46 protein-coding genes, 1 tRNA gene and 1 pseudogene (2 of these 48 cut by a window edge) are annotated in these 57671 nt (G+C 66.5%); 21 read left to right on the top strand and 27 right to left on the bottom strand.

Going from position 1 to position 57671, the window contains the following annotated elements:
* Window positions 1-514, top strand: the 3' portion of a protein-coding gene (locus tag BKH33_RS00460) for an LPXTG cell wall anchor domain-containing protein (protein WP_076142426.1). It extends 1142 nt beyond the left edge of the window; 514 of the gene's 1656 nt are visible here — the last part of the coding sequence; its start codon lies off the left edge, out of view; the stop codon is at window positions 512-514.
* Window positions 515-714: 200 nt separating this feature from the next.
* A complete protein-coding gene (pepN, locus tag BKH33_RS00455; protein WP_076142424.1) occupies window positions 715-3306 on the top strand; it encodes an aminopeptidase N in 2592 nt (863 codons plus the stop codon).
* A gap of 105 nt (window positions 3307-3411) precedes the next feature.
* On the opposite strand, the gene BKH33_RS00450 is transcribed toward pepN, so the two are convergent.
* Complete coding sequence (locus BKH33_RS00450; RefSeq protein ID WP_050998539.1) at window positions 3412-4932, bottom strand: PTS transporter subunit EIIC; 1521 nt, start codon at window positions 4930-4932, stop codon at window positions 3412-3414.
* 197 nt (window positions 4933-5129) lie between these two features.
* Between BKH33_RS00450 and BKH33_RS00445 the strand changes: the two genes are divergently transcribed.
* The 3 genes from BKH33_RS00445 (at window position 5130) to BKH33_RS00435 (ending at window position 6763) form a co-directional block, all read left to right on the top strand.
* The gene (locus BKH33_RS00445; protein WP_003784430.1) at window positions 5130-5879 is read left to right on the top strand and encodes a GntR family transcriptional regulator; all 750 of its coding nucleotides are present in this window, start codon (window positions 5130-5132) and stop codon (window positions 5877-5879) included.
* 195 nt (window positions 5880-6074) lie between these two features.
* Window positions 6075-6305, top strand: a complete 231-nt coding sequence (locus tag BKH33_RS00440) for a PTS sugar transporter subunit IIB (RefSeq protein WP_003784439.1) — start codon at window positions 6075-6077, stop codon at window positions 6303-6305.
* Window positions 6302-6763, top strand: coding sequence for a PTS sugar transporter subunit IIA (locus tag BKH33_RS00435; RefSeq protein WP_043539650.1), 462 nt, complete (start codon window positions 6302-6304; stop codon window positions 6761-6763). Before BKH33_RS00440 ends, BKH33_RS00435 begins: the two co-directional genes overlap by 4 nt.
* A gap of 142 nt (window positions 6764-6905) precedes the next feature.
* On the opposite strand, the gene malQ is transcribed toward BKH33_RS00435, so the two are convergent.
* Entirely contained in the window at window positions 6906-9116 is a 2211-nt protein-coding gene (gene malQ / locus BKH33_RS00430) for a 4-alpha-glucanotransferase (protein WP_043539656.1), read from the bottom strand.
* Between the two features lie 413 nt (window positions 9117-9529).
* A complete protein-coding gene (locus BKH33_RS00425; protein ID WP_076067990.1) occupies window positions 9530-9805 on the bottom strand; it encodes a PTS sugar transporter subunit IIB in 276 nt (91 codons plus the stop codon).
* Window positions 9806-10128: 323 nt separating this feature from the next.
* Between BKH33_RS00425 and ptsP the strand changes: the two genes are divergently transcribed.
* The 3 genes from ptsP to BKH33_RS00410 all read left to right on the top strand — a co-directional run bounded on the left by ptsP (window position 10129) and on the right by BKH33_RS00410 (window position 13192).
* Window positions 10129-11826, top strand: a complete 1698-nt coding sequence (gene ptsP / locus BKH33_RS00420) for a phosphoenolpyruvate--protein phosphotransferase (RefSeq protein WP_076142434.1) — start codon at window positions 10129-10131, stop codon at window positions 11824-11826.
* Window positions 11823-12803: an acyl-CoA thioesterase gene (locus tag BKH33_RS00415; RefSeq protein WP_003780815.1), complete on the top strand. Its 981-nt coding sequence runs from the start codon at window positions 11823-11825 to the stop codon at window positions 12801-12803. Before ptsP ends, BKH33_RS00415 begins: the two co-directional genes overlap by 4 nt.
* Before the next feature lie 125 nt (window positions 12804-12928).
* The gene (locus BKH33_RS00410; protein WP_179078985.1) at window positions 12929-13192 is read left to right on the top strand and encodes a hypothetical protein; all 264 of its coding nucleotides are present in this window, start codon (window positions 12929-12931) and stop codon (window positions 13190-13192) included.
* A 297-nt stretch (window positions 13193-13489) separates the two neighbouring features.
* On the opposite strand, the gene BKH33_RS00405 is transcribed toward BKH33_RS00410, so the two are convergent.
* From BKH33_RS00405 to BKH33_RS13785, 4 genes are all read right to left on the bottom strand, one after another.
* On the bottom strand, window positions 13490-14194 hold the full coding sequence (locus BKH33_RS00405) for a M23 family metallopeptidase (RefSeq protein ID WP_003780811.1): 705 nt from the start codon (window positions 14192-14194) through the stop codon (window positions 13490-13492).
* 158 nt (window positions 14195-14352) lie between these two features.
* Window positions 14353-14796: a peptidase inhibitor family I36 protein gene (locus BKH33_RS00400; protein ID WP_171971985.1), complete on the bottom strand. Its 444-nt coding sequence runs from the start codon at window positions 14794-14796 to the stop codon at window positions 14353-14355.
* 366 nt (window positions 14797-15162) lie between these two features.
* The gene (ettA, locus tag BKH33_RS00395; protein WP_075416364.1) at window positions 15163-16845 is read right to left on the bottom strand and encodes an energy-dependent translational throttle protein EttA; all 1683 of its coding nucleotides are present in this window, start codon (window positions 16843-16845) and stop codon (window positions 15163-15165) included.
* 91 nt (window positions 16846-16936) lie between these two features.
* A complete protein-coding gene (locus tag BKH33_RS13785) occupies window positions 16937-17080 on the bottom strand; it encodes a hypothetical protein (RefSeq protein ID WP_157784465.1) in 144 nt (47 codons plus the stop codon).
* A gap of 18 nt (window positions 17081-17098) precedes the next feature.
* Between BKH33_RS13785 and BKH33_RS00390 the strand changes: the two genes are divergently transcribed.
* Window positions 17099-19237: a methylated-DNA--[protein]-cysteine S-methyltransferase gene (locus tag BKH33_RS00390; RefSeq protein WP_338073012.1), complete on the top strand. Its 2139-nt coding sequence runs from the start codon at window positions 17099-17101 to the stop codon at window positions 19235-19237.
* On the opposite strand, the gene BKH33_RS00385 is transcribed toward BKH33_RS00390, so the two are convergent.
* The 3 genes from BKH33_RS00385 to BKH33_RS00375 all read right to left on the bottom strand — a co-directional run bounded on the left by BKH33_RS00385 (window position 19176) and on the right by BKH33_RS00375 (window position 22384).
* Window positions 19176-19976, bottom strand: a complete 801-nt coding sequence (locus BKH33_RS00385) for a CPBP family glutamic-type intramembrane protease (protein WP_373692693.1) — start codon at window positions 19974-19976, stop codon at window positions 19176-19178. The genes BKH33_RS00390 and BKH33_RS00385 overlap by 62 nt on opposite strands.
* 282 nt (window positions 19977-20258) lie before the next feature.
* Window positions 20259-21380 (bottom strand): peptide chain release factor 2, encoded by a 1122-nt coding sequence (prfB, locus tag BKH33_RS00380; RefSeq protein ID WP_043539547.1) that lies wholly within the window; start codon window positions 21378-21380, stop codon window positions 20259-20261.
* 92 nt (window positions 21381-21472) lie between these two features.
* Entirely contained in the window at window positions 21473-22384 is a 912-nt protein-coding gene (locus BKH33_RS00375; RefSeq protein WP_004564636.1) for a LysR family transcriptional regulator, read from the bottom strand.
* A 72-nt stretch (window positions 22385-22456) separates the two neighbouring features.
* On the opposite strand from BKH33_RS00375, the gene BKH33_RS00370 reads away from it, so the two are divergent.
* Window positions 22457-22813 carry a CBU_0592 family membrane protein gene (locus BKH33_RS00370; RefSeq protein ID WP_043539549.1) on the top strand — a complete coding sequence of 119 codons (357 nt, stop codon included), beginning with the start codon at window positions 22457-22459 and terminating at the stop codon, window positions 22811-22813.
* Window positions 22814-22890: 77 nt separating this feature from the next.
* Here the strand turns inward: BKH33_RS00370 and BKH33_RS00365 are convergent, their stop codons facing one another.
* The 7 genes from BKH33_RS00365 to BKH33_RS00335 form a co-directional block, all read right to left on the bottom strand.
* Window positions 22891-23397, bottom strand: coding sequence for a hypothetical protein (locus tag BKH33_RS00365; protein WP_004564638.1), 507 nt, complete (start codon window positions 23395-23397; stop codon window positions 22891-22893).
* Window positions 23394-23756, bottom strand: coding sequence for a hypothetical protein (locus BKH33_RS00360; protein ID WP_232621499.1), 363 nt, complete (start codon window positions 23754-23756; stop codon window positions 23394-23396). The genes BKH33_RS00365 and BKH33_RS00360 overlap by 4 nt, the downstream gene beginning before the upstream one ends.
* Window positions 23757-23959: 203 nt before the next feature.
* Window positions 23960-24400, bottom strand: coding sequence for a TadE/TadG family type IV pilus assembly protein (locus BKH33_RS00355; protein WP_171972628.1), 441 nt, complete (start codon window positions 24398-24400; stop codon window positions 23960-23962).
* 31 nt (window positions 24401-24431) lie between these two features.
* Window positions 24432-24662, bottom strand: coding sequence for a hypothetical protein (locus BKH33_RS00350; protein ID WP_004564626.1), 231 nt, complete (start codon window positions 24660-24662; stop codon window positions 24432-24434).
* Window positions 24663-24754: 92 nt separating this feature from the next.
* On the bottom strand, window positions 24755-25708 hold the full coding sequence (locus BKH33_RS00345; RefSeq protein ID WP_004564635.1) for a type II secretion system F family protein: 954 nt from the start codon (window positions 25706-25708) through the stop codon (window positions 24755-24757).
* A complete protein-coding gene (locus BKH33_RS00340) occupies window positions 25705-26556 on the bottom strand; it encodes a type II secretion system F family protein (protein WP_004564628.1) in 852 nt (283 codons plus the stop codon). The genes BKH33_RS00345 and BKH33_RS00340 overlap by 4 nt, the downstream gene beginning before the upstream one ends.
* Window positions 26556-27806: a TadA family conjugal transfer-associated ATPase gene (locus BKH33_RS00335; RefSeq protein WP_043539539.1), complete on the bottom strand. Its 1251-nt coding sequence runs from the start codon at window positions 27804-27806 to the stop codon at window positions 26556-26558. The genes BKH33_RS00340 and BKH33_RS00335 overlap by 1 nt, the downstream gene beginning before the upstream one ends.
* A 289-nt stretch (window positions 27807-28095) precedes the next feature.
* Here BKH33_RS00335 and BKH33_RS00330 point away from each other — a divergent pair, with 289 nt between their 5' ends.
* A complete protein-coding gene (locus BKH33_RS00330; protein ID WP_003784057.1) occupies window positions 28096-29415 on the top strand; it encodes a phosphotransferase in 1320 nt (439 codons plus the stop codon).
* A 24-nt stretch (window positions 29416-29439) separates the two neighbouring features.
* On the opposite strand, the gene BKH33_RS00325 is transcribed toward BKH33_RS00330, so the two are convergent.
* The 3 genes from BKH33_RS00325 to BKH33_RS00315 all read right to left on the bottom strand — a co-directional run bounded on the left by BKH33_RS00325 (window position 29440) and on the right by BKH33_RS00315 (window position 37384).
* Window positions 29440-30171 (bottom strand): hypothetical protein, encoded by a 732-nt coding sequence (locus tag BKH33_RS00325; RefSeq protein WP_004564629.1) that lies wholly within the window; start codon window positions 30169-30171, stop codon window positions 29440-29442.
* Between the two features lie 104 nt (window positions 30172-30275).
* A complete protein-coding gene (locus tag BKH33_RS00320) occupies window positions 30276-33797 on the bottom strand; it encodes an ATP-dependent DNA helicase (protein ID WP_004564632.1) in 3522 nt (1173 codons plus the stop codon).
* Window positions 33794-37384: a UrvD/REP family ATP-dependent DNA helicase gene (locus tag BKH33_RS00315; RefSeq protein ID WP_076142422.1), complete on the bottom strand. Its 3591-nt coding sequence runs from the start codon at window positions 37382-37384 to the stop codon at window positions 33794-33796. The genes BKH33_RS00320 and BKH33_RS00315 overlap by 4 nt, the downstream gene beginning before the upstream one ends.
* A gap of 249 nt (window positions 37385-37633) precedes the next feature.
* Here BKH33_RS00315 and BKH33_RS00310 point away from each other — a divergent pair, with 249 nt between their 5' ends.
* The 4 genes from BKH33_RS00310 (at window position 37634) to BKH33_RS00295 (ending at window position 39982) form a co-directional block, all read left to right on the top strand.
* A complete protein-coding gene (locus BKH33_RS00310) occupies window positions 37634-37849 on the top strand; it encodes a DUF3107 domain-containing protein (RefSeq protein ID WP_003784071.1) in 216 nt (71 codons plus the stop codon).
* 290 nt (window positions 37850-38139) lie between these two features.
* On the top strand, window positions 38140-38709 hold the full coding sequence (locus BKH33_RS00305) for a sugar O-acetyltransferase (RefSeq protein WP_232621500.1): 570 nt from the start codon (window positions 38140-38142) through the stop codon (window positions 38707-38709).
* Between the two features lie 75 nt (window positions 38710-38784).
* Window positions 38785-39216: a hypothetical protein gene (locus BKH33_RS00300; protein WP_043539555.1), complete on the top strand. Its 432-nt coding sequence runs from the start codon at window positions 38785-38787 to the stop codon at window positions 39214-39216.
* 10 nt (window positions 39217-39226) lie between these two features.
* Complete coding sequence (locus tag BKH33_RS00295; RefSeq protein ID WP_003784065.1) at window positions 39227-39982, top strand: NAD-dependent protein deacylase; 756 nt, start codon at window positions 39227-39229, stop codon at window positions 39980-39982.
* On the opposite strand, the gene ppk2 is transcribed toward BKH33_RS00295, so the two are convergent.
* The 3 genes from ppk2 to BKH33_RS00280 form a co-directional block, all read right to left on the bottom strand.
* Window positions 39979-40818 (bottom strand): polyphosphate kinase 2, encoded by an 840-nt coding sequence (gene ppk2, locus BKH33_RS00290; protein WP_004564643.1) that lies wholly within the window; start codon window positions 40816-40818, stop codon window positions 39979-39981. The genes BKH33_RS00295 and ppk2 overlap by 4 nt on opposite strands.
* 129 nt (window positions 40819-40947) lie before the next feature.
* Window positions 40948-41024 (bottom strand) — tRNA-Met (locus BKH33_RS00285).
* Window positions 41025-41144: 120 nt separating this feature from the next.
* Window positions 41145-44327 (bottom strand): UPF0182 family membrane protein, encoded by a 3183-nt coding sequence (locus BKH33_RS00280; RefSeq protein ID WP_076071685.1) that lies wholly within the window; start codon window positions 44325-44327, stop codon window positions 41145-41147.
* A gap of 236 nt (window positions 44328-44563) precedes the next feature.
* Between BKH33_RS00280 and BKH33_RS00270 the strand changes: the two genes are divergently transcribed.
* A complete protein-coding gene (locus tag BKH33_RS00270; protein WP_004564621.1) occupies window positions 44564-45145 on the top strand; it encodes a PPA1309 family protein in 582 nt (193 codons plus the stop codon).
* A gap of 69 nt (window positions 45146-45214) precedes the next feature.
* Here BKH33_RS00270 and BKH33_RS00265 read toward each other — a convergent pair whose 3' ends face one another.
* Window positions 45215-46777, bottom strand: a complete 1563-nt coding sequence (locus tag BKH33_RS00265; protein WP_004564624.1) for a zinc-dependent metalloprotease — start codon at window positions 46775-46777, stop codon at window positions 45215-45217.
* Window positions 46778-47004: 227 nt separating this feature from the next.
* Between BKH33_RS00265 and BKH33_RS00260 the strand changes: the two genes are divergently transcribed.
* Together BKH33_RS00260 and BKH33_RS00255 are read left to right on the top strand one after the other, a co-directional pair.
* Window positions 47005-48252 (top strand): YlbL family protein, encoded by a 1248-nt coding sequence (locus BKH33_RS00260; RefSeq protein WP_100219048.1) that lies wholly within the window; start codon window positions 47005-47007, stop codon window positions 48250-48252.
* A gap of 181 nt (window positions 48253-48433) precedes the next feature.
* Window positions 48434-49414, top strand: coding sequence for a hypothetical protein (locus BKH33_RS00255; RefSeq protein ID WP_004564630.1), 981 nt, complete (start codon window positions 48434-48436; stop codon window positions 49412-49414).
* Window positions 49415-49453: 39 nt separating this feature from the next.
* Here BKH33_RS00255 and BKH33_RS00250 read toward each other — a convergent pair whose 3' ends face one another.
* From BKH33_RS00250 to BKH33_RS00240, 3 genes and pseudogenes are all read right to left on the bottom strand, one after another.
* Window positions 49454-51574 carry an ATP-dependent helicase gene (locus BKH33_RS00250; RefSeq protein WP_076142420.1) on the bottom strand — a complete coding sequence of 707 codons (2121 nt, stop codon included), beginning with the start codon at window positions 51572-51574 and terminating at the stop codon, window positions 49454-49456.
* A gap of 97 nt (window positions 51575-51671) precedes the next feature.
* On the bottom strand, window positions 51672-52787 hold the full coding sequence (gene nudC / locus BKH33_RS00245; RefSeq protein ID WP_004564642.1) for an NAD(+) diphosphatase: 1116 nt from the start codon (window positions 52785-52787) through the stop codon (window positions 51672-51674).
* A gap of 209 nt (window positions 52788-52996) precedes the next feature.
* Window positions 52997-53455, bottom strand: a pseudogene (locus BKH33_RS00240) (DDE-type integrase/transposase/recombinase); the annotation flags it as partial.
* 558 nt (window positions 53456-54013) lie between these two features.
* Between BKH33_RS00240 and BKH33_RS13465 the strand changes: the two are divergent.
* From BKH33_RS13465 to BKH33_RS00225, 3 genes are all read left to right on the top strand, one after another.
* Entirely contained in the window at window positions 54014-55435 is a 1422-nt protein-coding gene (locus BKH33_RS13465) for a radical SAM/SPASM domain-containing protein (RefSeq protein WP_158068329.1), read from the top strand.
* 4 nt (window positions 55436-55439) lie between these two features.
* Window positions 55440-56306: a serine hydrolase gene (locus BKH33_RS00230; protein ID WP_076142418.1), complete on the top strand. Its 867-nt coding sequence runs from the start codon at window positions 55440-55442 to the stop codon at window positions 56304-56306.
* Between the two features lie 347 nt (window positions 56307-56653).
* On the top strand, window positions 56654-57671 hold the 5' portion of the coding sequence (locus tag BKH33_RS00225; protein WP_004564631.1) for an MFS transporter. It continues 242 nt past the right edge of the window; 1018 of the gene's 1260 nt are visible here — the first part of the coding sequence; it begins with the start codon at window positions 56654-56656; its stop codon lies off the right edge, out of view.

Genomic DNA, 57671 nt, shown 5'->3' with positions numbered 1-57671 from the left:
CCAGAAGTCTGAGACCTCCACCTCCGAGAGCCAGTCCACTGAGCGTTCCGCCTCCGAGGCCAACGGCGCTAACAACCAGGCCAACGGCAAGGACAACAAGGCCGCAGCCGAGCAGCAGGCCAACGGCGCTAACAACCAGGCCAACGGCAAGGACAACAAGGCCGCAGCCGAGCAGCAGGCCAACGGCGCTAACAACCAGGCCAACGGCAAGGACAACAAGGCCGCAGCCGAGCAGCAGGCCAACGGCGCTAACAACCAGGCCAACGGCAAGGACAACAAGGCCGCGGCCGAGCAGCAGGTCAACAACCGGGCCGAGGAGGGCGGTAAGAACTCTGGCTCAAGCGCCAAGGACTCCTCCTCCGAGAACAAGGCCGCTGGTGAGACGAAGACCGGCGAATCCGACCGGTCCCTGGCTCACACCGGTGCCAACGGCATGATCTTCGGCGGGATCGCCGCGCTTCTCGTGGTCGGCGGAGGGGCGGTTCTGCTCCTGCGTCGCCGCAACAAGGCCTGAGCCGCTCTGCGGCCAGTCTCCTGAGTGAGATTCCTGGCATCAGGAGAACTGCCTTCCGTCGCCGGGGAGACGACATGCTCATGTGTCGTCTCCCCGGCGACGTTGTCGTGCACCCCGGGCGCACCACCTGAGACAGGAAGATGAGACAATCGCCCGGCGCCCCATGAGCCGCGTTTCCCTCTTATACAGGAGTTCCTCTTATGCCCGGTCAGAACCTGACTCGTCTCGAGGCCACCGATCGCAGCGCGACGGTGCACACCCGGAGTTACGACGTCACCCTCGATCTCACACGCGGTGAGACTGTCTTCGGATCATCAACGACCGTACGGTTCACGTCCACACAGGGCTCCTCCACCTTCATCGACCTGATCGCCCCCGTCGTCCACTCCATCTCCCTCAACGGGCGTGCCCTCGACCCCGCTGAGGTCTATGCGGACTCACGCATCACCCTGACGGGGCTGGCCGCCGACAACGAGCTGGTCGTCGTTGCTGACTGCGCCTACATGCACACCGGAGAGGGACTGCACCGTTTCACCGACCCGGCCGACGGCGAGACCTACCTCTACAGCCAGTTCGAGGTACCCGACTCCCGGCGCGTATTCGCCGTCTTCGAGCAGCCGGACCTCAAGGCATCCTTCACCTTCACCGTCACCACCCCGTCGAGCTGGACGGTGCTGTCCAACTCCCCCACGCCCGAGCCGACTCCCACTGAGGACTCCGACGGCTCGGGTGACGCCCACACCTTCGCCTTCGCCCCCACAGAGCCGATGAGCTCCTACGTCACCGCGATCGTCGCGGGCCCCTACGTGGGAGCCACCGATGAGTATGTGGCGAGCGACGGGCGCACCGTTCCCCTGGGCGTCTACTGCCGCAAGAGCCTGGTCGAGCACATGGACTCAGCGGAGATCCTGGACCTGACCAAACGGGGCTTCGCCTACTACGAGGACCTGTTCGCAACGCCCTACGCCTTCACCAAGTACGACCAGATCTTCGTACCCGAGTTCAACGCCGGGGCGATGGAGAACGCCGGCTGCGTCACCCACCGTGACGACTACATCTTCCGCTCCCGCCCCGTTGAGGCCCGCGTCGAGCGACGGGCCGTGACCATCCTGCACGAGCTGGCCCACATGTGGTTCGGCGACATGGTCACCATGACCTGGTGGAACGACCTGTGGCTCAATGAGTCCTTCGCCGAGTTCACCTCCACCCTGGCCACTGCTGAGATCACCCGGTGGGACCAGGCCTGGACGACCTTCCAGACCCTGGAGAAGAGCTGGGCCTACAACCAGGACCAGCTCAGCTCCACTCACCCCGTGGCCGCCGAGATCAACGACCTCCACGATGTCGAGGTCAACTTCGACGGCATCACCTACGCAAAGGGGGCCTCGGTGCTGGCCGCCCTCGTGGGCTACGTGGGCCGGGAGAACTTCTTCGCCGGCATCCAGCGATACCTGGCGGCGCACGCCTACTCCAACGCCGAGCTGGGCGACCTGCTCCGGGAGCTGGAGGCGGTCTCGGGCCGTGACCTGAGCAGCTGGACCCGTCTGTGGCTCCAGGAGGCCGGCGTGACAACCCTGCGCCTGGAAGTCGTCACCGACGCCGACGGCGTCATCACCCAGGCAGCCGTCCGTCAGGAGATCCCGGCCGACTCGCCGGCATCACTGCGCCCTCACCGGGTGGCGATCGGCTCCTACAGCCCGACCGGCCAGGGCGCCGATACGCACCTGGAGCGCACCAACCGCATTGAGCTCGACGTCGATGGTGAGCTGACACAGGTCCCCGAGCTGGTCGGTGCCAAGCGGGCGGATGTCCTCGTCCTCAACGACGACGACCTCACCTACGCCAAGGTCCGTCTCGACGAGGAGTCCCTGTCTCATGGGCTCACGCATATCGAGGCCTTCGCCGAGTCCCTGCCCCGCTCGATCGTCCTGGCCTCGGCCTGGGACATGGTGCGCGACGGCGAGCTCGCCGCTTCCCATTTCCTGAAGGCGGCACTGCAAGCACTGGACGTCGAGGAGCACTCCTCGGTCATCCAGGGCCTCCTGGGGCGGATCACCACCTGCTTGTCGGCCTTCCTGCCCCCGGCCGTGCGCCGAGACCTCGCGCCTGGCACCGCTGACCGCCTGCTGGAGCTGGCCCGGGCGGCCCAGGCCGGAAGCGACAAGCAGCTTCAGCTCATACGTGCCGTGGCCGCCCACGCAGTGACCGGTGAGCAGCTCGACGTCGTGGCCGGCTTCTTGGAAGGCACCTCGGCACTTGAGGGTCTCGATGTCGACCAGGACCTGCGCTGGGACCTGCTGACCGGACTGGTGGCTGCCGGCCGCTTCGGTGAGGAGCGGATCCACGCCGAGGAGGCCCGGGACCGCACGACCACGGGACGGGAGCGCGCCGCCGAGGCCCGTGCCGCCATCCCGACACCGGAGGCGAAGGAGGCCACGTGGCGGGCGCTCGTCGATGACGCCTCCATGCCCAACGAGACCCAGGTACGCGTGCTGCGCGGCCTGACCAGTGTCGAGCGCCGACCCGACCTGCTGGTGCCTTTCGTGAGCGAGTACGTGGAGGCGATCGACTCCCTGTGGTCCTCTCGCACCTTCCACATGGCGGAGAACCTGCTGACCGGCCTGTGGTCCTGCGCCACGGTGGGCCTGGACGGGGCGGACCCGGCTGCTGCTCTGGAGGGCTGGCTGGAGTCCCACGCCCAGGCGCCGGCGGCCCTCAGGCGGATCGTGCGCGAGAACCTCGACGACACCCGACGTGTGGCCAGAGCCCAGGCGGCTGAGACCGGCGAGTAGCCGCTTCGGGAACTCACTCGGAGCGGGATCGAGAGAGGGACTGGCCGGGGCCGGACGCACGATGCGCCCGGCCCCGGCCAGGTGAGTGATGATTGTCGGAACCGCTCAGCGCCGACGCGTTTCCTCGGCCTTCTTGCCCGTGGACTTCGCGGCAGCGGCCTGGGCGGCGGCGAAGGCGTCGACGTCGTCGTCCTCACGACCCGGGGTCTTGAAGTCGAACCTGATGATGAGGAAGCGGAAGAGGAAGTAGTAGATGACGGCGTAGAGCAGCCCCATGATGACGATCATGAGCGGGCCTTGGACCACACCGCCGGAGAGCTCGGAGGACTTGCCGAAGTTGAGCAGGTAGTCGATCGCCCCGGCGGAGAAGGAGAAGCCGTCCTTCGCGCCCAGGAGGTTGGCGATCGCCAGGGAGGACCCGGTCAGCACCGCGTGGACGGCGTAGATCGGGAAGGCCACGTAGGCGAAGGCGTACTCAAGGGGTTCGGTGATGCCGGTGATGAAGGCGGTCAGAGCAACCGAGATCATGAGGGCGCCGGTCGCCTTGCGCTTGGCGGGCTTGGCGGTGTGCCAGATGGCCAGCGCGGCTGCGGGCAGGGCGAACATCATGATCGGGAAGAATCCGGTCATGAAGCCTCCGGTCCACGAGTTCGAACCGTCCACGCCCTGGAAGAAGCAGGTCAGGTCGCCGTGCGCGGTGCCGCCCGAGGCCGTCTGGCAGGATCCGAGCTGGAACCAGGGCACCGAGTTGAGCAGGTGGTGCAGGCCGAAGGGGATGAGCAGCCGGTTGACCGTGCCGAAGACGAAGACCGCCAGGGCGCCGGCAAGCCCCTTGGAGTTCCCGGCATTGATGAGCCAGCCGCCGAGCTGTTCGTTGATGAGCCAGTTGAAGGCCGGGTAGAGCGCCGACATCGCCAGGGCGATGACGAGCGCGGCACCGGAGGTGATGATCGGGACGAAGCGGCGCCCTCCGAAGAAGGCCAGCCAGTCTGGCAGCTTGACGCGGTAGTAACGCTGCCAGAGCAGGGCGGCGACGACGCCGATGACGATACCGCCGAGGACCCCGTAGTTGATGGGTGTCTGGGTGGGAATGTCACAGATCTTGACGCCCTGGTTCCAAGGGCCTACCTGAGCGATCTCCCCCTTGGCGGGATCGAAGCCGTGCAGGCAGTCGAGAGCCTCCTGGCTCAATGGCTCAGGCTTGCCCATAATGATGGGCGACATGGTCCAGGTGACTGCGCGGTAGACGAGGAAGCCGAACAGGGCAGCCACCCCAGTGGAGCCATCGGCCTTCCTGGCGAACCCCACGGCGACGCCGACGGCGAAGATGAGGGGCAGGTTGTCGAAGACCGCTCCACCGGCCGCTGCGAAGACGTCTGCGACGGGTTGCAACCAGGACAGGTTCTTAGCCAGTCCGTCGGCTCCCAGCATGTCCGCCTGCCCCAGACGCAGCAGCAGGCCCGCCGCTGGAAGAGTGGCGATCGGCAGCATCAGCGATCGCCCCAGCCGCTGAGCGAGTGCGAAGGCGCCACTCGTTTTCTTCCTCTTGTCTGCCACGATGTTCTCCAGTTCAGGATCAAGCGGCGTCACTGCCGCATCGGAGTTGCCCGCATGGCTGCCCGCCATGACGGTGGCGGTCTGGACGGCTCGACTCCGAACACGTCTGGACCAGTGACACCAGAGAAACCGAAAGAACTTTCAATGTCAAGCACTGAGTGCACTCTTCAGCCATAATGAGGCACGCAAACGCAACGGAGCGGAAACAATGGTTGCGACCAGTTCACTTTCTGACCGCTTCTATCCACCGTCGACCAGGGAGTCCCATGCCCAAGAACCCAGGTAAGAGACCGGCGAAGTACGTCATCGTGCGCAACCATCTGCTGGAGCTCATCAGGAACGGACTCGCCAGCGGCTCCCCGGTCCCCTCCGAGCGTGAGCTGTGCGAGCAGTTCGAGGTCTCCCGAATGACCGTGCGCCAGGCCATTGACACCCTCGTCGTCGACGGGGTCCTGGAGCGCCATCAGGGCAGGGGCACGTTCGTCGCACCCCCGAAGCTCGATCTGCAGGTAAGACTGACCTCCTTCACCCAGGAGATGCAGCGGCGCGGGATGGAGCCCGGCGTTGTCATGCTACTGACCGAGACCGTCCCCGCAGGCGAGACCGTGGCGGCTGCGCTGGAGCTCGAGGCGGGCACCGAGGTCCATCACCTGCGTCGCCTACTGACCGCCAATGCCATCCCCATGGCCATCGAGGAGAACTGGATCCCTGCGGCGCTTCTTCCTGACCTGCTGCGCACCAGCCCGAACTTCTCGGTCTACGCAGAGCTGACCCAGGCCGGAATGGCACCCGAGTGGGGCGAGGACATGATCGAGGCCCATGCGGCCACGGCCCAGGAGGCGGCACTGCTGTCCGTCCAGGAGGGAGCCCCGACCCTGGACATCACTCGGCGGACCTTCCACGAGCACTGCGCGATCGACTACTCGCGCACCCTGTTCCGCGCCGACCGTTACACCCTGTGGGTTCCGGTGGCCGCTCCCAAGCCGGCCTTCCGCCCCTCTCGCCCTCGGCCTTAAGAAAACATCACCGATCGACACTGGACAAGCCCATGACGACCTGTACCATGGTCTACTGGTATGGACCACTAGTCCGGTAAGGCGAAGGAGCCATCACCTGACAGTGCATCTTCGCTACTTTCTGACGCCCATTCCGGCACCGCCACGCACCACCCCAGAACCCGGCACCTGTCCGGTCAGACCCAGGAGGAACCCATGTCCCAGGCACAGAGCATCGTCGACGCCCTCGGTGGATTCGACAACATCGTGGAGATCGAGCCCTGTATCACCCGTCTGCGCTGCGAGCTCGAGGACGGATCACTCGTGGACGAGCCCGCACTCAAGGCGGCGGGTGCGCACGGGGTCGTCAAGCTGGGCGAGATCGTGCAGGTCGTCGTCGGTCCCAACGCCGACACCATCGCAGAAGACATCGAGGACCTGCGGTGAGCCAAGTCGTCCGGTCACCGGTGGCCGGCGTCGTCGTTGCTCTCGACGATGTTCCCGACCCCGTGTTCTCCGGCCGGATCGTCGGTCCGGGAGTAGCGGTCATCCCGGACCGTGCTGGTGGCGATGACGTCAGCGCCCTGGCACCGATCAGCGGCACCGTCTCGAAGATCCATCCCCATGCCTATGTCATCACCGATGACAACGGTCGCAGCATCCTGGTCCACCTGGGCCTGGACACTGTGGGTCTGGGAGGCAGCGGCTTCACTCTCCTGGTGGCCGAGGGCGAAGCGGTCGATGCGGGCCAGCCCGCCATCACCTGGTCACCTGTTCAGATCGAGGCAGGTGGACTCAACCCGATCGTCCCCGTCATCGCCCTGGAGGGGCAGGAGTCCGCCCTGACCCCGGTTCCGTCGGGACAACGGGTTGAAGCCGGAGACCCGCTCATGACCTGGGCATGAGGCCGGGCTACCGCATGCGGTCATACACGGTCGCATGCGGTCGCTCCCTCGCACGAACGGACTGTGGTCCCGGCCATCACCTGGACGGCCGGAACCACAGTCTTCCGCGGCATCGTCATCGTCGGTCAAGCCGACGCAGACGTCAGGAGGACGACGTCATCTCATCACGCACGACGGACAAGAGGCTGCCCAGGCGGGCGTTCTCGGGCAGGTCGTCGACGAGGACGACCTCACCGGCGCCGTCGGCCAGGGGGATCCTCCAGTTGGGGTACTCCTGGTCAGTGCCGGGCTGATTCTGAGCGCGCCGCTCCCCCACGCCGTCGACCAGCGCGATGCCGACCAGGACCGAGGGGGTACGTACCACGTAGCGGTGCAGAGCCTCGACCATCTGACGCTCGGTGGGGGCCTCCCCCAGCAGATCGTGCTCACGCAGCCGGGCCGTCATCCGGTCGCGCTCGATACGGGCCTCGGTGCGCACCTGCTCGACCGGCTCGGTGAGCAGGCCGAGGCGCTCACGCAGCTCGACGTGCTCGTCGGCGAGGTAGCCGGCTGTCGGAGGGAGGTCGTGGGTGTTGACCGTGGACAGGGCCAGACGCCGGTAGTCCTGCGGCTGGAGGGGCCAGCCGTCGTGCTGCTTCTCGAACCACAGCACACTGGTTCCCAGCACACCACGGCTGGCCAGGTAGTCGCGAGCCCAGGGCTCAACGGTGCCCAGGTCCTCGCCGATCACGACGGCGCCGGCTCGGTATGCCTCCAGGAGGACGACGCCGAGCATGGCCTCATGGTCGTAGCGCACGTAGGCGCCGCAATCGGCCCCCATGCCCTCAGGGATCCACCACAGGCGGAACAGGCCGATGATGTGGTCCACGCGCAGCGCACCAGCGTGACGCAGCACCGTGCGCACCATGTCACGCAGAGGGGCGTAAGCGGAGCGGGCGAGGTACTCGGGGTTCCACGGCGGCTGGGACCAGTTCTGGCCCTGCTGGTTGTACATGTCCGGCGGTGCGCCCACCGTGACGCCGGAGGCGAATGCCTCCGGGTTGGACCACACGTCCGCACCCTGCGAGTGCACGCCCACGGCGAGGTCGTCCATGATGCCGAGCGCCATTCCCGAGGCCAGGGCCTCGGCCTGCGCGCGCGCCAGCTGCTCGTCGACGATCCACTGCAGCCAGGCGAAGAAGTCGATGCGCTCGGCCAGTAGGTGAGCCTCGTTGGCCACATAGGCCGAGTCCGGATCGCGCAGCGTAGCGGGCCACGTCTCCAGGGAACCGTGCTTCTCCACCAACGCGCTCCACAAGGCGAAGCGCTCCAGCCCCTCGCCCTGCTCGGCACGGAAACGCTCGAAGTCGCGCTGCCGGGCGTAGGAGCGGCCTGCGGAGAAGATGACCTCAAGGGCCTCATGCTTGGCCTTCCACACCGTGTCCCGATCGATAGGCTCGGCGCTCAGGTCGCTGTCCTTGACCTCCTCGAAGGCCCACTGCACCAGCGAGCGCTTGGGACCGGAGAGCCGGGCCACCTCCGGGATGTTCTCAGGCCGGATGTAGAGCGGGTTGACGAAGCGGCGGGTGACGGGCAGATAGGGCGAGGGGGTCATCGGCGCTACTGGCTCAGCCGCGTGCAACGGGTTGATGAGCAGGAAGTCGGCCCCCTGGTCCCCCAGGAAGGAGGCGAGCTCGGTGAGGTCGTCGGTGTCGCCGGTTCCCCAGGAGCCCCGCGAACGAATCGAGTAGAGCTGGGTCATGACGCCCCAGCCACGCTCCCCAAGAGCCTTGGGCAGATCAAGATGGTTAGGGGTGACCGCCAGAGCCGAGGTCACCGTGACCGTCTCCGCCTCACCGTCGGCCGGCGCAGCGGCGTGCGCGCCCTGAGGCGCCGACTGTCCGGAGCCGGGGCTGACCTCCGCGATGAGCCGGTGCCAGCCCAGGGGCAGGTCGGTTCCCAGGATGAAGGAGGCGCGACCACGCTTGACTCCGTCGACCTCTCGGGGCACCGTCCAGTCCTCGGTCTGGGTCAGCTCTCGGACCCCACCGTCCTCAAGCTCGACGCGTACCCGCACCTTCGCACCGTCGGGGACGTACACGGGGACGGTGGACTCCACTCCGCCACGAGTGACTACGGTGGGAGCGAGTGTCTGGCGCCAGGGAGCGTCCTCCACCTCTCGCAGGGAGCGCTCGATCTCCTCATCGGTGCGGGCGCTCACACCGAGCGCGGTGAGCACGGCCTTGAGGGTGGCGCCCGAGGGGGAGGCGAGGTTGCCGTGGTAGTCCCAGTACTCGGTGGAGACACCATACGCCTCGGCAAGGTGCTTGAGGCTCTCAGAAGCGGGTGACTGGTCGTCGTTGAACTCATTCATGTGCATGGGTCAGCCTTGCGTGAGCAGATGTGCGGTGGAGTGCCGTGGAGGAGGGTTGCGCTCCGCCGTCAACCCTGGGGAACCGCCGGGTTGGAACGGGACGCAGACGCTAGAAGGGCTAGCAGTGTCCAAGTGTGCCCCAGCGACGAATGGTTGTGCACCCGCCGCACCGGGCCTGCTGACGTTTTGCTGCAACTGTTTCACGGTGACGCCCCAGAATCATGCCGATGCGTACCAGGAGCCCGGGAAGCATGTGTCCAGGACCGCATGGCGGGTCGGCACCCGGTTGAAGACCGGCGGGGCCATGGGCCGCAGCACGCCCAGACGTCGTATGACCGCGGACAGGTCGTCCGGCTCCAGGATGAGGGTGCTGGAGCCGGACGACCTACCGACCGACGGCGGCCGGGCCGCAGTCAGAGGGACGCGATCTCCGAGGCGAGGGTGTCCGCCGTCGGGCCGACGACGACCTGGACGACGCGGCCGGAACGCACCACGCCGAAGGCGCCGGCCGCCCGCAACGCCTCTTCATCGACCTTCGCCTGGTCGGTAACCTCCACACGCAGACGCGTGATACAGGGCTCGAGGGCGGTGATGTTCTCCCGGCCTCCGAGGCCGGCAACGATGTCTGATGCAGTACTCATGGCTATTCCCTTCTCGGTTCCCGTCCTCTCGCAATCCCCATCTGTCATGCGGTCGGGCGGGCGGCTGAAGTCCTTCGTGGTCACGATCACTTTATCCCACCTCCACGCCGTTCGCGGCGAGGGAGCCCGGTCTCGGTACGGAGAGGATGCGACGGGGCAGCGAGGAGCCCGGGGGCTCCGTACGAGGCGGCACTCCCACCGAGCACCTCCTCGCTTCACGAGATTCCCGCACGTAACCTTATGGGAACGCGATAGAAGCCTTGACGACGCCGCAGAGGAGATCGTTATTCCCCTGGCGGAAACGTCTCATTCAGGGCGTAGTCAGGGCACAATGAGCGATGATCCCTTTCGTCTCCGATGAGGAGCACCACATGACAGCGTCCGACACCACTGCCACAACCCTGTCCGGCATCGGTGTGAGCCCTGGCCTTGTGGCCGGGCCCGTCGCCAGGATGGCGCCCCCTATTCCTGAACCCGAGATCGCCACTCTCGAGCCCAGCCGCGATGTCGAGAAGGAGTGCGAGCGCATCGCGCTGGCGGCTCAGCAGGTCAAGAAGGGCCTGGAGCTGTCCGCCGCCGAGGCCAAGGCCGAGGCCCGCACCCTCCTTGAGACCACAGCACAGATGGCGGCCGATCCCACTCTGACCTCGACGGCGCAGGCCATGGTGCGAGAGAAGCGCCTGGTTCCCGAGCGTGCCGTGTGGGAGTCAGCCGGAACGCTGGCCACGATGCTGGAGTCGCTGGGCGGCTACATGGCGGAACGCACCCGCGACGTGCAGGACGTACGAGACCGTATCGTCGCAGTCCTGACCGAGTCGCCCATGCCGGGCATTCCCCGCCTGCCCGAGCCCTTCGTGCTCGTGGCCACCGACCTGGCCCCGGCTGACACCGCGCTGCTGGACCCCGAGAAGGTCATCGCCTTCATCACCTCCGAGGGCGGGCCCACCTCTCACACCGCCATCCTGGCCCGCGCTCTGGGTATGCCGGCGATCGTCGGCACCGGCGAGGAGGTCACCGACGCACTGGCAGAGGGTGACATCGTCCTGGTGGACGGCACCAAGGGAACGATCACCATCAATCCCTCCGAGGACGCTCTGCGCCGGGCCCGCGAGCTCGCCTCGCGCGTGCGTGTCTTCAACGGCGACGGCGCCACCAAGGACGGCCACGAGGTCCAGCTGCTGGCCAATGTTGGTGACGCAGCCGGAGCCCGCAGTGCTGCGGAGGCCGGAGCGATGGGTATCGGCCTGTTCCGCACCGAGTTCTGCTTCCTCGACCAGCCCGAGGAGCCCACGGTGGAGGCTCAGGTGGAGGCCTATCAGGGCGTCCTGGAGGCCTTCCCCGGAAAGAAGGTCGTCGTGCGCACGCTCGACGCCGGGGCTGACAAGCCGCTGCCGTTCCTGACCGATGCCACCGAGGCCAACCCGGCGCTCGGCGTGCGCGCCTACCGGACCACGCGCCGCGACCCCGAGGTGCTGGAGCACCAGCTCGAGGCGCTGGCCAAGGCCGAGGCCGCCACCGAGGCGAAGGTATGGGTGATGGCCCCGATGATCTCCACGGCCGACGAGGCCAAGGCCTTCACGGAGAAGGCGCGCTCCTACGGCCTGAAGACGGCCGGCATGATGATCGAGGTTCCCTCCGCCGCGCTCATGGCGGACAAGCTCTTCGAGCACGCGGACTTCGCCTCCGTGGGCACCAACGACCTCACCCAGTACGTCATGGCGGCCGACCGCCTGCTGTCCTCGCTGGCCGACCTGTCCACGGCCTGGCAGCCGGCCGTGCTGCGTCTGATCGGCACGGCATGCGAGGGTGCCTCTCCCAAGGGTCGGCCAGTGGGCGTGTGCGGTGAGGCCGCTGCGGACCCGGCGCTGGCAACGGTGCTGGTGGGCCTGGGCGTCGCCTCGCTGTCGATGACGGCACGCGCACTGCCAGATGTCGACGCCGTTCTGAAGTCCGTCACCCTCGACGAGTGCCGGGAGCTGGCCAAGATCGCCATCGCCGCGGCCACCGCCGAGGACGCTCGCGCCGCCGTGCGCGCCAAGCTTCCGATCCTGGAGGAGCTCGGTCTGTGACCAGCCCCTACCCCGTCCCCGCCGCCACGGAGGAGCCCCTCGGCTCAGTGACCCGGGTCCTCGGCCTGGCGGCGGGAGATGGGGAGGATCTCTTCACCGGCGGTTCCCTGCCGCAGCTCTCGGGCCGGGTTTACGGCGGTCAGGTGGTTGCCCAGGGAATGCTCGCCGCCGCCGCCACGGTCGAGGACGACGGCGACGGGGAGCGTCTGCCGCACTCGGTCCACGCCTTCTTCATGCGGGGCGGTAAGCCGGACAAGCCGATCAGCTTCGCCGTCGAGCGGTTGCACGACGGCCGATCCTTCTCCCAGCGACGCACTGCGGCCTCCCAGGAAGGCACGTCGATCCTCACGATGCTCACCTCCTTCCAGGAGGAGCAGGAGGGGGCTGACATTCACGTAACGGCCCCCTCGGTACCGCGGCCTGAGGACCTGACGAGCGCCCTGGAGATCTTCCGCACCATCGATCACCCGGTGGCGCGCTTTCTGGGGCGCACGGCGGCATTCGACCTCAGGCACGTGGAGGGCAACCTCTATCTGCGTCCCGCCAGGGAGCGAGCCGGCCGCCAACATCTGTGGATGCGTTCGCGCAGTCGTATCCCGACGCAGACCTCTCAGACCGTGCACCGGGCGCTGCTGGCCTATGTGTGTGACCAGGTGATGCTGGAGCCGGTGCTGCGCAGCCAGGGGCTGTCCTGGCGCAGTGAGGGCATGAGTCTGGCGACCCTTGACCACGCACAGTGGTTCCACCGCGACGTGGACATGGGCGACTGGCTGCTCTACGTGCAGGACTCCCCCTCCTCACAGGGTGGCCGGGGCATGGCGCGAGCCCAGGTCTTCGACTCATCCGGCAGACTCGTGTCGACCATCGCCCAGGAGGGCATGGTCCGCATACCTACGGACTCAGGGGCCGACGCCGGCTCGGGCCGTTGGCGGATCCGTATAGGCGAGGGCGACGACGGCAGCGCGATCCCCAGTTGACGCCCTCCCCACCTTTCCCTCTCAGGTGATTCATCGTGCCGATTGCCGTACTTCAGGTTCTCAACGCTTTCGCCGCAACAATCAGTGCAGTGTCATCAATGCTGGTTGTCTTCCAACCTCGGATCATGAGCAAGTCGCAAGAGATCAGCGCCGGAGAGAGGTTCTTCGCTCAGATGTACGCGGCTCGAGCGGTTCCCTTCGGCATAGTCACTGCAGTCATACCTTTCGTCGCAACTTCAGACGTCGCTACCGTGAGACTGGTCCTCATGGCTGCGATGGCGGTCCAGATCGTCGATGCCGGCATCGGTGTCCGACGCAGAGAGCAGGCCATGATCGTTGGTCCATCAATCGCGGCAATCGTTCACGGCACTATGGCATGGTATGCCTAAGAAGAAGGTTTCCTCATAGGAGTCACCGCTGCCTTTGCTGTTCCCCTGTATGACCTCAGCGACTCGGTACGGGCCGAGAACTGTGTTGTCCGTCCAGGACGTACCTCTCCTACAAACGACTACCACCGGGCCTCAGAGGTTTGCAGGAAGACGCAGTCCTCGCCGGAAAAGTACGTCCCCGATCAGAACCAGCGCACCGCACCGTAGGCTCATCCTCTAATTCTCGTCGCAATCAGGCCGCAGCAGCCCCGCAACGGATCGTCACGCCGGATCTGAGACTCGTTCTATGGCGTCACATCAAAGTCGAGCGATGACCGAGCCCTGCTCAGGGCAGGCCTGCTCACGCAGCGTCCACGGGGCACCTTGCCTCGGGCGGTGTTGCTGGAACTCGTCGAAACGGAGCGGCACACCTTTCGCGGCATAGGGATCAGGGCTGTCCATCGCCTGAATGTGGAGATGTGGCTGCGTGGAGTTCCCGGAGTTGCCGCATCTGCCGATCTGATCGCCGGCGCTCACCCGGTCACCAGCCGACGCTTGAACGGAGCCTCGCTGGAGGTGTACGAGTCCAACGTAGTAAGGGCTTTCTGCAACCTGGATGATGACGTGATTCCCAAGGATCACGGTCAGTCCTCGCCGAATCCTCCGGGGCTGACTCAACCCGTACGGGATGAGCGTCAGTATCGAGCGGCGCGCCTCGTGGTCGGGTTCGCCGTCGTGAACAGACACCACGGTTCCTGCGACGGGCGAGTACAGGGGGCGCCCGAAGGCGTAGAAGAGCTCTGGCGGTTCGGTGGCGAAGACCGTGCGCAGGCTGCGAGCAGGCGCCGTGCGACCGTGATCGTCGACGACAAGGAAGTCGAGCGCGTACGTGGTGCCGAACAGGTCGGTCCCGTGGCTCGGGACGCGGCGCGTGGGGCTGACCTCGCTCAGCCACCACCCCTCGAACGGGAGCCTCCCTATGACGCCGCCTTCGGGAATGGGCCCCGATGTCTTCCTACTCATCGCAACGCCTCCCAATAGGCACTCTAAGCACGGTCAATCCTGCCGGACAAGGCACGTGAGACGCAATCGGGGGCGTTTATCATGAGAGCAGTGCCAGTCGACATCTGTTGAAGTCGACTGGCACCACTGTTTACGACACCCCATCAGCTCAGCCCAGGCTACAAGGGGCAGTTCCCATTCACGCACAACTTAACGTTGTCGATCTTATGCGACGCATTCTCATTCTTGAGGTCAGGACGGAGGTTCACCGGCTCACCATCAGGAATCGTTTGACTAGGCCCCGAGTAGTTGGAGTTGTAGTAAATAGTCACCGACTGGCCCGTCCGATTCCAGACCGAGGCCACATTGTTCTTCACACACTCACCTCGACCATTTCCGTCCCCCTTGAACTCATAGCAGTTGGGCTGACTTCCCCCATAGTTTGGGACGGAGCTACTGAAGTCGGAAACCGATCCTTCCCCGTTGCTGTTGTAGTAGAAGCAGACCTCCCCCTCGTCACAGACGCCGTCCCTCTCAGCGGCACTTGCTGCCGAGGTCGGAATCAGGAGAGCGCCGGCGGTAAGCAGGAGAAGTGAGCCAGCACTTGCGATACGGCGAGCCATTGTCGCACCCATGATGATTGTCCTTTCAAAGTGGCGGAGTACTCGAGGCGGCACCCCGACCACACGAGGTTGCCGCCTGAAAAAACCATAGAATCCACCGTGCGAAACTCACCAGAGCGGTCGATCCCCCTTGACGAGTATCTACCCAACCACTATTGTTGTCGATTTTCTTCATCCAGTCGTGCCGGCGCCGACACCACCCCTCTTGGTGAATGCCTCCGAGCCCTCGGCTATGACGGCTTCCAGCACCATGACGCGGCACCCTCATTATTCATAGTAGAGACGCCATCCCCTCAGCCAGTCGGCTGAAAGAATGGCGTCTCCGTCTGAGATGGCAGATCGAGCCGGAGCTTGATCACTCGAGGATCAGTCGCGGGTCAGCTTCCGGTAGGTGACCCGGTGGGGGCGGGCCGCCTCGGGTCCGAGGCGCTCGACCTTGTTCTCCTCGTAGGAGGCGAAGTTGCCCTCGAACCAGTACCAGCTGGCCGGATTCTCCTCGGTGCCCTCCCAGGCCAGGATGTGGGTGGCCACGCGGTCGAGGAACCAGCGGTCGTGGGTGATGACCACGGCGCAACCGGGGAACTCCAGCAGGGCGTTCTCCAGCGACCCCAGGGTCTCGACGTCGAGGTCGTTGGTGGGCTCGTCCAGGAGGATGAGGTTACCGCCCTGCTTGAGGGTCAGTGCCAGGTTGAGGCGGTTGCGCTCACCGCCGGAGAGCACACCGGCCGGCTTCTGCTGGTCGGCCCCCTTGAAACCGAAGGAGGCGACGTAGGCACGCGAGGGCATCTCCACGTTACCGACCTGAATGTAGTCCAGCCCGTCGGAAACGACCTCCCACAGCGTCTTCTTCGGATCGATGCCCGCACGGGACTGGTCGACGTAGGAGAGCTTGACGGTCTGGCCGATCTTGAGGTCTCCGCCGTCGAGCGGCTCCAGGCCCACGATGGTCTTGAACAGGGTGGACTTTCCAACGCCGTTGGGGCCGACGACCCCGACGATGCCGTTGCGCGGCAGGGTGAAGGAGAGCCCGTCGATGAGGGTGCGCCCATCGAAGCCCTTGTTGAGGTTGGTGGCCTCCAGGACCTGGTTGCCCAGGCGGGGCCCCGGCGGGATCTGGATCTCCTCGAAGTCGAGCTTACGGGTGCGCTCGGCCTCGGCGGCCATCTCCTCATAGCGGGCCAGACGGGCCTTGGACTTGGCCTGGCGTCCCTTGGCGGAGGATCGCACCCACTCGAGCTCCTCCTTGAGGCGCTTGGCGAGCTTGGCGTCCTTCTTGCCCTGGACCTCGAGGCGCTTCTCCTTGGTCTCCAGGTAGGTGGAGTAGTTGCCCTCGTAGGGGTAGAGGTGGCCGCGGTCGACCTCGGCGATCCACTGGGCGACGTGGTCGAGGAAGTAGCGGTCGTGGGTGACGGCGATGACGGCACCCTGGTAGCTGGCCAGGTGCTGCTCGAGCCAGAGGACGGACTCGGCGTCAAGGTGGTTGGTGGGCTCGTCCAGGAGGAGGAGGTCCGGGGCCTCGAGGAGCAGCTTGCACAGGGCCACGCGGCGGCGCTCACCACCGGAGAGGTGCTTGACCTCGGCGTCCGGCGGGGGGCAGCGCAGGGCGTCCATGGCCTGCTCCAGCTGGGAGTCGAGATCCCAGGCGTTGGCGGCGTCCAAGGCGTCCTGGAGGGTGCCCATCTCCGCCATGAGGGCGTCGAAGTCGGCGTCCGGGTCCGCCATGGCGGCGCTGATCTCGTTGTAGCGGTCCAGCTTGGACTTGATCTCGGCAACGCCCTCCTCGACGTTGCCGAGCACCGTCTTGTCCTCGTTGAGCGGGGGCTCCTGCAGGAGGATGCCGACGCTGTAGCCGGGGGTCAGGCGGGCCTCGCCGTTGGAGGGCTGGTCGATGCCGGCCATGATCTTGAGGATGGACGACTTGCCGGCACCGTTGGGGCCGACCATGCCGATCTTGGCTCCGGGGAGGAAGGCCATGGTGACGTCATCGAGGATGACCTTGTCGCCGTGGGCCTTGCGCGCCTTGATCATCTGGTAGATGTACTCAGCCACTGCTCGTATGCGCCTTTCGTCAGGGTGTGAGCGGAGGTTCTGCGCGACGACAGCGACCGACCGGTCCCGTCCGTGCGCACCGTGGCCAAGCCTAAGGGAGCCCTGGAGCAATGGCGACGACGGCGAAGGTGAGACGGTGCACGCGGATCCGCGGCTCCCCGCTGATGACCGGTCTGGTCTCGAACCAGGCCCCTAGTAGCGAGCCGAGAGGCAGTGCCGCCTGCGACAGAAGCATGTCAACGGCTGGACATCAATGTCCGAAAACGGCCGGACTCCTTACGGCTCCGATGCCATGCTTGGAGCGATTCTGAGGAGGATCATGCCGGATTTGGACAGTGAAGCGCTGTATAGGGCCCTGTTGGCCAAGGACACACGATTCGACGGGCGATTCTTTGTCGGAGTCGCAACGACCGGCATCTACTGCCGTCCGGTGTGCCGGGCGCGGAAACCGCTTGCGGTCAACTGCTCCTTCTACGCCACGGCAGCCGAGGCCGAACAGGCAGGTTTCCGACCGTGCCTGCTGTGTCGGCCCGAGTTGGCACCCGGGTACGCGCCCGTGGACTCCTCAGCGTCACTAGCTCGCGCTGCGGCGCGCTACATCGAGAGGAACTGCGGTGTTCAGGGAAGCCTGACGGACATCGCCCGTCATCTGGGATGCTCCAACCGCCACCTGCGCCGTGTCTTCGAGGACGCTTATCACGTGCGTCCCGTCGAGTACCGCCAGACCTGCAGACTTCTACTGGCCAAGAGCCTTCTGACCGACACGGACCTATCTGTGGTGGACGTGGCCTATTCCGCGGGATTCGGCAGCCTACGCCGCTTCAACGAGGTGTTCCGACATCGATACCGGCTGACGCCCACCGCTTTGCGCAGCCAAGCACGGCTCAGTAGGACCGATGGTGACGCCGTCCAGCTCAGTCTGGGGTACCGTCCCCCATACCGTTGGGACCTCATGCTGAAGTTCCTGGCACGCAGAGCCATCCCCGGCGTCGAGAAGGCCGAGGAGGATCGTTACGCCAGGACGATCCGCCTGCAATCCTCAGGACGTGATCTCACCGGCTGGGTGACCGTGGACAACGACGCTGAGCACAATCGGCTGACGGTGACCGTCTCCGCCTCCCTGCTGCCCGCGCTACCGGTGGTGCTGGATGGGATCAAAAATCTGTTCGATCTCCACTGCGAGCCCGATACCGTGGCTCGCGCACTCACAAGCATGGACGAGTCCGCACTCGGGCCATTCATCCCGGGCATACGCGTACCGGGCTGCTTCGACGCATTCGAAACCGCTGTCCTCGCGGTACTGGGCCAGCAAGTCACGGTCCAGGCGGCCAGAACACTGGCCGGTCGGCTCGTCCAGGCCCTCGGCTCACCCATGGACACCGGAATCGACGGACTGACCACGACCTTCCCCATGGTTCAGGAGCTCCTCAACCTCGACGGTGCGATCGAGCAGCATCTAGGACCACTCGGCATCATCACTGCCCGGGCACGGGCGATTCACGGCCTGGCTGCAATGATGGGGTCTGACACCATCGACGCCTCCTACTGCCCCGACCCTGAAGCCGCAGTTGCTCGATTCATGGAGATCCCGGGCATTGGAGCCTGGACCGCCGGCTACATCGCCATGCGCTGTCTGGCCTGGCCCGACGCATTCCTCGCCACCGACCTGGAGGTCAGGAAGGCGCTGAGAACCCCGTCCCCAGGGAAGATCCTCACCCTGGCCGAACGTTGGAAACCGTGGCGGGCCTATGCCGTCATGCACCTGTGGAACCGGGCAGAAGCAGAATCAGTGTCCGATCACACCACCAAGAGCAAGAAGCGGAACGAGAAGAAGGAAGCGATGCACTACCTCAGCCATTACGAGTCGCCCCTTGGCGCCATGACCATGGCCAGCGATGGCGAGCACCTCACGGGCCTGTGGTTCGACGGTCAGAAGTACGACCGCTCGACGATCGACGACGACGCGGTACTCCAGCCCCGTCTACCTGTTTTCACGCAGACGGCCCAGTGGCTCGACGCCTACTTCGAGGGTGCTGACCCGGGTTTCACTCCGCCGATCAGCATCGAGGGCTCCGACTTCAGGAAGATGGTCACCTCCATCATGCTCTCCATCCCCTTCGGCGCCACCAGCACCTATGCCCGCATCGCCGCCGAGGTTGCCCGGCGTACTGGCAGGAAGCAGATGTCCGCCCAGGCGGTGGGTGGCGCGGTCGGGCACAACCCGATCACTCTCATTGTGCCGTGCCACCGTGTGCTTGCCTCCGACGGGAGCCTGCGCGGCTACGCAGGCGGGGTCGACCGGAAGGAACGTCTCCTGGAGATGGAGGGGGTCAACATGTCCGGTCTGTCAACGCCGCCAGCCGCTGACGACGGCGGTGGAAGGCGAGAATGAGAAGGCCGACCGCGGCCCAGAGTAGGCCTTGGAGCACCCAGGTCACCGAGTCAGCGGGGAGATGCATGGAACCGGACACGAAGTAGTTCACCATATGAAATCCTCCGTGCACTCCGATCGCCGCCCAGGTTGACCCCGATACCAGCCGAACAATCAACGCGGTCACCGCGAAACCGCACGGCAAAACGAGGTATGTGAGGTGCTCGATGAGATTCTGCTGACCTACTTGAGAGAAGAGATGAAGAGCAGTGAATCCGAGGACGCTGGACACTGCTGCAAAACGCGTCTCACCCAACGAGGAGAAGAGCCACCCTCTCCAAATCACCTCCTCAGGAATTCCCTGAAGAAGGAAGGCTATGGAGAAGGGCTCGACGATCATGAGCCACGGTGGACCCTGAGGCGCCGGCCGGTCTCCACCAGCAAGCCCGAGCGCATGAAGCATGCCGGCCACCACAAGGTCCACGACGAGCGCAGCCAGAATCATCCCCACCAGCCAGAGCAGCGCACGCCTGTCGATGCGCAGCCCCACACTGACATGCCGGCCTCGGTCAAGCGTGCGACCCAAGACATAGCACAGGATAAGAGCGAGCACCACCGCCGCCCCATAAATCAACAACACACACGACCCCACCGCGAAGGACTCCAAGAGATCATCGGGATTCTCATGTGCGAGAGCAAAGGACTGGATCGCAGGAATCTGTTTCAACAAGGCCGGCGTGAGCGCGCAGGCGAACATCATCGCAACCGCGATGACAATGCGCAGCACCTTTCCAGTCACGGTCAGACGACGCTCCTGATCCGATTGATATCCGCTGAGATCCGAGGACTCGAGAGACGAGAGTGTTGATGAGACTTCCACCGACCGAGATTTTTCATGTGATGCGCTCATAAAATTCACGGTACGTCTAATATTTTGCGACCTCAATCGCAAGTCAGAGAAACCAGGGGCACATAGAAAAGAAATCAGGGATCCCTCCGGGGGATCCCTGACTCCGGTGACGCTTCTAATGAAGCAAGCCGCTCAGTCCTCGGCCGTTTCCTGCTGCTTGCGCCAGCGGATGCCGGCGTCAATGAAGCCGTCGATGTCGCCGTCGAACACCGAGTCGGGGTTACCGACCTCGAAGTTGGTCCGCAGGTCCTTGACCATCTGGTAGGGGTTGAGGACGTAGGAGCGCATCTGGTCCCCCCAGGAGGCCTTGACGTCCCCGGCGAGCTCCTTCTTCTTGGCGTCCTCCTCCTGCTGCTTGAGCAGGAGGAGTCGCGACTGGAGGACACGCATGGCGGCGGCGCGGTTCTGGATCTGGGACTTCTCATCCTGCATGGAAACCACCAGCCCCGTGGGCAGGTGGGTGATGCGCACGGCGGAGTCGGTGGTGTTGACGCTCTGCCCGCCGGGTCCCGAGGAGCGGAAGACGTCGATGCGGATGTCGGTCTCGGGGATGTCGATGTGGTCGGTGGACTCGATGAGAGGGATGACCTCGACGGCAGCGAAGGAGGTTTGGCGGCGGCCCTGGTTGTCGAAGGGGCTGATGCGCACCAGGCGGTGCGTGCCGCCCTCAACGCTCAGGGTCCCGTAGGCGTAGGGGGCGTGAACCTCGAAGGTGACCGACTTCAGGCCCGCCTCCTCGGCGTAGGAGGTGTTGAGGACCTTGACGGAGTACTCGTGCCGCTCGGCCCAGCGGGTGTACATGCGCAGGAGCATCTCTGCGAAATCGGCTGCGTCCACACCGCCGGCGCCAGAGCGGATGGTGACGACGGCGTCGCGCGGGTCGTACTCGCCGCTCAGCAGCGTACGGATCTCCAGGTCGGAGAGATCCTTGCTGATGGCTGACAGGTCCGCTTCGGCCTCGGCGAGGATCTCGGCGGCGTCCTCACCCTCCTCCTCACCGGCGAGCTCGACCATCGCCTCGAGATCCTCGATGCGCTCCCCCAGGCTCTCGACCCGCTTGAGGTCGGCCTGGGCGTGGGACAGGGCCGAGGTGACCACCTGGGCGGAGTCGGGGTCGTCCCACAGGTCCGGGGCGGACGCCTGCTCGGAGAGCTCGGCGATGCGGGTGCGCAGGGCCTCGGGGTCGGTCACCGCGGCGATGGAGGCGTAGGTGTGTCGGAGTCGTTCGATCTCGGAGGAGAAGTCAGTGGCCACGGAGGCGAGTCTACGGCAGAACGCACCGGGGGCGCCGTCGGGCGGATTCGGCCCGTCACTCCCACCCGCTCCGCGACGCTCGGTCTCGAGCATCACCCCAGCTCGAGGCCTTGGGCCTGGGCGAGCAGCGCCTCGAGCACCGCACGTGTCGCCGGGCCCGGATCGGTGCGGGTCGAGCGATGGCGCACCACCAGCTGGCGCACCCCCAGCCCGGGCAGGCGCACGACGCTCAGCTCGTCGGGCAGAAGCCCGGAGTAGACGGACAGCTCGGGCAGAAGCGCACAGCCCAGTCCCTGGCTGACCATGGCCAGGACGACGTCGTAGTCGTAGGCGACATGCCGCATCGTCAACGGCGTCCCCAGCTGGCGCTCCAGACGGTCCAGGGCGAAGGCTCCCGCAGTTCCGGGAGCCAGGTCGATCCAGGTGGCCCGAACCAGGTCCGCCAGAGTGGAGGGGGCGGCCTGCTCGGCCGGGACGACGACGAGCCAGGACTCGTCGAGCAGCGGGACATCGGTCATTCCTCGGGGCGCAGCGGGCAGGGAGTGCTCGTCGCGCTCGATGAGGACCAGGTCGAGCTCGCCGCGGCGCAGCCGGGACAGGGCGCTGCGCTCCTCGACCTCCTCGACGATGACCTCCAGCTCCGGACTGGTGGTTGCCAGTGAGGACAGCAGGGGCAGCAGAAGCGCACGGACCGCGGAGGCGAAGCTGCCCACCCGCACCACGCCGGAGGGGATGGAGTCGTCCAGGTCGGCCAACTCACGACGCACCGTGGTCAGCTCGTCCTCAATGCGCTCGGCCGCGTCCGCCAGGACCTTCCCGGCGACTGTGAGCACGGCTCCGGCGGGCGTGCGGTCCAGGACCCGGGTGCCGCACTCGCGTTCCAGAAGGCGAATCTGCTGGGAGACGGCGGACGGCGTGATGTGAAGGATATCTGCCGCTGCGACGACTCCTCCGGCCCTGTGGACGGCCAATAAAACCGAAAGCCGCTGGGGAAGAACTTGCATGAAGTAAATCTACATCCCTTATGCAGATAGATGCGATTGACCTTCATCGAGGAGCGCCCAAGAATCATCCCCGTGAACGACGTGCTCTCCTCCCTCATCTCTCTCGGCGGCTGGATCGGTGCCGCTGAGCTCCTCGTGGCCTACTTCCTGGTATCCAAGGGCACGATCGCGGGCGATTCACTGAAGTACCAGGCCCTCAACATCACCGGTTCCGTGCTGCTGACGATCAACTGCGCGAGCTCCGGCGCCTGGCCCAGCGTCATCGCCAACACCTTCTACCTGCTGGTGGGCATCAACATCCTGTTCACGGTGAAGCGGGCCTACATCGCCCAGCTCTCGCGCCGGCAGGGTGAGGAGCTGCGGGCTCGGGTGCACGGGTTCCGGCGCCCCTCCCCCACCGTCTCAGCAGGCTTCGTCGAGCAGGCCTGACAGTACCCGCTCCGCCAGCCCCCTCCCGTCGACAACCAACCATCCACCAGTTTTCCGACGCAGTGAGTCCTGAAGGCTCACTGCGTCGTCGTCATGCGGGCCGATCCGGTGGCGGTGATGGTGAAGCCCTCGGCCGGGATGATCCCCCAGGGCAGGAAGGGCGGGTGGGAGCGGGCCTGCAACGTCACCACGGCGGTCCGACTGTCGGCGGCGCGGGCGCTGACGACGGTGATCCCCGTCAGCCTGGCAGCAGCGGGCTGGGCCGACACGTCTGCAGCCGCATGGCTTCGCACCTCCGCATCGGTCAGAGCGCCCGGCGCCGTATCTGTTCCGTCGCCCCCGTAGTACGGGTGCGCATCCATGCTCTGCGCCCCGGCGGCTGCGGCCGAGTCCGCGAGCGACGTGAGGGTCTTGAGGTCGAGGTAGACCGCTGTGGCCGATGCGGCGACGAAGAGCAGCGCGAAGACGACACAGATGAGTCCAACCCCCAGCAGCAGCGTCTGTCCACCCTCCTCGCGGCGCAGGCGGCGCGCCAGCGCCCGTGCGCCACGAAGAACCTCGCCGGGCTTCAGTCTCCTGCTCACTGCTCCTCCTCACCCGGCAGGGTGATGGCCCGTTCGGCGTCAACGACGACGACGTCGCGACCGATCCCCAGGGAGGCGAAGCCCGGCAGGTCCACGCCGACAGCCACCTTGACGATCGCAGCCTGCCCTCGGGCACAACCGTGGTCACAGGTGACTGACAAGGAACGGTCCGGGTCGGCCTCGACCCCCTGATCAGACAAGGACAGGCCCATCGCCACCCGGGCCTTGTCCATGGCCGACGGGGAGTCGTCGACCTCGAGGACCCGACTGGAGGCATCGGCCGCTGAGGCAACGGCGAAGCTCGTCGCCTGGATCTGGGCCAGCGAGATCACGAGGTAGAGGACGGGCACCACGAGCACGGCGCTCCACCCGATGAACTCGACGATCGCGTTGCCCTCCTCCCGACGCGCGAGCCCCCAGGACTTCCGGGCGACACTCCCGAGAATGTCTCGGAGCCCTCGCGAAGCCCGTCTCCCCCACCGAAAGATCGCGGCGACCCGATTCGCCGCCGACGGCCGTGGGGCAGGTGGACGTCTGCGAGTCTTGGGGACAATCATGGCGATCACCCCTGTTCACTCTCCCGGACGAGTGAGGACTCGTCGACCGCGTGTCCCTGCACCTTCATCGTCCCTCCGGGGCCGAACAGCCCCAGAACCGGAAAGGGCGCAGTCGCCGTCACCTCAACGATCGTCAGGTCGCCGGAAGGAACTCGAGAGACGGTCACGGTGTTCACGTAGCCGCGACGCAGCGCGGCGTCGGACAGGGCCTGCACCCGTTGCCGAGCCTCAGCCTCGGTGCCTCCTACCAGAGCGGCCCGGCGGGCCCCGTCGCCGGCGGCGTCAGTGAGGACGTTGCGCGCGTAGACACCCAGTGCGACCTGGAGGAGCGCGACGAACACGATGACGACGAGGGCACCCACCATGACGAACTCGACGACCGCGGATCCGGACTCGTCCCGGACGCTCAGACGGCTCGGGCACAACCGGAAGCCTGCGCGGTTCATGCACGGAACCGAGACGCTACGGCCGATCCGTTCAGATCGCACTCGTCACCTTCGCGATGGCGTTGAGGAACACCTCGGTCAGTGTGCTGCCGGCGACTGTCCACAGGGCCACCACCAGACCAGCGGTCATGAGGGTCACCAGGACCCAGCCGGGGACATCACCACGCTCGTCCCGCAGATCGATCCGTGATGGGCGGATGATCCTCCACGTCCTGGATCCTGGACGAGACGACTGCGACAGGGCGAGAACAATGCGCTTCATGACTGCTCCTTGTTGACGGATGGGAATCTGATCGGAGGGACGAGGGAGGGGAGGGTCCGGGAGACGGAAGAGACGAGGACGACGGACGTGCCTCACACCCCCAGTCTCAGGACGAGCAGCCCCGGGAAGAGAGCGAAGACGACCGTGATGGGCAGGACGAGGAAGACCACGGGGACCATCTGGGCGATCTCACGTCTGCCGCCCTCCTCCATGAGGTCCTGACGCGCCGTCTCCCGCGCGTCCTTGGCCTGGGAGCGCAGGACATCGGCCAGAGGCGTGCCACGTTCAAGGGCGACGATGATCGCCTCGCACAGGCGGGTGACGTGGATGGAGCCGATTCGTCTCTCCAGCCGATCCAGGGCGGTGGACAGGACGGTGCCGGAACGAACATCGGTCAGGGTCGTGTCCAGCTCGTCGACAAGATCTCCTTGTCCAAGGACGACAACACGTTCGATGGCGGCCACCGGCCCCTGACCGGCTCCGACAGCCAGGGCGAGGAGCTCGACGACGTCGGGCAGCTGGGCCTCGATCCGCGCCAACCGCTTTGAGACGGCCCGGCTGAGCCACCAGTCCCGGGCCGCCGCACCGACCACGACGGCCATGAGGGACAGGACGATGAGCGCGGGCACGTTGACGGACCTGATAAGGGCCGCCAGTCCCCCAGCCGCAAGGGCGAGCAGGAGCGCCGTCGTGGACCACAGAACCTGCTGGAGGCGGAACTGATCGAGCCCGAGAGACGAGCCGGAACGCGCCAGCCGCCGTCGGACCGAGTCTGCCGATGACCCCAGGGAGTCCAGTATCCGCCCGAGGCTGAGGACCTCTGCGATGGAGGCCGCGAGCAGACCGACGACGGTGCGTCCGTCTGAGGCCGGCCCCGCCGAGGCGGTCAGAAGCCCAGAGGTCGTGGGACGCCGGTGGACGTACGGCTCCAGCCTGGCCATGAGTGTGGGACGACGTCGCCGGACCGCCGAGATGATGGTCAGGATCCCCACGGCACCCACCAGGCCCGCCAGTCCGCCGGCGAACGTGACGTTCATCGGGGTCATCGCAGAGTCCTCTCCTCCTCGGGAAGGCGCCCCAGGCGCAGCATGAGCCGGTAGGCGATCACCGAGACGACGGCGCCGACCAGAAGGATGAGGGCGCCGGTGGCGGTGGCGTATGCGGCCGCCGCCTGGGGCCGGGTGGACAGCAGCGCCAGGACGAGCCACGGGGCGGCGACCGCGACCTTGGCGCCGTTGACGGTCCAGGACTGTCGCGCCTCGAGCTCCCCACGGGTACGCATGTCCTCACGCAGCATCTGAGACAAGGAGCGCAGGAGCGTTCCCAGGTCCGTACCACCAACCTCGTGGGCCAGGCGCAGGGCCTCGACGATCCGATCCGCAACAGGGTCGGCGAAGCGGGCCTTGAGACGATCCAAGGCGCTGTCGAAGCGGGCGGAGGCGGCGTAGTCGGTGGCAAAGGCCCGGAACTGGGGGCGGACCGCTTCCGGGCCGCGTTCACCGAGGTTGGTCAGGGCCTCTGGCAAGCTCATGCCCGCACGGACGCCCGAGACGAGGGTGTCGACGGCCTCGGGCCATACCTGGCGCAGACGAGTGCGGCGGCTGCGCGCCCGCGAGGAGATGATAAGGAAGGGAATCGCGGTGAAGATGACGGCGAAGGACAGCGCGACCGGCCAGGCCCGTGAGGTTCCCAGAAAGACCAGGCCGATGAGCAGCCCCAGACCGATCGATCCCACGACGAACATGGTGGGGCTGGTGCGACCGGCGCCGGCCTGGACCAGGATGTCCGCCAGGAGACGCGAGCGCCTTGAGCGCCACTGGGGCGGATCGGAGGTGCATGCCAGCCAGATGAGCAGAAGCCCCACGCCTGCGAGAAGTCCCGCGACAGCACCCATCAGTACGCTCCCTTGCTGTTGTCGGAGTGGGAGCTCAGCAGAGCGGCGAGATCGTGTCCGGCCCGACCGAAGCGCTCGGCGCCGCTGGGAGCACCCGCGCCCCGGACGAGATTGCCGCTGTGGTCACGGTGAAAGACGTCGGAGGTCTCGATGACGCCGTTCTCGACCCGGCCGGACAGGGCGGCAACCTCCCTGACGGTGCGCCGCCCGTCCCGGTCCAGGTCGAGGTGGACGACCAGGTCGATGGCGCTGGCCACGGTCGGGACCACGAAGTCGCTGGAGACGTTCTCCCCTGCCAGCAACGGAAGCGTGCAGATCTTGATGACGGCCTCCCGCGCGGAGTTGGCGTGCAGGGTGCACATTGAGGACAGTCCGGAGTTCATCGCGAGGAGCAGGTCGAGGGCCTCGGCCTCACGCACCTCTCCGATGATGAGGCGGTCGGGACGCATGCGCAGTGCCTCCTTGACCAGTCGGCGCAGACTGATCTCACCAACGCCCTCGAGGTTGGGCGGACGGGTCTGCATCGCCACGCAGTCCCGGTTGCGCAGGGCCAGCTCGAAGACCTCCTCGCAGGAGATGACCCGCTGCCCTCCCGGGATGGCTCCGGCAAGCGCCCTCACCATCGTGGTCTTCCCGGCCTGGGTGGCTCCCGAGACCAGGATGTTGAGGCCGGACTGCACGGAGGCGTCCAGGAAGGCCGCGACCTGGCTGGTCATCGAGCCCATGCGCACCAGGTCGCTGGTGCGCGAGGCACGGGAGGTGTGCTTACGGATGTTCACGGCCCAGTGCTGGGAGGTGATCGGCGGGATGACGACATGAAGTCGCTGTCCTCCGGCCAGCTGGGCGTCGACGAAGGGGCTGGACAGGTCCAGGCGGCGCCCGGAGGCACGCAGCATCCGCTCGACCAGAACGGCGAGGTCCTCACTCTCCAGGATCGTGGTGGTCAGCTCCGGGCGCCCGGAGCGGGCGATGAAGACACGACCGGGGGCGTTGACCCAGATCTCCTCGATGGACTCGTCGTCGAGGTAGCTCTGGAGCGGCCCCAGGCCCGCCATGGAGTCCAGCACGTGGGAGCGGGCTCCAGCCGGGTCAATGAGTGGCGGCACGAGTCCGGCGTCGGAACGGCGCAGGTAGTCGTCCTCGGCGTCGGTGACGAGCTGCTCGAGGGCGGAGGTGTCCTTGAGCGGGTCGATTCCGCGAGCGCGGACCAGCTCGCGCACCTCCGCGAGGAGGAGATCGGCGGCGTCCATGGTGCCTCTCAGTGACGTGAATTGATGAGAACGGGATGAGTGAGGACGTGTGCGGGCCGCGCTGGGGATCGGCGCTACCCTCTCAGCCACCGAGCACTTGGTGACCGTCATCACGGAGAAACTCTAGGACACCTGATCGCAAAACGACCACCACCTCGGTAAACCCTGTGGATAACTCGGACGTTGTTGCACATTCATCGGTTCACTGTCCAGCGAATTCGGCGTTTGCCGCCAGCGGACGGGCGCGGCTGTCCTGCAAGACATAGGACCTGTCGCCTACGGTTGGACCATGTCACAGCCTCCGCAGTCCCCGGACGCCCCCGGCAGCACCGATGTCAACGGCCGCGTCGACAGACTCACCGATGAGGCGGCCTCCGACGTCGAGCACGCTGAGGCTCCGACGGCCGGCGATGAGGACTGCAACCAGCAACAGGCTGAGCACTCCGATCAGCGATCCGACGAGCACGACGAGGACTATCGTGCGCCCGTGGTCGTGGCCCCGCTGCCGGGGGCCTCGGCCGAGCCGCCGCAGAGCAGCACGCCGGCCCCACAGGCCCAGCCCGCCGAGACTCCTCGTCCTCATCACTCCGCACTCTCACTGGCCGCCATGGCGAGCGTCGCCGTCGCCGGTCTCAACCCGGCCCGCCTGGCGCTACCGCAGTCCGAGACCCCCGAACGGCACATCATCGGCGTCATCGACACCCAGGGCCGCCACTGGGAGGTTCATGAGGCGCGCACCGACGCCGTCGGCGCCTCTCTGGAGGCCGAGGCCGAGGTGCTGCGCCGCATCGGCAGGGTCGTCGATGACGGGCGGCTCTCCTTCAACGTGCCCCGGGCTGCCGGCTCCCTGCGCCAGCAGGGCGCCCACATCCAGGTCCGCTCGCACGTGGAGGGCAAGCCGATCCCGATCGAGGCGCTCCGCCCGGGGCCGGGGATGTCCGCAGGACTGGGCAAGGCCCTCGGCGAGATCCATGAGCTGGAGATGTCGGTGATCTCTGAGGCGGGGATGCCGGTCTACGACGCCGAGGAGGTACGCCGGCGCTGGCTGAGCCTGCTGGACGACGCCGCCGCGACGGGCAGGACTCCACCGGAGCTGCTGGGGCGCTGGGAGCAGGCGCTGGAGGACACTGCCCTGTGGCGCTTCCGCCCCACCGTGGTCCACGGCGACCTCGCCGAGGAGAACGTGCTGGTGGCCGGCGGCACGGTGGTGGCCGTACGCGGCTGGACTCAGGCGCACGTGGGTGACCCGGCCGAGGACCTGGCCTGGGTGTACTCCTCGGCGCCGGTGGACTGCCTGGACTCCATCGAGGACGCCTACGACATCGCGCGCACCGAGGGCGTCGACCGGCACCTGCGCGAGCGGGCCGAGCTGGTCAGTGAGCTCAGCCTGGCGCGCTGGCTGCTGCACGGGGTGCGAACCGGGGACAAGCCGGTCATCAACGACGCGGTGGCAATGCTGGAGGACCTGGCCGCCCAGGTGGGTGACGCCCCGCTGGTGGAGCCGGCCACGCCCCGGCTGGCGCCGGTGCCCGGGGAGCGTGAGCCCGCGGAGCCCGACGCGGTCACCAACCCGGTGGCGATGGTTCGCGTCGACGATGAGGACGACTGACCCCGCCTCCCGCCTCGATCGGGGTCAGGTCAGAGGGTTGCGGCTCATGAGTACCAGGAAGGCGCCGGCCCACACCAGGTTGACGATGTTGAACAGTGCCCCGTCCAGCAGCGGTTTGCCGGGGTAGGGCAGACGGGTCAGGGCGTACCACGGCAGGGCCTGCACCGGCGGGGTCAGGATCAGTGACCATCGGGGGAAGGCGGTGGCCCCGGAGCCCAGAGCGATGCAGACAAGGACCCACCCCAGCGCCGTCAGCCCGATGGCGGGGATCCAGGCCTGCATGAGGAAGCGGTAGAGCCTGCGGGCATGCGCCAGGGCGGCAGGATCGGGCGCTTCGCCGTCCTGGTCTCCCTGACTCATCGTCTTGGCCGACACGTAGGTCCGGTAGGCCGCGTGCGCGCGCTCCGAGGCCAGCGCGAGTGGGTAGAAGGAGGCGTGGGCCAGGGGTGAGAGGCTGAACCCGATGCCGAGCAGCAGCACTCCCACCGTCCCGACCGGCGATCCGCGCAGCAGCACCCAGTGCGCGTAGAGGCCGGCGAGCATGAGCGGGACGGAGTAGTTGGCTACCAACGCGCCCCATCGCAGGCGGGGCTCGTTGATGCGCGGGTAGAAGGCGTAGGCGTCGTCTCCCATGAGATCGATGAAATCGCCGTGCTCGCTCCGGTCGGGCCGATGAAAACCGACGATGAGCGCGTCACCGAGGATCCAGCACAAGGAGCTGATGAGGAAGGCGACGATCGACCAGGTCACCAGCATGCGGGGTCTCCTTGCAACGTCGGACGCGAAGCGCGAGTGCGCGGACCGTGAGTGGCTCCGCGTCTGAACGAGACGGCGAGCCCCAGGCAGTCCTGAAGGTGACGTTAGCCCGGATGCTCAGGCGGGGGAAGAGGCGTCATCTCGTCGGATGGGAGCCCCGGTGTCAGGGCCGACTCGATCCGGTCGAGGCTGAGCAGACCGGCCGCGGCGAGCTCGGCGACACGTCCCCCGGGGTAGTCGACATACACGTAGGCGGCACGCACCGAGCCAGCGGAGACCCCCTGGGAAGCCGCCCAGGCGTGGACGTAGACGCTGAGCTGGTCCACCGGGACCTGGCGGCGTCCGGTCTTCCAGTCGACGATGAGCCATCCGGACCCGTCCAGGCGGCGGAAGACGGCGTCCATGCGGCAGCGCAGGGTGGTGGCACCGATGGTGATCTCCCGGTCGATCTCGGTGTCGACAAGAACGTAGTCGTCCAGGAGCGCCAGGTTCTCAACCGTCCCCAGCCAGCGCTCAACACGTTGCCGGTCCTGAGGGTCGAGGTTGTCGGGAACGCCGGCCTCCCCCAGCCCGAACAGGGTGCCGCGAGCGCTCAGGAGCTGGGCGACGGCGTCGTGGAAGACGGTTCCGAGCCGGCCCGCGGCGCGGGGCTCGGGCGGAAGCGGCCGACGCAGGTCGAGGGCGAATCGCCGACGGTCGGCGCGCAGGTCGTCCAGGCGGGTGGCGGCCAGGTGCTCGGGCAGGCGGACAGTGGGGGTGGCCGACGTCGCTCGGGCGCGCTCGGCCAGGAGAAGGTCTGTCTCCAGCCGCCAGCGTCGCAGTGTGTCATCACTCGCCTCCGGTTCATGGCCGGGGCTCGTGGACGCAGCCCTGACGGGAGTCGGCTCTGTGAGCAGCTCGGTGGGGCTCGCCTCGCTCATGGCGGCGGCGACCTGGGCGGCGGCCGCCTGCCGGGCTCGGCGCAGCGCGGCAGCCCGGTCCGTATCCGCTCCCCCGTCGTCGTGCGATTGCCCGTTTCCCAGCGCCTGAGCGCCCGGTGTCTCCGTCTGTCCGGCGTCCAGGGGCCAGGTGCCCACCTGGGTCAGGGCGGTCAGGGGGTTGGGTCGGGACTCATCGAAGTCGACCCATCCGTCTGCGTAGGGGACCAGGAGGTCGCGCCGGCGGAGCTCGGTGAGGAAGCGTGAGGGCCGGCGGGGCTTGGAGGCGGTCTTGGACAGGTGGGAGCCGGTCAGGAGGAGATCGTGGCGGGCCCGGGTGAAGGCGACGTAGGCCAGGCGGCGCTCCTCGCGCAGGCTCTGGCGTCCCAGGGCCTCCTTGTAGGCGGTCATCGTCTCGGTCAGGAGGGGCTTGTCCGTAACGGCCGGGCTGAGGTCGCCGACGGTGAAGGGGGGAAGGTCGTCGGCGTCGGCCCGCAGAGGGAAGGGGAAGATCGAGGTGCTCCCCATCCAGCCGGTCTCCACCACGCGCAGGTCCTCCTTGACGCTGCTGGTGTAGGAGGGGAAGACCTGCTCGTCCATGCCGGGCACGGCGACGGCGTCCCACTCCAGTCCCTTGGCAGCGTGGACGGTCAGGAGCTGGACCGCCCCGGGCGTGGGGTCGACCTCGGGGGCGCTCATGGCGTCCTCATGCTCCTCGGCGGCGTCGAGCCACTCCAGGAAACCGGTAGGCGTCGGGGTGTCGGTGTCCGTGGCGTAGCCGAGGGCCGTCGCCTGGAAGGAGTCGAGGGCGCGGTGGCCCATCGGGTCGTCGACCCTGGCGGCGATCTCGATGTCGAGACCGAGGGCCTGCTCGGCCAGCGCGACGAGGTCGGGAAGAGGCAGGGCCAGGGCCTCCCGGACGCGCCTGATCGCTCGGGCGGTGCGCAGCGCGACCGCCAGCCCCGCCGGGGTCAGGCCCTGGGAAGCAGCGGCCGTGGCCCCCTCCGCCCCGTCGTCGTGCCATCGCAGCAGGGCGTCCAGGGCCTCGCTGAGCAACGGTGAGTCGACCTGGTCGCCGCTGCCGTCCGCGCCGTCCCGGGTGCTCTGCGTGCTCCGTGCAGGTGGTCGGAGGAGATCACGGGCCAGGCCCGCCAGGGCGTGCAGATCGCTGGCGCCGATGCCGAAGCCGGTCAGGAGCCTGACCACCCGGTCCCCGCGCTCTGGGTCCGTGGCGGCAGTCAGCAGGGCGCGGACGTCGGCGACCTCGGGGACGTAGAGCATTCCTCCCAGGCCGACGATCGTGTAGGGCAGACCGGTCCTCTCCAGCTCGGCGGCGATGGGTTCCATCTGCGCCCGGGTCCGGCACAGAACGGCCATCTCGGCGTCGGGAGACCAGCGCTCGGCGAGGAAGGCGGCGACGGTACGGGCCTCCTCGGCGGGGTCCTGGAGGAAGGCCCCGTGCACAGTCCCGGGCTTCAGCCCGAAGGCGACGGGCCGGGCCCGCAGGGGGGCGACGGCGATGTGCTCCCCCACCGGGTCCCCGTCCTGCACGACGCCGGAGCGCAGCGGCTCGGAGACGGCGTTGGCGACGTCGAGGATGGCGGAGTCGTTGCGCCAGGAGGTCGACAGCTCCAGGACGGGGGCGGCGTCGGCCGGTGGTATCCCGGAGGCGAGGCGGGCGGTGCCACTGGGGTTGAAGCGCTGGTGGAAGGTGTCCAGGGCTCCGGCGCTCGCCCCGCGCCATCCGTAGATGGCCTGGTGGGGGTCGCCGACGGCAGTCACCCCGGAGTCGGCGAAGAGTGCGGACAGGAAGCGGACCTGGGCGACCGAGGTGTCCTGGAACTCGTCGAGCAGGACGGCGGGGTACTGCGCCCTCACCTGGGCGGCCGCCTCGGGAACGGACTCGGCGATGGTGCAGGCCAGGGCGATCTGGTCCCCGAAGTCGAGGAGGCCGTGGCTGCGCTTGTAGTCGTGCAGCTCGGCGACGACGTCGAGCAGGGCCTCCCACTCGGTCATGACGGCCGGCGCCTTGCCGACCAGGGTCTTGCAGCCCTTGATGGCGGCCAGGGCGGTGAACTGCTCGCTCAGGTCGGCCAGGTCCTTGGCGGCCTCGTCAATGGTCAGCAGGTTCTGGCTCAGGGCATCGACCAGGACCAGGACGGCACTCGTGTTGTGGATGAGGCTCTCGTTGGGAAGCGGGAGGGTGCGGGCCTCGAGCAGGGAGGTGACGATCTGCCACGAGCGGGCCTGGGTGATGAGGGCGGAGTCGGGGTCGATGCCGATGCGCAGGCCGTGGTCGCGCACCAGGGTGCCGGCGAAGGAGTTGTAGGTGGCGATCATCGGCTCACCGACATCGGTGGCATCGGCAGTATCGGCGCCAGTCCCGTCAGTCTCCGGCGCGGTGACCGGGAGCAGGCCGGCGGCGCCGAGGCTGACCAGGCGGGAGGCGACGCGCTGGTCCAGCTCGGCAGTGGCCTTTCGGGTGAAGGTCAGTCCGAGGACCTGGTCGGGGCGGACCTGCCCGGTGGCGACCAGGTAGACGACCCGCTGGGCCATGGTGGCGGTCTTGCCCGAGCCGGCTCCGGCGACGACCAGGAGCGGGCTGAGTCGGTGAGCGATGACGCGCGACTGCTCCTCGGTGGGGGTGTGGATACCTAGCGCCTCCGCCAGGGTCTGCGGGGTGAGCTCGCGAGCTCTGGTGGGGGTCATGAGACGACTCTCCTTCCCTCGACCTGGACGGGGCAGGAGTCCTTGACCATGCAGGTGCGGCAGTGCTCGCCGGTGCGGGCCTGGAGCAGGGGTCCTGAACCGGCTATGGCCGCGCCGGCCACGAGGTCCTCGGCCCAGTAGTCCTCGGAGACCTCGGCCGCTGCGCTCGCGTCCCCGTCTCTGGGCTCGTCCCCGGACCTGTCCGCCGGTTCGAGGGCTGCGGGACTGGGGTCGAGCGCGGCGCCCGGCGGGGCCAGGACGTAGCCGTCACCGGATCGCTTGGAGGGCTCCTTACCCAGGAGCACGAGGGCTCCGCCCAGGACATGGTGACCTTGTGACGCCAGGGCGAGCCGGTAGGCGGCCAGCTGGGGGTGGCGCTGGACGTCCTTGGGGACGCGCTGCCCGGTCTTGAGATCCATGACGCGCACACCGTTGTTCCCGTCTGGGTGGTCCTCATCCTGTTGCTCGTAGCCGCCCAGGTGCTCGAGCCGGTCGATGCGTCCGGAGATCGTGACGGGGACGGCGTCGAGTCCAGCTGCACGGATCCGGGCCCCGGCCCGGTCTCGAAGCTCGGGGCTGAGGAGCCGCACGGGGATGTCGACGTCGGCGCGAACGGGCTGCTCGACGTCGGCGCGAATACCCAGGGCGTCGCAGTCACTCAGGTAGGCGTCGAGGCGCTCGATCATGGCGCGGGCGCGGTCGGAGGCCAGGCCTCCCAGCCAGGTGTCGGGATAGCCGAGGCCGCCCAGACGTTCCTCGAAGGCCGCCTTCAGGGCAGGGCCGCGCAGGTGCTCCTTCTCCGCCCGCTCGGCGATCTCGTGGATGAGACTGCCCAGGGCCTGGGCGTCGCTGGCGGGGACCGAGCCGCCGTTGCGGCTCAGGAACCACTTGAGGGGGCAGGCGGCCAGGCCCTCAACGTCGGAGGGGCTGACTCGTATCCGCTCCCCCTCGGCGACGAGAGGGCTGGTAGAGGTGGGGCCTGCCGCACCGATCCAGGTGACGGGGTCGGCGCCGGGAACGTCCCGGCGAGCGAGATCGGCCAGCAGCTCGACGGCGACCTGGCCGCGCCGGCGCTCATCGGCGGTGGCCGTCTCCAGGTTCCCGGCGACAGCCGCGCGGCGCAGCTCCCCCACCAGGCCGCGCAGGGTGAGGTCTCCGGTGTCGGGGCTGAGGAGGGGGGCGCCGTCGGCATCGGTCAGGGCGATCCCGGCGCTCTGGGCGATCTCCGTCAGAAAGGGTGAGGGGGCGTGCTCGGCGTCAGCGGCGGCGGTCAGCAGAAGGCGTCTGGTGGCGCGGGAGAGGGCCATGATGAGCATGCGGCGCTCGTCGGCGCGCACCTGTGCCCGCGCGGCGGCGACGGCGCCGCTGCCGCCGGCCCCGTCCCCCGACGCGGTGACACCTGCCGCCAAACGGTCGGTGACCGCGTCGACGAGGAGGCCGGTGCGGGTCAGGGAGTCCCTCAGGCGCAGGTCCGGCCAGCGGTCCCGCTCCAGCCCGGTGACCACGACGAGCTCCCACTCCTGGCCGGCGCAACGAGCCGGGGTCATCACGGCGACGCCCTCCGGGCGCCGGCCCTGGGGGGCGACGGAGTCCGAGGGCAGGACCTCGGCGTCGAGCTCGCTCAGGAAGGTGGACGCGTCCTGGCCCGGATGACGCTCGGCCCAGACCTCAGCGCGCTTGAAGAGGGTCGTGACGACGTCGAGGTCGTGCTCGGCGGCCTCGGACAGGAGCGAGCGCACGGAGCTTCCGGAGGGCTGCAGGGCGACGGCCCGCCAGGCCTCGGCCCGGTCGGAGGCGTGCCAGGCGGCCCAGAGCAGGGCCTCGACATCGCGAGGGGCATCGGCAGGCAGTCCCCCGACGGCAGCGCGCAGTGCCTCAATGATCCGGGCGGCGGTGAGGAGCCGATCCGCCTGGGCGCCCAGCGGCTCCCCGTCCAGGGACCGGGCGAAGGCGGAGGCCTGATCGGTATCGGCCAGCAGGGACAGGAGGGCGGCATCGGCACCGGTTCGAGAAGCGGTCCTGGTGGTGGCCTCGGTGGAGACGCCGGGCTCACTGGGCTCGGCCCCGCTGACACTCGCGACCGCGGCCTCCGGGTCCTGGCGCAGCCTGCGGCGCAGCCGGCGCAGGTCCATGGTGGTCAGCCCCACCAGGGGGCTGGTGAGGAGGTTGATGGCGGCCTCACGCTGAGGCGGTTCGCCGCACCCACCGAGCTGGTCGCGGATGGCGGCGCGCACGATGTCCAGGAGCGCGGCGGCCGCCGGTTCTGCGCGCAGCAGCACCGCGGGCGTGCGGGAGGCCAGGGGAACGCCCCGCCGACGCAGGTCCCTGGCGAGTGACTCGGCGTCGGCGGCGCTGCGGACGATGACCGCCATCTGCGACCAGGCAGTGCCGTGATGGACGTGCTCGAGCCTGAGAGCCCGGGCGACGTGTGCACGTTCCTGCCAGGCGGAGGAGGCCAGGATCGCCTCGACACCGGTCGGCGCCGTCACCCGGTCCGCGTCAGGCGCCCCGGAGCCGCGCGAGGCCGAGGTACGGGGGACCAAGTACGCCTGCCGGTGGGCCGCCGTGCCGGTCACCGGGACCCGGGCGCTCTGGTCGGCGACCACCGCCGCGATCGCCGGTTCGCCCCGGTAGCGGGTAGTCAGCCGCAGGCGGCTGGCTCCGAGGCCCGTGTGGTCCTCGGCGGCGACGAGCAGGCTGGGCGTGCCGCCGCGGAAGGTCTCGACCGCGACATCGGGGTCTCCCAGTACCGCGATCTGCGCCCGGTGCCCGTCGGGGTCCGGGGCGGCCAAGGCCGTCAGGAGCCTGGCGGTGGCGGCCGTGCAGTCCTGGTAGTCGTCGACGATGATGAGATCGGGGACGGGTCGGGGGACGGTGACGGCGTCGGAGTTCCAGGATCCCAGGGCTTCCACGGCTCGGTCCTGGAGACGGGCGGTGTCCATCTTGCGGGTCTGCGCCCTGCGCTCGGCACTGGTCCGGCCCTGCGCGTCCCACGTGCGCAGAAGCTGGGCGGCCGGCCCCCAGATGGGGACGTTGAGCCGGCGCCCCAGCTCGGCCAGCTCATCGGCGGTGACGCCGAGCTCCCCAGCACGTGCCAGGAGGTTGCGCAGCTCGGAACGGAAGGCCCTCGAGCCGGTCGCCTCGACCGGGAGCCCCGGCCAGCTGATGGCGCTGATCATCGAGGCCAGGACGGAGTCCTCCTCCGCACCGGCCAGAAGAACCGGGGGAGGCAACGGGTCGGGCCGCCTGGTCAGAGAGGTGGTCAGGATCGTCAGGGCCAGGGCGGCCGGGGTGCGGACCCGTACGACGCCATCGCCATGGCCCTCGCGCAGCAGGTGGGCGGCTCGCCCCCGCAGCCAGTCCGCACGCGTGCGGGTGGGTGCGAGCAGAACGGCGTCCCGGCCGCCTGCGACCGCCTCGGCCAGCAGCCTCAGGGCCAGAGACGTCTTACCGGTCCCGGGAGCCCCCAGGACGACGACGTTGGACCCATCAGCCACGCGATCCAGGACCCGCTGCCCATCGGCGTCAGCGGCGGGGAGCTCGGGCGCCTCGGGGGGCGGAAGGAGACGGACGGGGTCCTGGAGCATGGGACCATCTCACCACGGGTCACCGACAGGAACGCGCACCGTTAAAGGATCGTCACCGACAACCGCCCCCTCAGCGCCGAGAAACCGGCGGGTCGCCTGTCCGCGTGGCGCGAAACGGCGCGGTGCCGGGGGTAATCGGACCTCTGGCGCGCCCGGGCGCCTCTAGGATCAGGGCAGGTTCACGCCGCCTCTCCCCCCGATGGGCGGCACGCCGCTCAATACGGCACACAGACGATGCGAAGGAGTCCCATGCAGGTCACGATCGGAATCAAGCACGCCAGCCGCGAGCTCTCACTGGAGACCTCCGACTCCCAGGAGAAGGTGCTGGCCGCCGTGGCCGACGCCGAGACCAAGGCCGTCACCCTCAGCGACGACAAGGGCCGCAAGGTCTTCGTGCCGGCCGGCTCCCTGGCGTACATCGAGCTCGGTGAGGCCGAGCCCCGCCGGGTCGGCTTCGGTATCTGAGCCGCCTCCTCTCGACGAATGCGCAAAGAGCCCAGATCCGGCGGAGCATCATCCCAACCGTTCCGCCGCTGATCTGGGCCCTTGCCGTTGTGCTTGGCGTCCTGTCAGGAGGCTGAGGCCAATTTCCCGGATATCCGGGGATTAGGGCGGTGATAGCCGCTCGATTTCCTACCCTGATCCCAGACCATCACCCGCGAGACGGCATCGGATCTAGGCTCTCTAAGACGATGAACCGACACAGCAGGAGATTAGGACCGGTCAGCATGAACCTAACGGAGCAATTCGCTCATATGGCGACTGGCGCGATGTACGACGACCTGACGCCAGAGCTCGTCACAGCGCGGATCGAGACCGTCCGGGCCACCGATGCGTACAACCGCTCCTACGGTCGGCCCGCTGAGGAACGCGAGGCCCTGTTGCGTCGGATCGTGGGATCGATGGGCCGCGAGGTGAGCCTCGAGCCGACGTTCCGGTGCGAGTTCGGACGCAATATCCACCTCGGCTCCCATTTCTTTGCGAACTTCGACTGCGTCATGCTCGACGGCGCCCCGATCACCATCGGAGACAATGTGCTTCTGGGTCCCAAGGTCGGCCTGTACACCTCCAACCACGCGCTGGATCCTCGTGAGCGCGCCGACGGCGCCTGCCGAGCTCGTCCGATCACGATCGGCGACGACGTCTGGATCGGTGGCAACGTCACGGTCCTCCCCGGCGTGACCATTGGCTCGGGTAGTGTCGTCGGAGGAGGCAGCGTTGTTACCCGCAGCATTCCCTCCGGTGTCATCGCTGCGGGTAACCCGGCTCGGGTGATTCGGGACGTGACCGAGGCCGATCGCACCAACTACCGGCCAATCCACTGACACCTGGCCCAACGCTGAGCCATCTACCCCTCGGTTCCTCACGTTGTCGGGATGCGGACCGATACAGTCGCTCTCATGAGGTCACCCGTGCTCGCGGCCGTGTGCGCCGTCTTGTTCTTCGTCAACGGCGTGCTGCAGCTTCTGCTGGCCCTCGGACTTCCCTTAGGCCGGTTCGTCCTGGGCGGTGCCTATACCGTCTCCCCGCTCCTACTCAGGCCGGTCAACCTGGCACTCTTCCTGGCCTGGTTCGGTTGCGCCCTGGCATACCTCAGGTACGGCGGCCTGCTGCGCCGTCCCCTGCGTGAGCGCACCGCACGTAGCATTGTGTACGTCTCGACCCTGTGGCTGTTCATCGCCTCGGTGTTCAACCTCTTCATCACCACCAGCGACTTCGAGCGCTATGTCACCGGGACACTGTCGACTGTCGCGTGCGTCCTGAGCATGTGCCTCATATGGCGCCGCGACAGGTTCCAGCTCTGCCCCTGCAGGATCAGTCCCCACCGTTAGGCTGGGGTGCATGGACCACCAGGACGGCCAATGGGGCCTGCTCAGTCAGTGGATCGCGCAGTCGCAGCGCATCGTCTTCTTCGGCGGCGCCGGGGTCTCCACGGAGTCGGGGATCCCTGACTTCCGGGGCGCCAAGGGCTTCTACCACCAGGAGCGAGAGATCCCCCTGGAGCAGGTCCTGTCCATCGACTTCTTCACCGTGCACCCGCAGGCCTACTGGGAGTGGTTCGCCCAGGAGAACGCCCGCGACGGCGTGGCCCCCAACGCGGCCCACAGGTTCATGGCCGATCTGGAGAGGGCCGGGAAGCTGTCTGCCGTGGTCACGCAGAACATCGACGGCCTCCACCAGCGAGCCGGTTCCGAGCGGGTCCTCGAGCTGCACGGCAACTGGTCGCGTCTGACCTGCACCGGCTGCGGTGAGCGCTTCACCCTGGACGACGTCGACGGCGCCCGCTCCGGCGCGGTTCCCCGCTGCCCTGCCTGCGCCTCGGTGCTGCGGCCGGACATCGTGTTCTACGGGGAGATGCTGGACAACGACGTCATCGAGGGCGCCGTGCGGGCCATCTCGGAGGCGGACCTGCTGATCGTGGCCGGAACGAGCCTGGTCGTCTACCCGGCGGCGGGCCTCATCGACTACTACGCCGGTGAGCGCCTGGTCCTCATGAACGCGACTCCCACGCCGTACGACTCCCGCGCCGACCTCATCATCCGTGAGCCGGTCGGCCAGGTCTTCCAGGAGCTGGAGCGTCTGAGGCGACAGCCCTAGCCGATCCCCTGGTCCTCGAGGTCCACGTAGCGCTCGGGCGCATCGGACTCGCTGAGGGTGGCCGCGTAGTCGGGCACCTCGCTCTGGAGGGAGCGGTCCGTGCGGCGGTAGCCCGACGACGGCAAGGAGGACTTCTTCGGGAACGTCATCTCGGGACGCTCCACGTGCTCGTAGGGAATGGACTCCAGCAGGTGGTGGATCATGTTGATACGAGCCTTGCGCTTGTCCGCCGACTCCACGACGTGCCAGCGCGCGGAGTCGATGTCGGTGTGGACGAACATCTCGTCCTTGGCGCGCGAGTAGTCCTCCCAGCGGGGCAGAGCCTCCAGGTCCGTGGGTGAGAGCTTCCAGCGCCGCATGGGGTCGGTCATCCTCGACTTGAACCGTTTGTACTGCTCCTTCTGGGGCACGGAGAACCAGTACTTGCGCAGCAGGATGCCGTCGTCGACGAGCATCCTCTCGAAGACCGGGCACTGCTGGAGGAAGCGCCGGTGCTCCTCCGGGGTGCAGTAGCCCATGACGTGCTCGACGCCGCCGCGGTTGTACCAGGAGCGGTCGAACAGGCAGATCTCGCCGGCGGCGGGCAGGTGCGCGATGTAGCGTTGGAAGTACCACTGGGTGCGCTCGCGCTCGGTGGGTACGGGAAGTGCGACCACGCGTGCGATACGCGGGTTGAGGTACTCGGTGATCCGTTTGATCGCCCCACCCTTGCCGGCCGCGTCACGACCTTCGAAGATGACGACGACGCGGGCGCCGGTGGCCCTGACCCACTCCTGCATCTCGACCAGCTCCGCCTGCAGCCTCAGCAGCTCGGCCTCGTACAGGGAGCGGTCCATGGTGGGGTGCTTCTTTGCCATGCTTGAGTCTCGCACAGATCTCACCCAAGCGCGCAGGCAACTGGACAATCCTCCGTGCAGACAGATACAGAGGTGCCCGGTCCTTGGAAGGACCGGGCACCTCTGGAGTGGTAGCGGGGACAGGATTCGAACCTGCGACCTCCGGGTTATGAGCCCGGCGAGCTACCGAACTGCTCCACCCCGCGTCGGTGAGACCAACCTTAGGGGCCACCCCGCCCTCGAGGCAAACAGCGAGGGCGTGCCCTTGCTCACCGCCCGGTGAGGCGGGTCGCAGGGCACGCCCTCATGCTGCGCTCTGAGTGGGCTCAGCCCAGCTTCTGCTGCGCGGCGATGGCCCGGTTGACGGCATCGTTGAGGCGCTTCTGCGCATCGCCGTACGCCGCCCAGTCGCCCTTGCTCCTGGCGTTGTCCGAGTCGGTCATCGCGGTCTGGGCGTCCGACAGAGCCTGGTTGAGCTCGGCCTTCGGGTCCGAGGATCCTGCTGCCGACGGCTCAGCGGACGGGGTGGCCGACGCGCTCGCAGAGGCCGTGGGCTCGGCGCTCGGCGCCGGCGAGGCCGTGGCCCCACCGCCCGCCGTCGGATCCTTGCCGTCAGTGGACTCGTTGGTGTCGTTGGCCGCTCCGGCATCACCGTTGACGGCCTGCTCCCCCGTCGTCGCCCCGGAGTTGCCGCCGAAGACCTGGTCGAGCGCCCCCGAGAGGGTGTCGGCGAAACCGACCTTGTCACCGAAGGAGACCAGCACCTTGCGCAGCAGCGGGTACTGAGTACCGGACGACGACTGCACGTAGACGGGCTGGACGTAGAGCAGGCCGCCTCCCACCGGCAAGGTCAGCAGGTTGCCCTTGATGACCTGGGATCCTTGCTGGGAGAGCAGGTTCAGGGTCGTGGAGGCCGCCGGGTTGGAGTCGAAGATGTTCTGCACCTGACCGGGGCCGGAGACATTCGAGGATCGTGGCAGCTCCAGGAGTCTCAGCTTGCCGTAGCTCGCACTGCGCTGGCCCTTCTTCCCCGTACCAGGGGACGTCTCGGAGTCCACCGCGAGGAAGCCGGTGAGAACGTTGCGGTTGGTGTTACCACCAATGATGTAGGCACTGGACAGGGAGAAGCTCGCCTGCTCCTGCCCCGGCATCTTGAGGGTCAGGTAGTAGGGGGCCTGCTGGTCCTGGCCGGGCGTGGTCGGATCATCCGGGATCTTCCAGAAGTCGCCCCCGGAGTAGAACTCCGCGGCGTCGTCGACGTGATAGCTCGCCATCATGGTGCGCTGGACGTTGAACAGGTCCTCCGGATAGCGCATGTGCGCGATGAGGTCGGCACTCATCTGGCTCATGGGAGTGACCGACCCGGGGAAGACCTTCTCCCAGGCCTTGAGGATCGGGTCCTTGTCATCCCACTGGTAGAGCTTGACCGACCCGTCGTAGGCGTCAACGACGGCCTTGACGGAGTTGCGCACGTAGTTGGACTCCTCCGGCGCCCCGAGCAGCCCGCCCTGGCTGTCGGCGGTCGCCGTCGCCTGAGCCAACGACTCGTGCTGGGAGTAGGGGTAGTTGTTCGTCGTGGTGTAACCGTCGAGGATCCACATGACCCGCTTGGGCGTGGCCGGGTTGTCGTCATGGTCGACGACGGCCGGGTAGGGGCTGTTGTCCAGGGTCAGCCACGGAGCCACCTTGGAGACCCGTTTAGCCGGGTCACGGTCGTAGAGGATCTGGGAGCCTTCACGTACCTCCTGGGAGAAGAGGATGTTGGGCTCCTGGAACTTGGCGGCGTAGAGGAGCCGGTTGAACGGATTGGACACGCTCGGTCCACCATTGCCGGAGAAGGTGGTGTTGACCTGACCGGTCTTGGACTCGTCATCGGGGTAGTCCAGCTCGCGCGGCGAGCCGTTGTCCTTACCGCCCACGATGGAGTAGGACGGCGAGGACTGGCCGAAGTAGATCCGGGGCTCGTACTTGCCCAGGTCCCCCTTGGACGGGATGCCGCCCTCCCAGAAGGAGGGGTAGCCGCCGGAGGCCACGGTGTTGCCGTAGGCGTTCACGACGCCGTAGCCATGGGTGTACACCGTGTGCTCGTTGACCCAGGTCCGCTGTCCCTGGCCGAGGCCGGACAGGTTCAGCTCGCGCACCGCGATGACCGTGTCCCGGCTGCTGGAGCCCACCTTGTAGCGGTCGACGTTGAGACGGTTGGCGAAGGAGTAGTACTGCTTGTTCTGCTGGAGCTGCTGGAAGGTCGGTGAGACCAGCCCCGGGTCGAGCAGACGGATCGAGGCGGTGGACTCCGCGTCCTTCTCCAGCTGGCCGGCCGCTGCCTCCGTCGTGGCGTCGTAGTTGGTGGTCTCCACGTTCTCCAGGCCGTAGGCGGCCTTGGTGGCGTTGATGTTGCGCTGGATGTACTCGGCCTCCTGACGCTGGGCGTTGGGATCGACGACGAACTTCTGGATGACCAGCGGGTAGGCGGTTCCCACCACCAGCGAGGAGACGATCATGACGGCCACACCGATGATCGGCAGGCGCCAGGAGCTCGAGCGCACCGAGGCGATGAACAGGACCGCCACGGCCAGCCCGATCGCCGCCAGGATCGCGTTGGCGGGGATGACCGCGTTGACGTCGGTGTAGTTGGCGCCGTCGAACTTGGAGTTGGAGGCGTACAGGGCGCTGTAGCGGCCCAGCCAGTACCCCGCTGCCCGGATGACGGCGTACAGCGCCAGGAAGACCGCCAGGTGGATCCGCGCCGCCTTGGTGAAGTGGGGCTTGCGCACCACCGAGATGCCGCCGTAGAGGTAGTGGACGACGACGGAGGCCACCCCGGAGAACAGCACGACGCCGGCCAGGAAGGACACGAGCGTCAGCACGGCGGGAAGGATGAAGACGTAGAAGGAGATGTCGATCCCGAACTGGGGGTCCTTGACGCCGAAGGACTGCGCGTTGAAGGCCAGGAGCACCTCGCGCCAGTTGGGGGCCAGCTCCCAGGCCGATCCGAACAGAGCGAGAACTGCGGGCACCACCCAGGTCAGGCGACGCCGTAGGGGCTCGATCACGGTGCGGTAGGCCTCGAGGTTGCGGGTGGCCTCGTCGTCGGGCATCCCGATCTCCCTGGCCCGGTACGCCCTCGTCATCGAGACGAAGACGGCCCCAAACATGATGGCGAAGCCCACCAGGAACAGGACGATCAGGGCGATCCACTGCGTCCACAGCACGCGGGCGTAGCCAATCTGGCTGAACCAGAGGACCTCGGTCCACACCTGCGACAGGACGGCGATGACGACGGCGATCGCGGCGACGATCGAGATGGTCAGCGCCAAAGGGCCGGGGCGACGGCGTGCTGTCTTGCTGCGCGGCGGGCGGGGAGGGCGGATCCCGCCGGCGCCCATGCGTCCCAGACCGAAGAGTCCGGCTCCGTTCTCCGGTTTCTTCCGCCTGGACGAGTCGGCGGACTTGCTCGAGGACTCGTCGGAGGATGAGTCCCGGGACTCGTCATCGGGCGTGCTGCTCACGATCCTGCTCCCTGTCTGACGTACGTGGTGGCGCTGCCTCGCGCACGGCTGAGCGCGGCGTCATCGGCCGGAAGGGCCGCTCGGCCCATCGTCCCACACCTCACCGACACGACCATAACCTTCTCCGGGATGAGAAACCCGTTCTGGACAGCCACGACGCCGAGGCCGCACGCGCAACGCCGTGTCATTGGAACCAGCGCCGACACCGGTGAGACGATGACGGGGTGAGCGACGATATGCATGACGATGTCACCTCCTCGAGCACGCAGCCGTCCCCGTCTTCTCGAAGCCGGGCCCTGGCGCGCGCGGTGACCGAGACCGAGGCCCACGTGGCGGCCTTCGGCTGGGACCAGCCGGTACGCGTCTTCGCCCTGGTGCGGACCGATGAGGCGCTGGCGGCAGATCCGGATATCGCCGAGCTTCTGGACGCGGCCACCGTGGAGGAGTCCCGCACCGACCCCGAGCTGCTCATGGTCGTGGAGCAGGAGGGGCTGCCGGCCGCCGCGGACCTGGAGCACCTGCTGGCCCAGCTCGCCTGGCCCGAGTCGGTCCACGGCGCCGCGATCAGCGTCGAGCGGCTGGTCCTGCCGCCGGCCGCCCAGGACGAGGCCGAGGCCATCACTGACGCCGCTGAGCGCCTCACCTTCCTCCAGGCCCGCCCCGACCGCGAGGACATCCGCATGGTGGTGGGGGTCCTGCGCAGCGGGGAGTCCTGGTGCGCGCTGCGCTCCCGCACCCACGACGACGATGCCTCGATCTACCAGGGCGAGCAGCTGGTTCCCGGGCTGACCGAGGCGCTGGCTGCGACCTTCCTGTAGCCGGTCGCCATCGGGCGAGCGGCCGACGTCGGCCGGCACCGGTCGACGTCGCCGCGCGCCCCGCCTGCCTCAGGCCTTGTCCGTGCCGGTCGACTCCTGGTCGTCGGGCTCGTCGGACTGGTCGCCGTCGGCGCCGTCAGAAGCGGGATCAGCTGACTGGTCGGACTCCTGCGAGGCCTCACCACTGGAGGCGGGGGTGGTCCGGTCCCCGAGCCCTTCGGGGCTGTTCTCGTCCGCCTCCTTGGCGCCCTCGGCGTATCCGAGGGTGCCGTCCAGGAGGGAGGCCAGGTCGGCGTCGATCTCGGCGTCGATGTCCTGGGCCATGCGCCGCATGGTGAGGAAGTCCCTGGGGTTGGCGAGCTCGGACGCCGTGGGCATGACGTCGGGGTGGTTCCAGAAGGCGTCGCGCTCGGCGTCACCGGCCTGGGCTCCCAGGTGCGACCACAGCTCGGCGGCCTCGCGGGCACGGCGGGGCCGGAAGGTCAGCCCGATGAGGCGGGCGAAGACCTGCTCGGCGGCTCCGCCCTGGGCGCGGCGCCGGCGCATCATCTCCGCCAGCGCCATGAGGTGGGGCAGGTGGGGTGCAGCCGCACGGGCGGTGACCACCTCGACCCAGCCCTCGACCAGGGCCAGCAGCGTCTCCAGGTCTTCAAGGGCCTCACGCTGGGCCGAGGTCTCCTGGGGCGCGAACAGCCCACTCTCAAGGGCCTCGCGCAGGGCGTCAGGGTCATTGGGGTCCACCTGGGCCACGGCCGACTCAAGGGTCTCGGTGTCGATGCGGATCTCACGGGCGTAGGCCGCCACTGCCTGGAGAACCTGTCCGCGCAGCCACGGCACATGGGCGTAGAGACGGGCGGTGGCGGCCTCGCGCACGGCCAGGAACATACGGGCCTCGTCCTCGTCGACCTCCAGTCCCTCGGCAAAGGCGGCCACGTTGGCGGGAACCAGCGCGGTGCCCGGCTCGCGGGTCAGGGGCAGGCCGGTGTCCGTGGCTCCCAGCGTCTCCTTGGCGAGCTCGCCGATGGCCTGGCCGAGCTGGAGCCCGAAGGCCGTACCGGCCATGGTGCGCATGATGGATCCGAGCGCCCCCATCTGCTGGGCGGCCTGCTCCATCTCGGCCGGCATATCGCGGATCTGGTTCTCCAGGGTGCGGGCCAGGGCGGCGGTGACGGCCTCGGCCACGGGGGCGCACACGTCCTTCCACACCGGCAGGGTGCGCTCGACCCAGGTGCTGCGGCTCCAGGCCTCCCGCTGCCCGGGAGCGGGCATGAGCTCGGTGGCCGTGTCGAGCCACAGGTCGGCCACCTGGAGGGCCTGGCGCGTGGAGTCGGCGACCGCGGCGGTCACCGTGGGGTCGCCGTCGCCGCGAGCCTGCCGAAGAGCCAGATCCTGGCCCATCTGCCAGTTGACCGGCTCGGAGGTGGAGGCGGAGAACATCTGCTGGAACTGGGCGCGCATGGCCAGCAGCTGAGCGGGGCTGAGCTCGGAGATGTCCCCCACGCCCGGCATCTGGGCGATGGCGCTGGGATCCACTCCGGATGAGCGCAGGGCTCCGACGGCGTCGGAGGCCATCTGCTCGCCGAACAGTGATGCGAGCATCTTCTCGAGCTCGTCGAAGGCGTCCTCGCTCACGGGATTTCCTCTCGCCGGGTTGTCCTGGGACATCGTCTGGGCCGTCTGGACCGTCTGGGCACAGTCTCTAACGGCCTTATGGTCGCACCCATTCCTGTGTCGGGGCCATGTTCCGTTCGCCGACGGCGTGCCAACCGCCGTCGGGTTCCTCTCGGTCGATGCCGTGTCGTCATTGTGTCGACTTCGTGCCAAGTTCGTATCGATATCTGTCCGTCTTCCCCAGGAAGATGTCGCATGATGAGCGCGTGACGCACCCAGACCAGCACGCCGCCGCCGACACGGCGGATCCCGTCGGTTCCACCCGCCTTCAGCCGTCCTCGGCGAGCCAGGAGGATCAGCTCGGCCAGGCCGGACGGGAGGACGATCCGGACACGGCGCCCTCCGGGGAGCCCCGTCGTCGGCGCAGACTGCGGCGGGCCGTGGTCGCAGGGTCGTTCATCCTGGTTGTCGCCCTCATCGCCGCCGTCTTCCTGGTGCCGGTCAACGCGGTCATCGAGGCCCCCGGCCCGACCTGGAACGTGCTGGACAACGGCTCATCATCCGACCAGGATGTCCTGAAGGTCTCGGGAACCGAGACCTATCCGACTGAGGGCGTCCTGCGGATGACGACGGTCTCGGTGTCGGGCTGCCCCGGATACCCGGTGACCACCGCCGACCTCATCGCCGCCTGGTTCTCGGCGGACAAGCGGATCGTGGACCGCAATGAGGTGTGCCCCCAGGACCAGAGCGCCGAGCAGGTCGAGGAGACCGGCAAGGCCCAGATGACCGCCTCGCAGGACTCCGCCGTCATCGCCGCGCTCGTTGAGACCGGCAAGGCCGGCGCCATGCACCTGACCGTCACCGAGGTGACCGAGCAGCAGACCTCGACCGAGATCCAGGCCGGGGACGTCCTGGAAACCATCACCCCCCAGGGCGGCCAGACGACGACCCTCGCCTCCTTCTCCCAGCTGCGCGAGCTGATGACCACGATCCCCGAGGGAACGCGGGTGACGCTCGGTGTGCGCCGTGGCGATCAGAAGGCGAGCGCAGCGCTCACGACGATCGCCCCGCAGGAGGGGACGACCGGCTCGCTGCTGGGTCTGAGCCTGAAGATCTCGGTGGACAGTCCGGTTGAGGCCACCTTCGGCCTGTCCGACGTCGGCGGCCCCAGCGCCGGCATGATGTTCGCCCTGGGAGTCGTTGACGAGATCACCCCGGGGTCCCTGACCGGCGGCAAGGACATCTCCGGGACCGGGACGATCGATATGACTGGTCAGGTCGGCCCCATCGGGGGCATCCAGCAGAAGATGGCGGGGGCCCGTGAATCCGGCTCAACGTTCTTCCTGGCTCCGGCGAGTAACTGCAACGAGGTCACGGGGCACGAGCCCAAGGGCATGCAGGTCTTCGCCGTGAACACGCTGCACGAGGCCGTCGCCGCCACCGAGGCGATCGCATCGGGCAACACCTCGGGCCTGGCGACCTGCTCCGCCCAGTGACCCCCGCACCGACCAGGGCAGGACCAGTGCTCGACGCCGTCGAGTTATCCACAGGGCGCCGGCTGCCTCTGGCCACCTGAACCCGCCCGTGCCACTCTCGGGTGAGGCCCTGACACGGTCGTCAGGACGACGGGCTCCGGGCGTCTGCGCGCGGGCGCCGGGAGAGCTTTGAGGAGGCACGATGCGTATTCGAGGCGGGTGCGCCATCCTGTGGCGCCAGCAGGGCGTCAGCCAGATCGGTACGAGTCCCGCGCAGCGCACCATCGTCAGCGGCCTGAGCCTGGCCGAGCAGCGCCTGCTGGACGAGCTCGCCCGCTCCCTGGAAGCCGGCGGCATCTACCGGGCCGCCCGGCGCAGTCGGGTCCCGGTGAAACGGGCCCGACAGCTCGTCGAGGAGCTGGAGCGCCAGGGGGCGCTGGTCTCCTCGGCGACCACCGAGCTCGGCGGGGCCGACGGCGTCTACTGGGACCGGCTGGGCATCGACGCCAAGGCCCGTAGCGCCGCCCTGTGCCAGGCGGTCCTGGCAGTGCACGGGATCAGTGCCCTGGCGCAGGAGGCCGCCCTGTGGCTGGCGGAGGCCGGGGTGGGCACGATCCTGTCCACCCGCTCCCCCGGGGACGGGGGCCTGGAGCCACTCCTGTCGGCGCGCTTCCCCGCCGTGAGGACGCGGGCACCGTTGCGCACTCGGCCCGACGTCATGGTGACGGTGGATGCTCACGTGGTGGAACCGCTGCTCGCGCGCCGGCTCGTCCAGGAGGACATCGCCCATCTTCCGGTCGTCGTCGGCGAGGCCGGGGTGCGTGTCGGCCCTCTCCTGGGGGCCGGCGGTCCGTGCTCGACCTGTCTGAACCTGTGGGAGCAGGACGCCGATCCGTGCTGGCCGGCGCTGGCCACCCAGATGCGCACCCTGCCGATGCCCGACGTCGAGCACCTGATACTGCACGAGGCGGCGGCGCTCGTGGCTCGGGCCGTCATCGACACGGTCCTGGGTCAGGCGCTGCCTGTCACCAGCGCCGCAGACGGCCCGGAACCTGGCGGGGAGCCTGCCGGACGCTCTGCCGCCTGGTGGACCACCCACTCGGTGGAGGTCACCGGCAAGGAGCCCCTGGGGCGGGTACGGTCCTGGGAGAGTCATCCCGAGTGCCTGTGCTCGCAGCTGTGAGCGGTCGGGAGCTCCGGGAGCCACGCCGGCTCGCGCGGTTCAGCTCCCGCTCTCGAAGTCGCGCAGGAGGGCGAGGACCGACCCGCCGTACTCCTGGAGCTTGGTGGCACCCACACCACGGATGAGGGAGAGCTGGGGCAGGGTGGTGGGCTTGACGACAGCGATGTCCCGCAAGGTGGCGTCGGCGAAGACCGTGTAGGCGGGCTTGGAGCGCTCCTTGGCCACGCCTGAGCGCCAGGCCCGCAGCTCCTCGAACAGGGCAATGGTGCGCGGGTCGTTACTGGCCTCGAAATCGGCCGCGGACTGCCGGGAGCGCTCCTTGGCGCTGAGTCGTCCCTGACGCCGGGAGGCATCGCGGGAGCCCTGGGCGGTGGGCCACAGGCCGTCCAGGAAGCGGGAGGGCTTGCGGGCTGCCCGGCCTCCGGCGTTACGGGCGCGCGCGTAGGAGATGATGAGATGCTCTCGCGCGCGGGTGACGCCCACGTAGAGCAGGCGCCGCTCCTCCTCGATGGCGGCCTGCCCCTCGGCCAGGGAGATGGGCAGCAGTCCCTCGCAGGCGCCCGCGAGGATGACGGCGTCCCACTCCAGCCCCTTGGCGGCATGCAGGGAGGAGAGGGTGACGCCCTCGACGGTGGGGGCGTTCTGGGCGTCGGCACGCTCTCGCAGCTCGGTGTGGAAGGCGTCGAGGTCGGCGCCGCGGGTCTGGGACATCTCGTCAGCCAGGGCCACCAGGGCGTTGAGGGCGTCCCAGCGCTCGCGCACGGCTCCGCGGGGGGCCGGCGGCTCCTCGCTCCAGCCCTCACGGGCCAGGACGGTACGAGCATCCAGGCCGAGGTCACCGGTCAGGGTGGCCTTCTCGGTACGGGCGGCACCGAGGATGACGGCCATGGCGCGCTTGACCTCCTCGCGCTCGAAGAAGCGCTCGCCGCCGCGCACGAGGTAGCCGATCTGGGCTCCGGCGAGGGCCTGCTCGAAGACCTCGGACTGGGAGTTGGTGCGGTACAGGATCGCGATCTCGCTCAGGGGGACCCCGGCGGCCTGCAGACGGCGCACCTGGGCGACGGCGCCCTCGGCCTCGGCGACGTCGTCGTCGTAGGTCTCGAAGCGCACGGCGGGGCCGCTGGGGCGCTGGGCGACCAGCTCGACGGCGCCGGCCGGCAGGTGCAGGCCGCCTCCCCCGCGCCGCGAGCGCGAGAGGACCCGGTTGGCCAGGGAGACCACCTGCGGGGTGGAGCGGTAGTCGCGACTCAGGCGCACGGTGCGCGCACCCTCGTAGCGGGTGGTGAAGCCGGTGAGGAACGCGGGCGTGGCCCCGGTGAAGGAGTAGATGGTCTGGGAGACGTCGCCGACGACGCACAGCTGACGGCGCCGCCCCAGCCACAGGTCCAGCAGGCGCTGCTGGAGCGGGGAGACGTCCTGGTACTCGTCGACGACGAAGTGCTTGTACTGGCCGCGCACCTGGGCGGCGATGTCCTCACGGTCCAGGAGGATGCCGATGGTCAGCAGGAGCACGTCCTCGAAGTCGATGACGCCGCGCTCGCTCTTGGCCTCCTCGTAGAGGGACAGGACCTGGGCGACCGTGGCCGCCTCCTGGCCGGCCACGCCGGTGCGGCCGGCGGCCACGGCGACCTGGGCGTAGTCCTCGGGCAGGGTCATGGTGACCTTGGCCCACTCGACCTCGGCGGCCAGGTCCCGCACGGTGGCCCGGTCGGTGGGCAGGCCCAGGCGGCGGGCGGCGGCGCCGACCAGGGGCGCCTTGTGGGCCTGGATGTCGGGGCGGCGTCCACCGATGGCGGTGGGCCAGAAGTAGGTGAGCTGGCGCAGGGCGGCGGCGTGGAAGGTGCGGGCCTGGACCCCGGGGACGCCGAGGTCTGCCAGGCGCGAGCGCATCTCGCCGGCGGCGCGGGCGGTGAAGGTGACGGCCAGGACCTGGGTGGCCTGGTAGGCGCCGGTGGCCACGCCGTGGGCGATGCGGTAGGTGATGGCCCGGGTCTTGCCGGTGCCGGCCCCGGCCAGGACGCACAGGGGCCCTTCGAGGTGCTCGGCGACCTCGCGCTGGTCGGGGTCGAGGGCCGCCAGGAGGCCAGCGGCGTCCAGCTGGGCGCTGGGCCAGCGCTTCGACGTGCCGATCGGGTCGGGGCGGGGGGTGGTCAGGCTCATCGGGACCAGCCTGCCACGGGTCGGCGACACGAATCGGCGGCCGTCGGGTGGCAGTCAGGCGGTGGTGGCGGACGCCGGATGGCTGGAGCCACTGGAGTCAGCTGACGATGGGACCGCCGTACCAGTCCTCGATGAGGAGTCTGGCGATAGAGGTGGGGCCGGGAAGGAGGATGCTGCCGTCGTCGGCGGCCGCGGTGAGCTCGTCACGGGAGACGAGGCGCGCCTCAACGACCTCCTGACCGTCGGGGCGGGGCTGGTCCTTACCTGGGGCCAGGCGCGCCCGGCAGCCGAGCATGAGGGAGCGGGGGAAGGGCCAGGGCTGGGAGGCGACGTACTCGACCTCGGCCACGCGCAGCCCGGTCTCCTCCCACACCTCGCGGGCCACGGCGGCCTCGACGGACTCTCCGGCCTCGACGAAGCCGGCCACCACCGAGTAGCGCCGGGGCGCCCAGGTGGCGCCGCGCACGAGGAGGAGACGGTCGGACTCGTCGGTCGCCGTCATGATGACGGCCGGGTCGGTGCGCGGGAAGTGGACGGTGGCGCAGTCGGTGCACCTGCGGGCCCAGCCGGCCTCGGTGACCTCAGTGCGCCCGCCGCAGGCCGGGCAGTAGGCGGAGCGGGCGTGCCAGGCGGCCAAGGCGGTGGCGGTGGTGGCCAGGCCGGCGTCGCGGGCCGTCATCTGGGCGCCCATGGCCCGCAGGGCGGAGAGCGGGTAGCGCTCCAGCAGACGGCGCAGGTCGGGGTGGTCGACGGCGGTGCCCTCGGCGTCGGAGCCGGTGGCGGGCGGCTCGGGGGCGTCGGGGACCTCCAGGGCCGGGGGCACGACGACGGCGATCCAGCTGGGGCCGGCGGGTGCGCCGTCGTCAGCGTGCTCGCGGCCCAGGTAGAGCACGGTCAGATCCGGTGAGCGGGTGGGGGCGGAGCCGCCGAGGTAGCCGGCGCGCAGATCGGGCAGGCCCCAGCCGCTGCGGGTGCCGGGACCCTCCCAGGCTGTGGCGCCGGGGCTGCCGATGAGGCTGGGCGGGGTGAGGCCGTCGTCGGGCAGGTCGGGGTGGATAGCGGGGCCGGTCAGGGCGACGCGGCCGCGGGCGTCGACCAGCAGGAGCCGGGTCTCGGGGTCGGCGGCGAGGCGCTCCAGTAGCCCTGGCTCGCTGCGCCGCTCGGCATCGCGGTCGGTGGCGGAGCGGGACAGGGCTAGCTGGTTGGTACGCATGGGACTCACTCTCCCACCCCGCAGTGCGAAGTGCACATGGGCACGCCTACACCAATAGGCGACGAGTATGGAACTCGGCATCCTCTGCGACGTGCACGACGCGGCCTGGGGCTCGGAGGCACGCGGGTGCGATGCGAGGCGGCGGGAACGTGTCCGTATGGGACGGCTTTGGCGACGAGCCGGTCGAGAGCCATTGGCATCTATACAGGTCAGAGCGTTACGGGCCGGCTCCACATGCGAAAAGCGGTTTCAAAGTCGTCCCATGTGGACAAAGTCCGGCTCTTCTGAGCCGCCGGCCGACGGGTGGGGGCTGCGACGGCGTCGTGGCGCTGCTGCTGTGAGGTGTAGGTGCGGGTGTAGAGGCACTCCTCGGCCAGGATGCGGTTGTAGCGCTCGACCTTGCCATTGTGCCGTGGGGTGTAGGGGCGGATCCTCTGATGGCGTGAGGCCAGGGACGTGATGTTCGCGATGAAGCTCTGGGCGCGGTAGTTCGCCCCGTTGTCGGTGACGACCCGCACGAGCCTGGTGACGCCATGGAGGCCCGAGCGCGGCAGAAGAAGCCGATCGTGGTGGAGGCCTTCTCATCCATCGAGGGCCTCGGTGTAGGCCAGGCGGGAGAAGCCGTCGATGGCGGTGTGCAGGTAGGTGTAGCCGGCCCTGGCTCCTTTGCCTCCATATGCCCCAATCCGATATCGAGGACGTACTACCAGCGCAAACGAAACCAAAAAAGCGTCACAACCAGGTCGCACTCGCTCCAACCAACGCCGCATCCTGACCCTTCATGCGTGATCTGCAACGGCTCCCTCTACGACCCACAACCAGCCACGAAACTACCCCACTGCCACTTGACGCAGCACATAGGGGCATCCCGTAGCACTGGCCCCAACACTATCCAACCCCAGTCAGCCAACAACGAGAAACTGAACTTAGGTTTGACTAACCTTTGTCATTATATAAACGCTTCATGTCGCACCTAACTTAATGTTGATGAATAAAATAACGCCTTGTGGGTAATCTACAAATGAGTAGACCGCCAAAACTCAACAAGAGAAACAGCTTCATTCGAAATTCGCAACCGACATCAAGTCGGACGTCTGACAAATTGCCGCGTATAGCGTCGAATTACGAAAAAATCATTGACACCAATGTTTCTCGCACCTATCCTAGCCATCAGCAAAAGCTATCAACAGATTCCACGACCGCCGACCTGGCAGAGGAGACAAACTATGTACGCCATAATTATCAAAGAAGCAGCAGAGTATGTAATTATCGACGCATACTATAAAGGACGTTGGCGTTGCGACGAAAAAGCACTAAAAGCATATCTGGCCTACATGTCTGGCTTCGATCGCTTAAAGCCTAACGCAGTTGACGAGAAATCAATACTGAAATCAGCTAGAAGAATGAATCTTGATGAAAATTACGTCATCGAAATGTCAAGATCGTTCGAAAATGAAAACATGCCGAAATATGGAAATTTCGATCCAGTTTACCTTGCCGATAAACTACCTCAGTTCGACGACGGTATCATAACTCCACCTAACTCCATTATCGAAGTAACACCATATTGCAACTACGGATGTAGTTGGTGTTATATTCCTCCCAGAAATAAAGTTCGCAATGAATTTTATTCTGTCGAGCAATTACGGGATAACGTTGTAGCGCCCCTAATCAATACCTTCGGCGCCGTCGAATGGTGTCTTACTGGCGGTGAACCCACCGTGAATCCTGAAGAAACTCTCGAGATTGCTAGAATGATAAGCAACGAATCAGAGGATCGATTAGGGCGTCGGCCAAATCGCATGTATATGCTTACAACAGGATTTAGGATTCCTGAGTATATTGATAGATTTGAAGAAGCGGGAATTAATTCGTATCAAATTTCGCTTTCTTCTCCTGACCCCGTCCATGAAAATCTTTTACGCAAAGCACCGCGCCGCGTCGATTCACATGCAGCAGCGCTAAATGCTATAGACGCCGTGGTTGATAGAGGACTTCAGGCTGAAGTAAATATGATAATTCAGCCACAAGGAGCGCATGAAGCAGACAATTTATATGACATACCTGAAATGATTCAGCTTGCGGTAGAGCACAACGTTCGTATGCTTCGCATCATTCCCGCTGTTCCATGCGGACAGGCTAAGGAGAATAACATACTTATGTCTGCGTATGAGTACGCCGAAGTAGCACGAATGGTCGCTGACGGGAGAAAAAAAGCACCTAACCTGATCATTGACTGTCCGATTGACCAACGTATAGAAAAAGATAGATCTTTATTCTGCAGAGCAGGGACACTATGGTTATACTTCGATTTTCGAGGCAACGTATATCCATGTAATAACCTACAAGAGCCAGAAAATAGAGTCTGGCCAAACACTATAAAAACAGACAAAGCTGACAAAATTTGGTTAGATTCTCCGCTCCTCCAATTCATGAGAGATTACAGGAACGACGACGTTGCAGAACAGTGCCAGTCCTGCAGTCTTCGTGCTGCCTGTGCAGGCGAATGTCGAGCAATGACATGGGCACGTTACAGAACCTATGATCTATCGAGTAAGCCAGAGAATTGTTTTGCAGAGCAGCAAGATGTTATATCCATTCTAAGTCATTCGGGAGCGGCAAGTAAAGTATCGATAAGCGATTCCTAAACTGATGACGACACAGAATGAAATCAAAGATGCAAGAGTCGGATACATAGTCGCGGATCTTTCAACGGGCAACGTGATAGGCCAGAGGAATCCAAACCTGCAGTTCCATATGGCAAGCGTGATAAAGTTAATTATTCTCGCAGCTGCGCTCGCTGAAGTCGACAAAGGTCGGTTGTCGTTGACTGAAGTGATTCCCGTCGCTGAGTTGCACAACGACGCAGACCACACTTTATTTCGTCGCGATACGTCTACCATGAAGATGTCGGAACTTCTTTGTGTCATGGCGTCGCAGAACAACAGTGTTATTGCTGACTATTTTCTGGGACGGCTTGGCATTGACACAATTCAGAACTTTTGCGTACGATCTGGTCTGACAAATACTACTATTAATAGTAGTATACTCGATATCAACTTAATGGCATTGGGATGCCGCCACAATCCACGCCCACGTTATTGGGATGAGTTATTCGAACATGTTCAGACTCAGCCACACAAAACACCTTCTGACAGTACTCTTAGAAGTATCTGTCAATACAACACTTCGACACCTAGAGATATTTCTAACTTGATAAGGCAGGCTATTGGCGGAACATTATTGTCGAAAAGTTGTCAAAATTTTATGATTTCTGTATTGCGAAAGCAGGTTTCGGCCGAATATATTCCAAAGTACTTATCTTCTGTTCAACGTCGCAACTTAGGACATTCGATCGGAAAAGTGGAAATCGCTAATCGATTAAGGCTCATCAATGACGTAGGTTTTTATGTTTCTCCCAAGATTTCATTATCTCTCGTATTTTTAATTGACGAGATCTCAGCGCCAGAAGCTATTCAACGATGGGTGGCTCTAAAGACTCAATTTACAATTGGTTAGAAGTATAATGATTTTAGTTTATTTTGGAAAGGAGGTGAGCACAATGATTCGAGAGAATGATCAGTCAGATCTTGCACTAGAGTTTTCGTGCATGATCATCATGCCAGAGCCTCGTTCTGGTGATGACAAGTCGGCTACGGTGTTCAGCAAGTCCTGACTCCGTTATCTGTTGGCCATCCTAACAGGTTGCCTTCAGAGATTGGCGCTGACGCCTGTTTTTAAGGTGTCAGCGCCACTCCTTTTTAACAGAATTTTAAAGATGCGCTAACGCTATAATGGAAACAGCGAGTTAATTAGCGTAGCTATTCTGGAATGCCTTGCTGGACTTTCTGAATTAAGGAACACATGTGAATCGCATTATGAAGATAATTAACGCGATCCCTCGATTTAAAGGACAATTGCCGAATGCGCAGTTTATAGTTGCGGTTGGAATCAATTCTCTAGGGAACGGGGTTTTTCTCTCGATACTTGCTGTGTACTTTGTTCGTATTGTTGGTTTAAATCCAGCAGGTCTTGGGTTATGGATGTCCGCTGCTGCAGCAACGGGAGTGTTGTCGGCCGCTTGTTTTGGTTGGCTCTCTGATCGTCTTTCACCTAAACTAATTTTCTCGGTATTATTATTGGGGCAAGCACTGGTAATGCTACTTCTATCCTTCCTGAAAATACACTATTTATGCGGAGCGGTCATTATTGCTGCTGGAGTTTTTGAAAGTGGAGCGGCCTCTGCACGCGGAGCTTTGGTGGCTCTACTTGTCGATCCGAGTAATCGTGTCCGTTTCAGAGCTCAAGTACGTTCTGTAGCAAACGGAATGGCAGCTTTGGGAGCCGGTATTGGAGGAATAGTTTTGGCCTTCAATACCGAATCGGTATATGTAGCTGCAATCTTGGGTGATGCGGGAACGTTCATTGTAAGTAGCATACTCGTAGGTCTAATTGTTACCCATGAAGTTGATATTGAAAAGACAATTTCATTAACTCACAGCATTGCTTCTCAAACAACGCCGGCTTTTAAGAATCATCTATTTCTCTTGGTGTCGATACTTTCCTCCGTGCTAGTTCTATGCGAGAGCTTTTTAACTTTCGGAATTCCATTATGGATTGCTTCCTGTACGACGATTCCTCTTTGGACATCGTCAGTTTTGCTTATAATTAATACGATTGCCGTGGTGCTGTTGCAAGTGAAAATTGGAGCGATTGCAGTTGATGTTAGCGCATCTTTGCGTCTTGCCAAATGGTCTGGAATTTTACTCACGTTTGCATGTATTTTAGTTGCCCCAACTGGATTTCTACCAGCGCTGTGCGCACAGATCGTGTTACTTGCAGTTGTCGCTCTTCAGACCGTTGCAGAACTATTTCAAGCGGCCT

The sequence above is a fragment of the Actinomyces naeslundii genome (genome assembly GCF_001956585.1).
Lineage (GTDB): Bacteria > Actinomycetota > Actinomycetes > Actinomycetales > Actinomycetaceae > Actinomyces > Actinomyces naeslundii.
This window is presented reverse-complemented; position numbering and strand designations above follow the sequence as displayed.

Bases quoted from the DNA above. Each gene is read 5' to 3' on its own strand.
- pepN (WP_076142424.1), top strand. From the start codon at position 715: ATGCCCGGTCAGAACCTGACTCGTCTCGAGGCCACCGATCGCAGCGCG.
- BKH33_RS00450 (WP_050998539.1), bottom strand. From the start codon at position 4,932: ATGGCGGGCAGCCATGCGGGCAACTCCGATGCGGCAGTGACGCCGCTT.
- BKH33_RS00445 (WP_003784430.1), top strand. From the start codon at position 5,130: ATGCCCAAGAACCCAGGTAAGAGACCGGCGAAGTACGTCATCGTGCGC.
- BKH33_RS00440 (WP_003784439.1), top strand. From the start codon at position 6,075: ATGTCCCAGGCACAGAGCATCGTCGACGCCCTCGGTGGATTCGACAAC.
- malQ (WP_043539656.1), bottom strand. From the start codon at position 9,116: ATGAATGAGTTCAACGACGACCAGTCACCCGCTTCTGAGAGCCTCAAG.
- BKH33_RS00425 (WP_076067990.1), bottom strand. From the start codon at position 9,805: ATGACAGATGGGGATTGCGAGAGGACGGGAACCGAGAAGGGAATAGCC.
- ptsP (WP_076142434.1), top strand. From the start codon at position 10,129: ATGACAGCGTCCGACACCACTGCCACAACCCTGTCCGGCATCGGTGTG.
- BKH33_RS00410 (WP_179078985.1), top strand. From the start codon at position 12,929: ATGAGCAAGTCGCAAGAGATCAGCGCCGGAGAGAGGTTCTTCGCTCAG.
- BKH33_RS00405 (WP_003780811.1), bottom strand. From the start codon at position 14,194: ATGAGTAGGAAGACATCGGGGCCCATTCCCGAAGGCGGCGTCATAGGG.
- BKH33_RS00400 (WP_171971985.1), bottom strand. From the start codon at position 14,796: ATGGCTCGCCGTATCGCAAGTGCTGGCTCACTTCTCCTGCTTACCGCC.
- BKH33_RS13785 (WP_157784465.1), bottom strand. From the start codon at position 17,080: ATGCTTCTGTCGCAGGCGGCACTGCCTCTCGGCTCGCTACTAGGGGCC.
- BKH33_RS00390 (WP_338073012.1), top strand. From the start codon at position 17,099: ATGTCCGAAAACGGCCGGACTCCTTACGGCTCCGATGCCATGCTTGGA.
- BKH33_RS00385 (WP_373692693.1), bottom strand. From the start codon at position 19,976: ATGATGTTCGCCTGCGCGCTCACGCCGGCCTTGTTGAAACAGATTCCT.
- BKH33_RS00375 (WP_004564636.1), bottom strand. From the start codon at position 22,384: ATGCAAGTTCTTCCCCAGCGGCTTTCGGTTTTATTGGCCGTCCACAGG.
- BKH33_RS00355 (WP_171972628.1), bottom strand. From the start codon at position 24,400: ATGAACCGCGCAGGCTTCCGGTTGTGCCCGAGCCGTCTGAGCGTCCGG.
- BKH33_RS00350 (WP_004564626.1), bottom strand. From the start codon at position 24,662: ATGAAGCGCATTGTTCTCGCCCTGTCGCAGTCGTCTCGTCCAGGATCC.
- BKH33_RS00345 (WP_004564635.1), bottom strand. From the start codon at position 25,708: ATGACCCCGATGAACGTCACGTTCGCCGGCGGACTGGCGGGCCTGGTG.
- BKH33_RS00340 (WP_004564628.1), bottom strand. From the start codon at position 26,556: ATGGGTGCTGTCGCGGGACTTCTCGCAGGCGTGGGGCTTCTGCTCATC.
- BKH33_RS00335 (WP_043539539.1), bottom strand. From the start codon at position 27,806: ATGGACGCCGCCGATCTCCTCCTCGCGGAGGTGCGCGAGCTGGTCCGC.
- BKH33_RS00330 (WP_003784057.1), top strand. From the start codon at position 28,096: ATGTCACAGCCTCCGCAGTCCCCGGACGCCCCCGGCAGCACCGATGTC.
- BKH33_RS00325 (WP_004564629.1), bottom strand. From the start codon at position 30,171: ATGCTGGTGACCTGGTCGATCGTCGCCTTCCTCATCAGCTCCTTGTGC.
- BKH33_RS00320 (WP_004564632.1), bottom strand. From the start codon at position 33,797: ATGACCCCCACCAGAGCTCGCGAGCTCACCCCGCAGACCCTGGCGGAG.
- BKH33_RS00315 (WP_076142422.1), bottom strand. From the start codon at position 37,384: ATGCTCCAGGACCCCGTCCGTCTCCTTCCGCCCCCCGAGGCGCCCGAG.
- BKH33_RS00310 (WP_003784071.1), top strand. From the start codon at position 37,634: ATGCAGGTCACGATCGGAATCAAGCACGCCAGCCGCGAGCTCTCACTG.
- BKH33_RS00305 (WP_232621500.1), top strand. From the start codon at position 38,140: ATGGCGACTGGCGCGATGTACGACGACCTGACGCCAGAGCTCGTCACA.
- BKH33_RS00300 (WP_043539555.1), top strand. From the start codon at position 38,785: ATGAGGTCACCCGTGCTCGCGGCCGTGTGCGCCGTCTTGTTCTTCGTC.
- BKH33_RS00295 (WP_003784065.1), top strand. From the start codon at position 39,227: ATGGACCACCAGGACGGCCAATGGGGCCTGCTCAGTCAGTGGATCGCG.
- ppk2 (WP_004564643.1), bottom strand. From the start codon at position 40,818: ATGGACCGCTCCCTGTACGAGGCCGAGCTGCTGAGGCTGCAGGCGGAG.
- BKH33_RS00270 (WP_004564621.1), top strand. From the start codon at position 44,564: ATGCATGACGATGTCACCTCCTCGAGCACGCAGCCGTCCCCGTCTTCT.
- BKH33_RS00260 (WP_100219048.1), top strand. From the start codon at position 47,005: ATGTCGCATGATGAGCGCGTGACGCACCCAGACCAGCACGCCGCCGCC.
- BKH33_RS00255 (WP_004564630.1), top strand. From the start codon at position 48,434: ATGCGTATTCGAGGCGGGTGCGCCATCCTGTGGCGCCAGCAGGGCGTC.
- BKH33_RS00250 (WP_076142420.1), bottom strand. From the start codon at position 51,574: ATGAGCCTGACCACCCCCCGCCCCGACCCGATCGGCACGTCGAAGCGC.
- nudC (WP_004564642.1), bottom strand. From the start codon at position 52,787: ATGCGTACCAACCAGCTAGCCCTGTCCCGCTCCGCCACCGACCGCGAT.
- BKH33_RS13465 (WP_158068329.1), top strand. From the start codon at position 54,014: ATGTACGCCATAATTATCAAAGAAGCAGCAGAGTATGTAATTATCGAC.
- BKH33_RS00230 (WP_076142418.1), top strand. From the start codon at position 55,440: ATGACGACACAGAATGAAATCAAAGATGCAAGAGTCGGATACATAGTC.